Annotated in this window: 58 protein-coding genes and 2 pseudogenes; 39 read left to right on the forward strand and 21 right to left on the reverse strand. The window is 44.1% G+C overall.

The genetic code is table 11. The annotated features are described in order from the left end of the window. Together MiAbW_RS05365 and MiAbW_RS05370 are read left to right on the forward strand one after the other, a co-directional pair. Window positions 1-99: pseudogene (locus MiAbW_RS05365) on the forward strand (IS630 family transposase); the annotation flags it as partial. Window positions 100-222: 123 nt separating this feature from the next. Beyond that, a complete protein-coding gene (locus MiAbW_RS05370) occupies window positions 223-1461 on the forward strand; it encodes a lipid-A-disaccharide synthase (protein ID WP_151695242.1) in 1239 nt (412 codons plus the stop codon). 12 nt (window positions 1462-1473) lie between these two features. Here MiAbW_RS05370 and dnaG read toward each other — a convergent pair whose 3' ends face one another. From dnaG to MiAbW_RS05390, 4 genes are all read right to left on the reverse strand, one after another. After that, window positions 1474-3378: a DNA primase gene (gene dnaG, locus MiAbW_RS05375; protein WP_151695243.1), complete on the reverse strand. Its 1905-nt coding sequence runs from the start codon at window positions 3376-3378 to the stop codon at window positions 1474-1476. Window positions 3379-3780: 402 nt separating this feature from the next. Continuing rightward, the gene (locus tag MiAbW_RS05380) at window positions 3781-4905 is read right to left on the reverse strand and encodes a beta-ketoacyl-ACP synthase (protein ID WP_151695244.1); all 1125 of its coding nucleotides are present in this window, start codon (window positions 4903-4905) and stop codon (window positions 3781-3783) included. Window positions 4906-4996: 91 nt separating this feature from the next. After that, window positions 4997-5734: a peptidylprolyl isomerase gene (locus MiAbW_RS05385; protein WP_151695245.1), complete on the reverse strand. Its 738-nt coding sequence runs from the start codon at window positions 5732-5734 to the stop codon at window positions 4997-4999. A gap of 28 nt (window positions 5735-5762) precedes the next feature. After that, window positions 5763-6329 carry a photosystem I assembly protein Ycf4 gene (locus tag MiAbW_RS05390; RefSeq protein ID WP_151695246.1) on the reverse strand — a complete coding sequence of 189 codons (567 nt, stop codon included), beginning with the start codon at window positions 6327-6329 and terminating at the stop codon, window positions 5763-5765. A gap of 555 nt (window positions 6330-6884) precedes the next feature. Here MiAbW_RS05390 and MiAbW_RS05400 point away from each other — a divergent pair. Next, the gene (locus MiAbW_RS05400) at window positions 6885-8036 is read left to right on the forward strand and encodes an NAD-dependent epimerase/dehydratase family protein (protein WP_151695247.1); all 1152 of its coding nucleotides are present in this window, start codon (window positions 6885-6887) and stop codon (window positions 8034-8036) included. Between the two features lie 101 nt (window positions 8037-8137). Here the strand turns inward: MiAbW_RS05400 and MiAbW_RS05405 are convergent, their stop codons facing one another. The 7 genes from MiAbW_RS05405 to glmM all read right to left on the reverse strand — a co-directional run bounded on the left by MiAbW_RS05405 (window position 8138) and on the right by glmM (window position 15348). Beyond that, window positions 8138-8638: a Spy/CpxP family protein refolding chaperone gene (locus MiAbW_RS05405; RefSeq protein WP_151695248.1), complete on the reverse strand. Its 501-nt coding sequence runs from the start codon at window positions 8636-8638 to the stop codon at window positions 8138-8140. 20 nt (window positions 8639-8658) lie between these two features. Further along, window positions 8659-9033 carry a hypothetical protein gene (locus MiAbW_RS05410; protein ID WP_151695249.1) on the reverse strand — a complete coding sequence of 125 codons (375 nt, stop codon included), beginning with the start codon at window positions 9031-9033 and terminating at the stop codon, window positions 8659-8661. Then, the gene (locus tag MiAbW_RS05415; protein WP_151695250.1) at window positions 9033-9617 is read right to left on the reverse strand and encodes a sigma-70 family RNA polymerase sigma factor; all 585 of its coding nucleotides are present in this window, start codon (window positions 9615-9617) and stop codon (window positions 9033-9035) included. Before MiAbW_RS05415 ends, MiAbW_RS05410 begins: the two co-directional genes overlap by 1 nt. Window positions 9618-9847: 230 nt before the next feature. Next, window positions 9848-11017, reverse strand: coding sequence for a hormogonium polysaccharide biosynthesis glycosyltransferase HpsO (gene hpsO, locus MiAbW_RS05420; RefSeq protein WP_151695251.1), 1170 nt, complete (start codon window positions 11015-11017; stop codon window positions 9848-9850). Continuing rightward, the gene (hpsN, locus tag MiAbW_RS05425) at window positions 11014-12009 is read right to left on the reverse strand and encodes a hormogonium polysaccharide biosynthesis glycosyltransferase HpsN (RefSeq protein WP_151695252.1); all 996 of its coding nucleotides are present in this window, start codon (window positions 12007-12009) and stop codon (window positions 11014-11016) included. The genes hpsO and hpsN overlap by 4 nt, the downstream gene beginning before the upstream one ends. A gap of 114 nt (window positions 12010-12123) precedes the next feature. After that, window positions 12124-13851: a hormogonium polysaccharide biosynthesis protein HpsL gene (gene hpsL, locus MiAbW_RS05430; protein ID WP_151695253.1), complete on the reverse strand. Its 1728-nt coding sequence runs from the start codon at window positions 13849-13851 to the stop codon at window positions 12124-12126. 57 nt (window positions 13852-13908) lie between these two features. Continuing rightward, window positions 13909-15348: a phosphoglucosamine mutase gene (glmM, locus tag MiAbW_RS05435; RefSeq protein WP_151695254.1), complete on the reverse strand. Its 1440-nt coding sequence runs from the start codon at window positions 15346-15348 to the stop codon at window positions 13909-13911. A gap of 299 nt (window positions 15349-15647) precedes the next feature. Between glmM and MiAbW_RS05445 the strand changes: the two genes are divergently transcribed. After that, complete coding sequence (locus MiAbW_RS05445; protein WP_151695256.1) at window positions 15648-16589, forward strand: glycosyltransferase family 2 protein; 942 nt, start codon at window positions 15648-15650, stop codon at window positions 16587-16589. A 360-nt stretch (window positions 16590-16949) separates the two neighbouring features. After that, window positions 16950-18467 (forward strand): hypothetical protein, encoded by a 1518-nt coding sequence (locus MiAbW_RS05450; RefSeq protein WP_151695257.1) that lies wholly within the window; start codon window positions 16950-16952, stop codon window positions 18465-18467. Window positions 18468-18535: 68 nt separating this feature from the next. On the opposite strand, the gene MiAbW_RS05455 is transcribed toward MiAbW_RS05450, so the two are convergent. Together MiAbW_RS05455 and MiAbW_RS05460 are read right to left on the reverse strand one after the other, a co-directional pair. Beyond that, on the reverse strand, window positions 18536-18970 hold the full coding sequence (locus MiAbW_RS05455) for an META domain-containing protein (protein ID WP_151695258.1): 435 nt from the start codon (window positions 18968-18970) through the stop codon (window positions 18536-18538). 36 nt (window positions 18971-19006) lie between these two features. After that, window positions 19007-19306, reverse strand: a pseudogene (locus MiAbW_RS05460) (NADAR family protein); the annotation flags it as partial. Between the two features lie 169 nt (window positions 19307-19475). Between MiAbW_RS05460 and MiAbW_RS05465 the strand changes: the two are divergent. From MiAbW_RS05465 to grpE, 10 genes are all read left to right on the forward strand, one after another. Further along, on the forward strand, window positions 19476-19997 hold the full coding sequence (locus tag MiAbW_RS05465; RefSeq protein WP_002770118.1) for a photosystem I assembly protein Ycf3: 522 nt from the start codon (window positions 19476-19478) through the stop codon (window positions 19995-19997). A gap of 117 nt (window positions 19998-20114) precedes the next feature. After that, complete coding sequence (gene gatC / locus MiAbW_RS05470; protein ID WP_151695259.1) at window positions 20115-20411, forward strand: Asp-tRNA(Asn)/Glu-tRNA(Gln) amidotransferase subunit GatC; 297 nt, start codon at window positions 20115-20117, stop codon at window positions 20409-20411. A gap of 100 nt (window positions 20412-20511) precedes the next feature. Then, on the forward strand, window positions 20512-20913 hold the full coding sequence (locus MiAbW_RS05475) for a phosphomannose isomerase type II C-terminal cupin domain (RefSeq protein WP_151695260.1): 402 nt from the start codon (window positions 20512-20514) through the stop codon (window positions 20911-20913). 615 nt (window positions 20914-21528) lie between these two features. After that, window positions 21529-23745: an Hsp70 family protein gene (locus MiAbW_RS05480; RefSeq protein ID WP_151695261.1), complete on the forward strand. Its 2217-nt coding sequence runs from the start codon at window positions 21529-21531 to the stop codon at window positions 23743-23745. Window positions 23746-23747: 2 nt separating this feature from the next. Next, window positions 23748-24245 (forward strand): LysM peptidoglycan-binding domain-containing protein, encoded by a 498-nt coding sequence (locus tag MiAbW_RS05485; protein WP_151695262.1) that lies wholly within the window; start codon window positions 23748-23750, stop codon window positions 24243-24245. Between the two features lie 20 nt (window positions 24246-24265). Then, window positions 24266-26725 (forward strand): hypothetical protein, encoded by a 2460-nt coding sequence (locus MiAbW_RS05490; protein ID WP_151695263.1) that lies wholly within the window; start codon window positions 24266-24268, stop codon window positions 26723-26725. 14 nt (window positions 26726-26739) lie between these two features. Next, the gene (locus tag MiAbW_RS05495) at window positions 26740-27111 is read left to right on the forward strand and encodes a molecular chaperone DnaJ (protein ID WP_151695264.1); all 372 of its coding nucleotides are present in this window, start codon (window positions 26740-26742) and stop codon (window positions 27109-27111) included. Window positions 27112-27113: 2 nt separating this feature from the next. Next, complete coding sequence (locus tag MiAbW_RS05500) at window positions 27114-27581, forward strand: nucleotide exchange factor GrpE (RefSeq protein WP_151695265.1); 468 nt, start codon at window positions 27114-27116, stop codon at window positions 27579-27581. Window positions 27582-27973: 392 nt separating this feature from the next. Further along, the gene (locus MiAbW_RS05510; protein WP_045356016.1) at window positions 27974-28345 is read left to right on the forward strand and encodes a hypothetical protein; all 372 of its coding nucleotides are present in this window, start codon (window positions 27974-27976) and stop codon (window positions 28343-28345) included. Window positions 28346-28598: 253 nt separating this feature from the next. Further along, window positions 28599-29318, forward strand: a complete 720-nt coding sequence (grpE, locus tag MiAbW_RS05515; protein ID WP_151695351.1) for a nucleotide exchange factor GrpE — start codon at window positions 28599-28601, stop codon at window positions 29316-29318. A gap of 94 nt (window positions 29319-29412) precedes the next feature. On the opposite strand, the gene MiAbW_RS05520 is transcribed toward grpE, so the two are convergent. Together MiAbW_RS05520 and MiAbW_RS05525 are read right to left on the reverse strand one after the other, a co-directional pair. Beyond that, complete coding sequence (locus MiAbW_RS05520) at window positions 29413-30054, reverse strand: HAD-IA family hydrolase (RefSeq protein ID WP_151695267.1); 642 nt, start codon at window positions 30052-30054, stop codon at window positions 29413-29415. A 90-nt stretch (window positions 30055-30144) separates the two neighbouring features. Then, entirely contained in the window at window positions 30145-32109 is a 1965-nt protein-coding gene (locus MiAbW_RS05525) for an amylo-alpha-1,6-glucosidase (RefSeq protein WP_151695268.1), read from the reverse strand. Between the two features lie 90 nt (window positions 32110-32199). Between MiAbW_RS05525 and rpmH the strand changes: the two genes are divergently transcribed. The 5 genes from rpmH (at window position 32200) to MiAbW_RS05550 (ending at window position 34839) form a co-directional block, all read left to right on the forward strand. After that, complete coding sequence (gene rpmH / locus MiAbW_RS05530) at window positions 32200-32337, forward strand: 50S ribosomal protein L34 (RefSeq protein ID WP_002739276.1); 138 nt, start codon at window positions 32200-32202, stop codon at window positions 32335-32337. 26 nt (window positions 32338-32363) lie between these two features. Beyond that, window positions 32364-32726, forward strand: a complete 363-nt coding sequence (gene rnpA, locus MiAbW_RS05535) for a ribonuclease P protein component (RefSeq protein ID WP_151695269.1) — start codon at window positions 32364-32366, stop codon at window positions 32724-32726. After that, window positions 32716-33111 (forward strand): PH domain-containing protein, encoded by a 396-nt coding sequence (locus tag MiAbW_RS05540; protein WP_002738951.1) that lies wholly within the window; start codon window positions 32716-32718, stop codon window positions 33109-33111. The genes rnpA and MiAbW_RS05540 overlap by 11 nt, the downstream gene beginning before the upstream one ends. An 85-nt stretch (window positions 33112-33196) precedes the next feature. Next, window positions 33197-34345, forward strand: coding sequence for a membrane protein insertase YidC (yidC, locus tag MiAbW_RS05545; protein WP_151695270.1), 1149 nt, complete (start codon window positions 33197-33199; stop codon window positions 34343-34345). Further along, window positions 34345-34839: a Jag family protein gene (locus MiAbW_RS05550; RefSeq protein ID WP_151695271.1), complete on the forward strand. Its 495-nt coding sequence runs from the start codon at window positions 34345-34347 to the stop codon at window positions 34837-34839. The genes yidC and MiAbW_RS05550 overlap by 1 nt, the downstream gene beginning before the upstream one ends. Window positions 34840-34944: 105 nt before the next feature. Here the strand turns inward: MiAbW_RS05550 and MiAbW_RS05555 are convergent, their stop codons facing one another. The 3 genes from MiAbW_RS05555 to MiAbW_RS05565 are packed head-to-tail and all read right to left on the reverse strand — an operon-like array spanning window position 34945 to window position 37422. Beyond that, window positions 34945-35154: a hypothetical protein gene (locus tag MiAbW_RS05555; RefSeq protein WP_002801820.1), complete on the reverse strand. Its 210-nt coding sequence runs from the start codon at window positions 35152-35154 to the stop codon at window positions 34945-34947. A gap of 11 nt (window positions 35155-35165) precedes the next feature. Continuing rightward, window positions 35166-36845 (reverse strand): glycosyltransferase family 39 protein, encoded by a 1680-nt coding sequence (locus MiAbW_RS05560; RefSeq protein ID WP_151695272.1) that lies wholly within the window; start codon window positions 36843-36845, stop codon window positions 35166-35168. A gap of 1 nt (window position 36846) precedes the next feature. Next, window positions 36847-37422, reverse strand: a complete 576-nt coding sequence (locus MiAbW_RS05565) for a hypothetical protein (protein WP_151695273.1) — start codon at window positions 37420-37422, stop codon at window positions 36847-36849. Between the two features lie 236 nt (window positions 37423-37658). Here MiAbW_RS05565 and MiAbW_RS05570 point away from each other — a divergent pair, with 236 nt between their 5' ends. Then, on the forward strand, window positions 37659-37853 hold the full coding sequence (locus MiAbW_RS05570; RefSeq protein ID WP_002738625.1) for a hypothetical protein: 195 nt from the start codon (window positions 37659-37661) through the stop codon (window positions 37851-37853). A 323-nt stretch (window positions 37854-38176) separates the two neighbouring features. Here the strand turns inward: MiAbW_RS05570 and MiAbW_RS05575 are convergent, their stop codons facing one another. Beyond that, on the reverse strand, window positions 38177-39706 hold the full coding sequence (locus tag MiAbW_RS05575; protein WP_151695274.1) for a pyruvate kinase: 1530 nt from the start codon (window positions 39704-39706) through the stop codon (window positions 38177-38179). Between the two features lie 366 nt (window positions 39707-40072). Beyond that, a complete protein-coding gene (locus MiAbW_RS05580) occupies window positions 40073-40987 on the reverse strand; it encodes a LysR family transcriptional regulator (protein WP_151695275.1) in 915 nt (304 codons plus the stop codon). A 303-nt stretch (window positions 40988-41290) separates the two neighbouring features. Between MiAbW_RS05580 and bicA the strand changes: the two genes are divergently transcribed. The 16 genes from bicA to MiAbW_RS05655 all read left to right on the forward strand — a co-directional run bounded on the left by bicA (window position 41291) and on the right by MiAbW_RS05655 (window position 54207). Further along, on the forward strand, window positions 41291-42991 hold the full coding sequence (gene bicA / locus MiAbW_RS05585; RefSeq protein ID WP_151695352.1) for a bicarbonate transporter BicA: 1701 nt from the start codon (window positions 41291-41293) through the stop codon (window positions 42989-42991). 123 nt (window positions 42992-43114) lie between these two features. Continuing rightward, window positions 43115-44236: a sodium-dependent bicarbonate transport family permease gene (locus MiAbW_RS05590; RefSeq protein ID WP_151695276.1), complete on the forward strand. Its 1122-nt coding sequence runs from the start codon at window positions 43115-43117 to the stop codon at window positions 44234-44236. Between the two features lie 87 nt (window positions 44237-44323). Then, window positions 44324-44662, forward strand: coding sequence for a P-II family nitrogen regulator (locus MiAbW_RS05595; protein WP_151695277.1), 339 nt, complete (start codon window positions 44324-44326; stop codon window positions 44660-44662). Window positions 44663-44788: 126 nt separating this feature from the next. After that, on the forward strand, window positions 44789-46204 hold the full coding sequence (locus MiAbW_RS05600) for a cation:proton antiporter (protein WP_151695278.1): 1416 nt from the start codon (window positions 44789-44791) through the stop codon (window positions 46202-46204). Between the two features lie 120 nt (window positions 46205-46324). Beyond that, complete coding sequence (locus MiAbW_RS05605) at window positions 46325-47791, forward strand: class I SAM-dependent DNA methyltransferase (RefSeq protein WP_151695279.1); 1467 nt, start codon at window positions 46325-46327, stop codon at window positions 47789-47791. A 67-nt stretch (window positions 47792-47858) separates the two neighbouring features. Further along, the gene (locus MiAbW_RS05610; RefSeq protein WP_151695280.1) at window positions 47859-48068 is read left to right on the forward strand and encodes a DUF2281 domain-containing protein; all 210 of its coding nucleotides are present in this window, start codon (window positions 47859-47861) and stop codon (window positions 48066-48068) included. Continuing rightward, entirely contained in the window at window positions 48065-48319 is a 255-nt protein-coding gene (locus MiAbW_RS05615) for a type II toxin-antitoxin system RelE family toxin (protein WP_151695281.1), read from the forward strand. The genes MiAbW_RS05610 and MiAbW_RS05615 overlap by 4 nt, the downstream gene beginning before the upstream one ends. 72 nt (window positions 48320-48391) lie before the next feature. Next, window positions 48392-49600, forward strand: a complete 1209-nt coding sequence (locus MiAbW_RS05620) for a restriction endonuclease subunit S (protein ID WP_151695282.1) — start codon at window positions 48392-48394, stop codon at window positions 49598-49600. A 37-nt stretch (window positions 49601-49637) separates the two neighbouring features. Further along, a complete protein-coding gene (locus MiAbW_RS05625; RefSeq protein WP_045359782.1) occupies window positions 49638-49871 on the forward strand; it encodes a hypothetical protein in 234 nt (77 codons plus the stop codon). Then, window positions 49861-50211: a type II toxin-antitoxin system RelE family toxin gene (locus tag MiAbW_RS05630; protein ID WP_104396132.1), complete on the forward strand. Its 351-nt coding sequence runs from the start codon at window positions 49861-49863 to the stop codon at window positions 50209-50211. Before MiAbW_RS05625 ends, MiAbW_RS05630 begins: the two co-directional genes overlap by 11 nt. A gap of 3 nt (window positions 50212-50214) precedes the next feature. Beyond that, window positions 50215-50370 carry a hypothetical protein gene (locus MiAbW_RS19920; RefSeq protein ID WP_238707198.1) on the forward strand — a complete coding sequence of 52 codons (156 nt, stop codon included), beginning with the start codon at window positions 50215-50217 and terminating at the stop codon, window positions 50368-50370. Window positions 50371-50539: 169 nt separating this feature from the next. Further along, window positions 50540-50746 (forward strand): hypothetical protein, encoded by a 207-nt coding sequence (locus MiAbW_RS05635; protein ID WP_149973163.1) that lies wholly within the window; start codon window positions 50540-50542, stop codon window positions 50744-50746. Between the two features lie 175 nt (window positions 50747-50921). Continuing rightward, window positions 50922-51194, forward strand: a complete 273-nt coding sequence (locus MiAbW_RS05640; protein ID WP_045359780.1) for a BrnT family toxin — start codon at window positions 50922-50924, stop codon at window positions 51192-51194. After that, window positions 51175-51399, forward strand: a complete 225-nt coding sequence (gene brnA / locus MiAbW_RS05645) for a type II toxin-antitoxin system BrnA family antitoxin (protein WP_016515715.1) — start codon at window positions 51175-51177, stop codon at window positions 51397-51399. Before MiAbW_RS05640 ends, brnA begins: the two co-directional genes overlap by 20 nt. A gap of 3 nt (window positions 51400-51402) precedes the next feature. Continuing rightward, on the forward strand, window positions 51403-53715 hold the full coding sequence (gene hsdR / locus MiAbW_RS05650; RefSeq protein WP_151695283.1) for an EcoAI/FtnUII family type I restriction enzme subunit R: 2313 nt from the start codon (window positions 51403-51405) through the stop codon (window positions 53713-53715). Between the two features lie 81 nt (window positions 53716-53796). Next, entirely contained in the window at window positions 53797-54207 is a 411-nt protein-coding gene (locus tag MiAbW_RS05655) for a VOC family protein (RefSeq protein ID WP_104396131.1), read from the forward strand. Here MiAbW_RS05655 and MiAbW_RS05660 read toward each other — a convergent pair. Continuing rightward, window positions 54174-55358, reverse strand: a complete 1185-nt coding sequence (locus MiAbW_RS05660) for a class I SAM-dependent rRNA methyltransferase (RefSeq protein WP_151695284.1) — start codon at window positions 55356-55358, stop codon at window positions 54174-54176. The genes MiAbW_RS05655 and MiAbW_RS05660 overlap by 34 nt on opposite strands. A 109-nt stretch (window positions 55359-55467) precedes the next feature. On the opposite strand from MiAbW_RS05660, the gene MiAbW_RS20420 reads away from it, so the two are divergent. Next, window positions 55468-55602: a hypothetical protein gene (locus tag MiAbW_RS20420; protein WP_271955928.1), complete on the forward strand. Its 135-nt coding sequence runs from the start codon at window positions 55468-55470 to the stop codon at window positions 55600-55602. Next, window positions 55586-56380, forward strand: a complete 795-nt coding sequence (locus tag MiAbW_RS05665; protein ID WP_151695285.1) for an MlaE family lipid ABC transporter permease subunit — start codon at window positions 55586-55588, stop codon at window positions 56378-56380. The genes MiAbW_RS20420 and MiAbW_RS05665 overlap by 17 nt, the downstream gene beginning before the upstream one ends. Window positions 56381-56665: the final 285 nt, after the last annotated feature.

Raw genomic sequence — 56665 nt, forward strand, 5'->3', positions numbered from 1 at the left:
GATATCGAACATGATTTTAGTGCATTAAAGAGGGCAAGAATGTATGCTCCTGTGGGGACACCCCTTGATGAAATTATTCGTACTTATTGTGTCGCCTAGTGTCTCGTTCTTATTTGAAATAACTATAATTACACATATCTAACCACTCCTTGCATGAGTGCCTTTTGCCTTTTGCCTTTTGCCTATCCTAACCAAGACATTAATTTTGCACGACTACTTATCATGTTTGATTCTCCAGTTGATCTTCTCATTCTCTCCAATGGTCCGGGAGAAATATCTACATGGGTGCGTCCAGTTGTCAAGAGATTGCGACAAAACTTAACAGAAGATCGATCGCTGTTGCGGATTTCGGTGATTCTTTCCCCTTGTACTCATTCTATGGGGGCGGAAACGGCAGTAGTTAGGAAATATCCAGAGGTCGATCGAGTCCAGTCGCCAGAAAACTTCTTTAATTTTCTTTTCTGGGGAAAAACCGCCGATAATTGGGATTGGCACCCCAAGGGCATCGTTTTATTTTTAGGAGGCGATCAATTTTTTGCCCTCACCATCGGTAAACGTTTGGCTTATCGCACCGTTATCTATGCGGAATGGGAAGCGCGTTGGTATCGGGGGATCGATCGCTTTGCCGTGATGAATACAAGTGTATTAAATAATATCCCCCAACAATATCAGCATAAATTTACCGTTATCGGCGATTTAATGGTGGATTTGCCCACTGCTATCACCCCCGATGACACTACCTTAATTGCACTCCTCCCGGGTTCCAAACCCTCGAAATTAGCCCAGGGTGTACCCCTAACCCTAACCATTGCCGAAAAGATACACGAGCAGGATCCCCAGACTAAATTCTTAATTCCCGTCGCTCCTACCCTAAATTTAGCGTATTTGGCGAAATTTGCCGATCCTAGCTATAATCCGATGATCACTAAAACCGGTTGGAGTGCTGCCCAATTAAAAAACGGCGAAAAACCCTATCTAGAAACAGCGAAGGGGGTAAAAGTTGACCTAATTACCGATTTTCCCGCCCATAACCAGCTTTCTCGCTGTCATTTAGCTTTAACGACGGTGGGTGCTAATACTGCCGAATTAGGGGCGCTGGCAATCCCGATGATTATTTTACTACCGACTCAGCAACTAGACGCGATGCGGACTTGGGACGGTTTACCCGGTTTATTAGCCCAACTGCCAGGGGTGGGTTCTTTATTTGCTAAGATAATTAATCTCTATATGTTGCGGAAAAAGCGTTTATATGCTTGGCCAAATATTTGGGCCGGTGCCGAAATTGTTCCAGAATTATTAGGGGAATTACAACCAGAGGAAGTGGCAAATATAGCTAGATCCTGGTTAGAAAATCCCGAACAATTAGAGGCTATCCGGCAAAAATTGCGGGCAGTGCGCGGACAAGCAGGAGCAGTGGATAAGTTAGTATCTATTATTGTCGAACAATTGTCTAGTTTCTAAGCAATTAGATAATTAAGCTTGTTGGTAGTGAGGATCAATGTCAATTAATTTATTAACAGTTTGATAGAATTCCTGCTGATAAAATTCCCGTTGATTGCTGTCGAGGGAATTAATTAATTGTTCTTGACAGTAACGACGATATTCCATTAAACTAATTTTTTCCATAGCTATAATAGCATCTTTAATTTGTTCTTCTGGCTGCAAAATTTGCTGACTGGTATGTTCATTTAAGTGAAATAAAGAATTAAAATCACGATTTTTGTCCGTGGTGATTATCAATAAATGATTCTGTAAAGCTGACATCAAATCTCTTGGTTTAGTAATTTGGGTTTCTAACTCTAGAATTACTTGCCATAACCAACGATAATCAGGGACATTAAAAATTAAATCTTTTTCATCCAAAAGTTCACAAATGAGCCTCCGATATTCGGGAGAATGGAGATAGATTAATAATAGTAACCATTCGGCTTTTTCTGTGCCATTTTTTTCGGATTTATCTAAGGTATTTTTACTCTTAATTGCCAGAGATTTTCCTTGAGGTTTATTAACCTGTTTAGAGAGATTTTTTAAAATATAAGGCAAACGAGTAGCATCTTTTTGAGCCAAAATCTCAGCACAATAATCTAGATAAAAAGTCCGTTGATTGCCATCGATTAACTTTTGCAGTAAACTCACCATACTACTAGACACTTGTTGAAAATGTAATCCCTGTTTTAAATCTTTATTAACCAACATTTGCGAGATTTGCCAATCAATCCAAAAAGGAGATTTTTCGATTAGTTCTCGATAAATACCGGCGGTGAGCTTGTCGAATCCGTTCACCCCGTCAGCACGAGATTTAAGAAATTCATCGGCATCTTTACCATCGGGAAGATTGAGGATTTTTAGGTTAACTTGTCCTGAATAAACTAGGGAGTTAATTTCCTCGATCGCCCGTTGTGTTGCTTTAATTCCCGCTTGATCGGCATCAAAATTAAAGATTATTTGTTTACTTTCACTGTAGCGCAAAAGTAATTTAATTTGCTCTTGACTTAAAGCTGTTCCTAAACAGGCAACCACATTAGTAATACCAGCAGCATGGAGAGCGATCGCATCAAAATAACCCTCCACAACTATCGCTAAATCCTGCTGAATAATTGTCTGTTTAGCTCGATCGAGAGCAAAGAGAGTTTTTCCTTTTTCAAATAGAGGAGTATCGGGAGAATTTAGATACTTTGGTTGTTCATTACCTAAACTGCGACTACCAAAAGCGATCGCTCGTCCTTGACTATCAAAAATAGGAATCATTAAACGATCTCGAAATTGATCGTAATAACCACTACCATTTTGACGCGCTTTAATTAATCCTGCTTGTGCCACTAAAGCCACAGGATAGCGCTTTTGTTCCACTAAATAACGATAGAGCGTTTCCCAACCTTCCGGAGAATATCCCAGTTGAAAAGCTGCGATAGTTTCTGTGGTTAGTTGTCGTTGTACCTTGAGATAATCTAACGCTTTTTCCCCTTGAGGTTGACTAAGGGCGTGTTGATAAAAACTCACCGCCACGGCCATTATTTCGTATAATTGTTCCTTGAGTGATAATTGCTGTTCTAATTCCTGACGCTGTTCTACTGCTAGAGTTTTAATCGGAATTTGATACCTTCTAGCAAGCTCGAAAACCACTTCACTAAAAGATTGTTTCCCCACTTCCATGAAAAATTTAATCCCGTTTCCCCCCGCACCACAGCCAAAACAGTAATACATTTGTTTGGCAGGACTAACCGTAAAACTAGGAGATTTTTCCTCGTGAAAAGGACATAAACCGACGTATTCCATTCCCCTTTTTTTGAGGACGACTCTCTCGGAAATTAAATCCACAATATCAATTCTTTGTTTAACTTCTTCGATCGTATCCGGATGTAGTCGCGGTGTATCCATAATCAGTTATCAGTTATCAGTTATCAGTTATCAGTTACCAGTTATCAGTTATCAGTTACCAGGAGATTTGCTTTTATTTATTCTCCCCGTCTCCCCCTTTGTTTACCGATCGCTGATCACTGAAAAATCTCCCCAACACCTAGCACCCCCACTAATACCCTTTTTGACTCCTAGAAATTCGCACCCATAAGTAATAAGAAAGGACTTGACTTTGCCGGCGGCTTGTGCTATGCTTTTCTAATAATGGAAATCTGTGCAAATTTTGCTAATTTCAAAGATTCCTATTATGAATAAAATCCTTTAAAAATATTATTTCAAAATCTCCCGACAAAAGCAAGCAAAATTTTGCCAATAATTGTTAAGTTTTGTTAAAAATGCAGAGACGGGCAAGGAAAGAACTGATTACTGATTACCGAAAAACTTCCCCACTGCGATGGCGGCATTTTGTCCTCCGAAACCGAAACTAAGACAGAGACAATTGTGCGGAGAAAAATTAACAGCCGATCTAATTAAATTTAATTGAAAAGGCGACTCGCGCACACCGACACAGGGGGGAATTAGCTGATTTTTCAGGGCCATTAAACAAAAAGCCACACCTAACGCCCCCGAAGCCCCTAAAGTGTGTCCTGTTGCCCCTTTTGTCGAGCTTACAGCCACTTGCGAGCCAAAAATGCTGGCGATCAGGTTTGCCTCCCGTTCATCGTTTAAACGGGTGCTAGTGCCGTGGGCGTGAATGTAATTAATTTCATCTTTTCTTAATTGACTTCTGTGCAAACATAGTTCTATCGCTTTGGTAGCACTACGATTATCCACCGCCGGGGCGCTAACATGAGCGGCATCACAGCTAAAACCATAGCCCAAAATTTGCCCGTAGATGGAGGCATTTCTGCTTAAAGCCAATTCTTCCGATTCAAGGACTAAAATCGCCCCTCCTTCGCCCAAAACCAAGCCCTCCCTAGCTCTATCAAAAGGATAACAGCCCGTTTTCGCCAAAGCTCCCATCTGTTCAAATCCCACCAAAGTTAAGGGAGTGATCGGAGTTTCGATCGCCCCGACTAAAACTCGATCGCATTCTCCCATTTTGATTAATTCTATACCCTGAGCGATCGACCAGATGCCCGTGGCACAGGCCGCCATGGGTGCTAAGACTGGGGCGCCGGTTTCTATAATTCTAGCGGTCAATACCGAGGCGCGATCGGGTAAACTATCTAACCAGTTTTCTACTATTCCCGTCGCTGCCATCCGTTCCCATAAACCCTGACAACCGCGACTAGAACCGATAGTGACAGCACAATCCTCTAAGGGAGGCGTTAACTTCGCGTCTTCAAGGGCGGCAATCAGGGCAATTTTGGTTAAATCCTCTAAAAATGCGGGTTTGTGACCGATTAAACCCAAGGGTAAAGCGGGTAAATCAGAAAAGGGTTGTTGCCTAGTTATACCAGTTTTTCCCTCTAGTAATCTTTGCCAACTCTGACTTAAATTTCCCAGAGAACTGATCAACCCAATTCCCGTCACTACAACATTCATTTATCAGTTATCAGTTATCGGAATATTAAATGATTGGGTGGGTTAGGGGGACGATAATTTAATCTTCCCCCTAACCCACCCTAACCGATCGCTATTTTTTCAGATTTTCTGCACCAGAAATAACTTTGGCCGAGTCAATTTTATCCCCTTGTTTAATCGTATCAATCACTTCCATTCCCTTAGTGACATAACCAAAAACGGCATAATCACCATCGAGGAAATTGATATCCGACAGGGCAAAATAAAACTGAGAAGAAGCGGAATTAGGTTGTTGAGAACGGGCCATCGCGATCGCACCGCGTTTATGGGGTAAAGCGACGATAGGAGTGCGGGCCGTGGCCTGTTGACCGATTGCTTTCCCATAAATCGGCTCTTTTTCGTCTTTAAGGAGAATTTCTAGGGGAACATAACGAGATTGCTTGGTTTTTGGATCGACAAAACCACCAGTTCCGCGACCCTGGGGATCACCACCTTGGGCGACAAAAGGCTGCGGTTCTGTAACCACGCGATGGAAAGTTAAACCATTATAAAAACCTCTCTCCACCAGATCCACAAAGTTACCGGCAGTAATTGGGGCCGCATTGCCATCAATTTCGATCGTTACCGGTTTACCTTTAATAATCATCTCGACCACGGCAGTTCCATCTAAGCGGGGTTTGTAATTATCCATGTTGACACTGCCCGAACTGGCAGATTGAGAGGTTTGGGTGATACTAGAATTATCGGGGGTGGAATTAGCTTCTTGGGAAGAACAGCCGAAAAGTGTCGTCGTTGCGATCAAAAAAACACAAACTACAGACAACCACCAAGATTTTCTTATCTTCATCATTTTATAGCCAAAAAGAGCGAAAAAAGACCTACAATCCCTCTAGAGGAATTTCCAGAAAACGAGCGAGTTCCGCCCCTTGATTTTCCAATTCCGAGAGGGACATCGGATCACCGACGCGAGTTAAAGGGATATCGCGACGCTGTTTAATCCGCAGGAATAGTTCCCGTTTCGGGTTGAGTCCTTCTCGCACCTCGGCCCGCACAGCTTGCACATCTTCAAGAGGCCAATCGAGATCAATGCGACGATTTTTGCCAGGGTAGCCCCAACGAAAGATTTTAACTTTGCCGGTTTCCTTATTAAACTCGTTGTAACCACCCCCGACATTCCAGAGGAGAGATAACCAGAGATAGGTGGCTAAAAGCGTCCCCGCAGTGCCATAAAAGAGGAGGGCGACTCCTTGTGGAATAAATTGTAAGGAACTGGTATCGCTAACGAGAAGTAGATTGACCTTCAAATAACTGGAAAGACCAGCGAGGAGAAACCCTAGACCGCCAATAGAGACGATTACAGCCCAAAAATAGTTACTAGGGCGACGGGAACCCACTACTTCTTGCCGTAGGATTAGGCTATCTTTACTTGTTGTTTGCGCTTTCATGAATTGTTTTTAAGGTTGCCTAGAGTCATTTTACCAGCTTTTTTCTCCCCACTCCCCCGCTCCCCTCCTCCCTACTCCCCACCTGACAGGTGTAGGTATTTTACAACTAGGGTAATAGAACCCAGAAGAAAACCAGAAATCTGACATCAGGATTTGAGGTGGAGAGTTTTTCTTAAGACAGTGTGTTGGGGGGAAGTGGCGACAAATTGGGTTCAGGAAATTGATTTTCTGCTTCTCCACCCATCATAACCATCCAGAGAGTGGCTACATAGCTAACCAAAGGCGTTCGGCTGCTCAACAGCTTAGATGCTCTGAAACTATGCACGACCACTGCTTGAGATCTTTGTTTTTCAGCATTGCCTTTCACGATGCTCCTCCAAATCTCTAGCTTGATTTTCTCACCTTAAGTGTGTGACTGCTCACCTCTTTTTAATAAACCTACACCTGTCAGGGACCCCATCACCCCCGCTATGTTCACGCAGATTAAGTTGGTAAAGGGTGACACAAAACTGCTAGAGTTACCAAAGACGAGTATATAAACTTTACAGATATTGTATGAGAGTTTTGGTTATTGGCGGAGACGGCTATTGTGGTTGGGCAACGGCACTCCATCTATCAAATAGAGGTTACGAAGTAGGCATACTTGATAGTTTAGTTCGTCGCTATTGGGACTTACAATTAGGCTGCGATACCTTAACACCGATCGCACCCATATCTCATCGGATTCAACGCTGGCAAGATCTGACAGGAAAATCGATCGATCTTTTTGTCGGGGATATTAATGACTACGACTTTTTGATTCAATCCCTACGACAGTTTCAACCAGACACCATTGTTCACTTCGGAGAACAGAGATCTGCACCCTTCTCCATGATCGATCGCGAACACGCAGTTTTAACCCAAGTTAACAACGTGGTTGGCAATTTAAACATCCTCTACGCGATGAAAGAGGAATTTCCCGACGCACACCTAGTGAAACTGGGAACCATGGGTGAGTATGGCACACCGAATATAGATATTGAAGAAGGCTACATCACGATCGAACATAACGGTCGCACGGATACTTTACCCTATCCCAAACAGCCCGGTAGTATGTACCATCTCAGCAAAGTCCACGATAGCCATAATATCCATTTTGCCTGTCGGATGTGGGGTTTAAAAGCTACAGATCTCAATCAAGGGGTGGTTTATGGAGTCCTCACCGAAGAGACGGGAATAGATGAGATGTTGATTAACCGTCTCGATTACGATGGGGTTTTTGGTACTGCTTTAAACCGTTTTTGTATTCAAGCGGCGATCGGTCATCCCCTAACAGTGTACGGTAAAGGAGGCCAAACGCGAGGATTTTTAGATATACGCGATACCGTGGGTTGTTTGGAATTAGCGATCGCAAATCCCGCTCAATCGGGGGAATTCCGCGTTTTTAACCAATTTACTGAACTGTTTAGCGTCGGTGACTTGGCACTGATGGTGAAAAAAGCTGGCTCTGCGTTAGGGTTAAATGTGGAGATTAACAATCTTGACAACCCGCGCATCGAGTTAGAGGAACATTATTTTAACGCTAAAAACACAAAATTACTCGATCTAGGCCTACAACCTCACTATCTCTCCGATTCTCTCCTCGATTCCCTCCTAAACTTCGCCACCAAGTATAAAAATCGGGTAGATATGAATCATATCCTACCAAAAGTCACTTGGAAACGATAATTTATCAGTCAATGATAAGTTGAGGATGGGCAAGTAACCCATCCTTTCCGTTTTTCTAATGTATCGCCATCAAACTCGATCTTAATCCGCACTGATGGGAATTATTGTCGTCCGCAATTGGGGGAATTAGGGCAACGTTCCCGCATTAACTGGGAAAATTCCGTTCTTTGAGCGGGAGTTAACACTTGGCGAATTTCCAAAAAACTCTCAAATTGCAGGTTACTCATTTCTTGGCGATTGCGAGAGATTTGCTGATGTTTAGCACGGATATCTCGATCGGAGGCATTATTCGATAATAAACTATTTAATTCTTGTTCGTTGCTTCTCATGGTTTCTCGCAATTTTTGCATTTGTCCCCGGTATTTCTGACGAATAGCGGCAACTTTTGACTTTTGGTCATCGCTAAGGTTCAATTGTTCGATTAGTCTTTCTCTAGAATTATCCACCCGATGGGGACGACTCTCGGGACGCTGGGGAGAGCTAGTTTGAGCAATAAATAGACCATCTTGGGGATAGGATAGCACAGGGGCAGTTGATACTAGGTTAGCCGCCAGAGTTAAAGCCATGGTTGTGCCGAGAATCGAGACAGTAGAAAGGGACATAATTGACCTCCACAAAGAAATTAAGGATTATAGGTAGAATAGGTGAGTTGAGGCTCGTTTAAGGTCATCCAAGGCGAACTATAAACGCTAGGAGCAGCAATCGGTGCAGCGATGCTATGGTTCCAACTCTCCACTAAAAAAGCTTCTAACTCCTCGTCAGAAATTTGGCCCAGTTGTGGATGAGGATGAGACCAACGATAGGAAGCAAAAATCAGCACAGATAAGGCAGTAATACCAGTTATCCACCTCAATAAAGGCGGCAATTTTGGGCAAGTTACCGGCCTTTCTCCCCTAATCATTTGCATTAATTGTTCTTCTTCATCTATCGGTCGAGGTGGCAGCGATGGACGATAGCGACGCATAAAATTAACTACTTTGTCATCTTCTGGGGACATTAGAGAACTCCTTGTTTTTGCAAAAATTGACCCATGGTTTTACGCGCATAATGAAGACGTGATTTCACCGTACCGAGAGGAATTTCTAAGATTTGGGCGATTTCCTTTTGGGGTAAGTCCTCTAGATCGTGAAGGACAAGGACAGCGCGATGTTCTAAACTGAGAATTTCTAACCCTTGTCGGACCACCTCCTCATAATGCAATTGCATCAAATCGGGACTATCTTGGGGACGGGATTCGCTATCAAGGGACTTTTCCTGATCAGTGCTTTTGGCGATCCTCATTTGTCTTTTGGCTAATTGTCGCCGACCATCGATCGCCACATTGCAAGTGATCCGATAAACCCAAGTGGAAAAGTATTCAGGTGAACGCAATTTCGGCAACCCGCGCCACACCCTTAAAAATACCTCTTGGACAAAATCCTCTAGGAATTCCTGTCCACAGAGTTGATAGAGAGTAGAGCGGATTTTTGGTTGATAAAGACGGTAAAGGTGACGAAAAGCACCCCTATCACCCTTTTGACACTTTAAGATTAACTCTCGATCGCTCACACTTGTTTGCTTCTCGGTTATCACCTCGATCATTCACGTCACCCCTAGCTGCTTGTCCCTTTAGACTAGGGGGTGTCAAGAATGGTTCATAACCAGTTATCAGTTATCAGTTATCAGTTATCAGTTATCAGTTATCAGTGATTCAGTTATCAGTTATCAGTTGTAAGTTATCAGCTTTTTTCTCCCCATCACCCCACTTCCCCACTTCCCCATCTCCCCACTTCCCCATCTCCCCACACCCCACACCCCACACCCCACTTCCATCACCGAGAGAGCAATTGTTGATAGAAATCCAATTGTTTTTGAGCGAGGGCTTTATTAGTATAATTGGTCATTACTCTCTGATAACCCCTCTGGCCTAATTCAAGAGCGAAGCTGGGATTATCTAAGAGAGTTTGTATAGATTTAGCCAGTGCCTCCCCATCTTTTTCGGGAAAAATTAAACCCGTATCAGCAATAACAAAGGGAATTTCTCCCGAATCAGAACCAATAACAGGAACCTGACAGGCCATAGCTTCAATTAAAACATGACCGAATTGTTCTTTCCAACCCACAGCAGTTAAAGTTTTGACCCGATAGGTGATTTCTGAAGGCAAAACTAAAGTGTTCATCAGGTTAATATAATTAACTACTTGATCGTGGGGAACACTTTCCACTATCATCAAGCGATCGCCTATTCCTGCGGCTGTAGCTTCGCCGATTATTTTATCTTTCAGGATGCCCCGACCTAACAATAATAACTTCCACTTACCTGTTAATTTAGTTACAGCTTTAATCAGCGTTAGAATGCCTTTCTCTTCCACAAAACGACCGACAAAGCCAATCACAAATTCATCGGTTTCAATGCCTAAAGATCGAGCTAAATCAGGTTGCTTGCTGGGGGAAAAAAGGACTTCATCCACTCCTAATTGTGGTAAAACGGTGTATTTACCCCTGTAACCCCGTTCTTTTAACACATCTACCCCATCCTGATTACCAGCGATTAAACCATCGGTATTTTTCAGGTTATAAGCTTCTAACCAAGAGATGGGAAATTTAGGAGTATAGGGAAGATTCCACCAAGTAAAAAATATATTTTTAGCCCGGAGATTTAAGAGACGATTCAGAGTAATAAATTGGGCATATCCGAGAGATTTAGAACCCTGTTCCACTTGAATAATATCGGGTTTAAACTTTTTTAATAAAGAAACTATATCAACACCAAAAGTTAATAAAGCTTGGTTATTTTGGCTAAAATTAGAGATAGGAATGACTTGGAAATTATCGGATATTTTCGGTTGACTTTCAATGATTTTATTTTGGACTCCTCCCGGTTGCCAACGTTGGGGAACAACAATAGTAACCTCAATATTGGGATTTAATCTTGTCAGGGCGCGCAGTTTCTCACAGTTGAGATCAACGACATAAGTATGACTAGCGACTAAAATTCTCATAGATTATCTAGTTTTGTATAAATTTGACCATCATTCCAGAGGGACTTTACTTGAGTTTTCAGAGCATCCAGAAAACCTAAACTATAAAAAATTCCCCTAGAAAGGATTTTAATCGGGGAACCACCTTTATTACAGGGAGGATTGCCAAGAACGTGACAATCAAATAATTTAGCATAGAGTCGCAATTGTTGAGCGGGAGTGAGATTTTTCAGGGCCATCAGAAAGTGATTATGATAAAAAGTCGTCTGATAACTCAAAGAACGAGTGCTAATATCATGACAGCCGCCGGTTTCTTCCCCTAAATGAATCAGATAAGCCGTGGGATCGTACCAGACATGATAGGGAGTCGAGCGTAATCTTAAGCAAAAATCCGATTCCTCGCGCACGGCACTGCCGCGAAAGCGTTCATCGAACCAAATGCCGTATTTAGTGAATATATCCCTTCTAAAAGACATATTACAGCCCCTAGCCGAGATTACCTGCTGGGGTTTAGTGGTGTGAACAAGATCGATGTAATACCACGCAATGCCGGGATCCATGGCTTGGGGGGGTAAAAAGTCGATTTCGTAGGGTTTGCCGGTATCTGTCACCATTTTTTGGGAGTCACCCAATTTCATGCGATCGAATACCCGACCGGCCACTACACCTATCTCAGGGTTCTTGACAAAATTCTCACTATGTGCTTTGAGATAATTATCTGGTAGCCGCACATCATCATCGATAAAAAGAACGATATCGCCCAGGGCGCGACGGACTCCATAATTTCTCGCACCAGGTAAACTCGCCCAATCCAGGCGATACCAGCTAATTTTCTGCTGATTAGCCAGATTTTCTAGATAGGATTGTATGGCGGGGCTGTGGGTAGCGGTTTGGTCGATAACTAACACCTCAAAGTCGGGGTAATCTTGTTTGAGCAGGTCATCGAGGGTATCTTTAAGAGGCTCTTCGCGTCGATAGGTGGGTATGATGACAGAAATAGAGGGAAAATTCATAGCAGGGAATGGGGGAATGGGGGAATGGGGGAATGGGGGAATGGGGGAATGGGGGAATGGGGGAATTTCCACTAAAACCCCAAAACCCAACCACTAACACCCAGCACCCACATTTCAGGCTAAAGAAATACTCTTGCGTTTAAAATTTAAGCTCTTTTTGGAGGATGTTGTTTCGGTTTCTCCCGCTAGAATTTTGGCTTCTTGTTCCTGTTTTTCGATAACGGGTAATTTAAAAATTACGCCTGCGAATATCCAGTAATAAACGCCGACAGGATCCGTATCGAGGGCATACCAATAGGGAAGATAGGCAACAAAGACCAGGAAAACCCAATAACTACCGGCAAAACCTCGCAGAGTCGGATCTTTGAGGGAACGATAGGTGCGGAAGGCCAGATAAAGTAGATGGGTCATGAATATCATGTACAAGGCAAAACCAATGTACCCCAACTCGAATAAAAGTTTACTGTGATAGGTTTCCAGAAAGTATATATCACCGAAAACCCGAGCAGAAGCCGTGGCCACACCAAGTCCACGACCTAAAATACCGCCCTGATTACGGATAGCAATATCCAACTGTTCTTGAACAAAAAGGGTGGGGGGGCTGTTTTGCCAACGGCCGATGGCACTATCGTAGCGTTGTTGGACAAAATCGGGGTTAAGGAAAGAAAAACCGATAGCTAGGAGTAAAGCGGCGGCAAAAATAATCGGCAAAAATCGTTTTAAGTTAGCGATTTGTCCCGTAAGAATCGTCATCAGACCAATAATCATCGGTACAGCAAAGAAAGCTAATCTTTGCCCAGAGATCACTGCATTAATAACAACTAGGGTTAAACCCACTAGGGCTACTAGCCGCCATTTTTGGGAAGTTTCACTAAAAGCACTGGTATAACAAATCACGGCACTAGAGACCAAAAACCAAGCCCAGTGCCAGGGAGAAACAAAGGTACCAGGTAAACGGATCATATTCACTTCCGGACTATACACTAATGCCCCACCGACCAAACACCTTGCATCTAAGTGGGCTTTGAATAGTAAATCAGCCACAAGGCCTCTAGTTCCTTCACAACGACCGGTTTTCAGCATCCAGTATTGCATTAGTCCTAGAACGCAACAAATAATCACTAAAGTCACTAAAAGACGACTAAAAAATAATAGGGTTGGTTTATCTTTAATTAAGTAATAAGTGCAGAAGATTAAGGGTATATAACCCAGCAAAATTTTAAATCCTAATAGTCCTTGCAGAAAAGGCTCACTGTCTCGACAGGGAATTCCGAGCAAACGGCCACCTCTAAACATAGTCATCCCAGCGACGGAATCGCAAGTAGGCGGCAATTGTTTCTGTAAATTGACGACTAATAGACAGACTATACAGAAAGCCAGGATTAATAATAGGGTTGTACCTAATTGTTTCGGGACAATAATCGGTAATTGCTTTTTTCGACATTCCAAAACTAAGGCGATTAAAGCGGGTAGATAAAAGATATCTTTACTGATCTGGAGGATTTGACTACCTCCCAACCAATAGACAAAAGTGCCAACGAAGGGGACATAGATAATAAATGCCCAAAGAGCCATGCGAGGATAGATAAAGGAGAAAACTCCTAAAATCAAGGCTAAACTTACTGCAGCTCCTATCTTGGCATCAAATAATAAGCCGAGGGGTAATCCGAGCAAAATTGCTACACAAATAGCAAAAACAATCAACCCCGTTAACTTTTGTTTCTTTTGCTTTTCTTCTTTTTTGAGGGCAAGTCTCTCTTGGATGCTAAGCGGGGGACTATCAGCTTTTGTTTGGCCTTGTTTATTCCTTTTTTTCTGGCGATCGATACTTAGTCCGGTCATAATTATCCCTTGCTACGCTAGACTAAGGGCATTATAATCCCTGTCCCCCTTGATCGACTACAAAAGATAGCTTCGCACCGCTTCCACTAGCCTTTCTGTCCAAAAATTGGCTAATTCGAGGGTTTCTGCTTCCACCATCACCCGAATTAAGGGTTCAGTCCCGGAAGCGCGCACCAAAATTCGGCCTTTTTCCGCCATGGCTGTCTCAGCTTGGCGGATTTCCCGCCGCAAAGGTTCACATTGCTGCCAATTACGCCGCACTTCTCTATCTTCCACCCGCACATTGCGTAAAATCTGCGGATAGGTGACAAAGCTATGATCGACTAAATTAGCCAGGGAAACCGCCGATTTCTGCACTAAAGCCGCTAAATGTAGGGCGGTTTGCATTCCATCCCCAGAAACTCCGTAATGATGGCAGAGAATATGACCGGATTGTTCACCCCCTAGCATGGCTCCAGTTTCCCACATTTGCGCCTGAACGTGCTGATCGCCCACGGCAGTCCGCAAGAATTGCCCCCCCAGTTTTTGCCAAGCGCGTTCAAAGCCTAAATTAGCCATCACCGTGGCTACTAATAACCCATCGGGTAGCTGTCCGGCTTCCAGGAGAGAACGACCCCAAAAATAGAGGATATAATCGCCATCTACTACTCTACCCTGACTATCCACGGCCAAGACTCGATCGGCATCGCCATCGAAGGCAAACCCTAAATCCGCTTGCTGATTAATCACCGCCGCCTGTAGGCTTTCTAAATGGGTAGAACCACAATTAACGTTAATGCGATCGCCATCAGCCCGATCGTGTAGGCAGATAACTTCCGCCCCCAAGGTTTGGAATACTAAAGGTGCTAGGTTAACGGCTGCCCCCCAAGCTAGATCTAAAACTATTTTTAATCCCGATAGGTTAATATCCTTCCCGACGGAATCAATCACAGCTTGATAGTATTTTTGGATTAATTCGGGACAAAAAGTCGCTTTTCCCCAATTTACTGGTTTATCTGCTAATTCTAAATTGCCTCTTAAACCCGCCTCTATCTGTGCCGCTAAACTGCCAGACAATTTTAAGCCGCTGCCGTCAAAAAATTTAATGCCGTTGTCCTCGGGAGGATTATGACTGGCAGAAATCATGATCCCACCCATCGCTTCGCTTTCTCTGGTTAAATAGGCGACGCAGGGAGTAGGACATAATCCCAGTTGCCAGACTTCTATTCCCGCCCAAGTTAACCCCGCAGTGATAGCATTGGCTAACATATCACTGGAATTACGCGAATCTTGACCGATAATTACTGGTTTGGTGACACCAGACTGATTTTTTAATACCTGTCCCGCCCAAAATCCGATTTGTAGCGCTAGGGGGGCAGTTAATAATTCTCCCACTTGGCCGCGAATTCCGTCCGTGCCAAACAGGGGTGATGGCGGTAATTCAATCAAACCCGCTAAGGATAACAGGGGATGCGATCGAGCTTTTTGCCCATTTTGATACGATAGAGAAGCTACCATGGCCGATTCTTTTCCTCACACGACACACTCAGAGAATAACATGATCACCGATTTTTTCAAATCAATGTTCCCAGTTGACCTTAATCCTCATCCCAGGGTTCCTTACATCTGGTGTGGGGTGTTGGGGAGACCACTTCGTGCGCGTTGCGGGGGGAGATGGGGAGAATAAATAAAAATAATCTCCTGACTCCTGAATCCTGTCTCGGAGTCTCCTGAATCCTGCCTCCCGCAGGAAGATTTTTGATTTTTGCCAGAGGTCTAATCATTTGTTAAGCTGAAACGGTAATCTTGACCCCCGAATGCCTGTGCTGATCAGTGTTGTCATCCCTACCTACAATCGCGAAGCAATTTTAAAAAAATGTTTAATCGCCCTAGAAAATCAGCGTTTAACCGATAATAAGGTGGAAAACTACGAAATAGTCCTTGTCGATGATGGCTCTACCGATGGGACGATCGCTTGGCTAGAAACTCAAAAGGCTAATTTACCCCATCTGCAACTGTGGCAACAGGATCACGGTGGGCCAGCGATCGCTAGAAATCTGGGGGTAGAAAAAGCCCGTGGTGATACGATTATTTTTATCGATAGCGATCTGGTAGTGACAGAAAATTTTTTGCAAGCCCACGCCGACGCTTTAACCGCCGGGGCAGCCAGTCTCGGCAGCGATCGCTTATTTACCTACGGCAATGTCATTAATACCTGTAACTTTGATCATCCCAGCAGTGAACCCTATAAAATCACCGATTTCTCCGCTGCCTATTTTGCTACGGGCAACGTGGCGATCGCTAAAAAATGGTTATTAGCAGCGGGATTATTCGACACCCAGTTTCAACTCTACGGTTGGGAAGATTTGGAATTAGGGGTGAGATTGAAGCAATTGGGACTAAAATTAATCAAATGTCCTGAAGCCGTCGGTTATCATTGGCATCCCCCCTTTAATCTCGCTCAAATTCCCAATCTCATCGATAAGGAAATTCAACGGGGACGAATGGGAGTGCTTTTTTATCAAAAACATCCCAGCTGGGAAGTGCGGATGATGATTCAAATGACTTGGATTCATCGACTGTTGTGGGGTTTACTTTCCCTAGGAGGAACCCTGAATGAACGCAGCCTCTCCCCACTGTTGCAGTGGTTAATCGATCGAGGTAAACCGCAATTAGCCCTAGAAATTGCCCGCATTTTTCTCAATTGGTACAACGTGCGCGGCGTTTATCAAGCCTATCAGGAAATGCAGCCTCAGTGAAATGTCTTCCCGAACACCGAACAGCACCGACAGCATTTTTCAAAAAGATGAGGTATAATAGGACTGGTCACAGTCTTTAGATGACCATTTAATGTTCTCTATTCCAGCGTTATCTAAAACCAGAAAATTTGTACCTCACCATTAAGATAAATGCTATCGAGGTCAACATTTCCAGATAAAAAACTGAATATTCTCTTTTTTTTTTCCGATAATTGCTGCCACAATCAAAAACAATCAGAATAGAGAGCAGGAGTTGCTAGGCCCAATTGCCGAAAATACAGACCTCGTTTGTCCCCTTGTTAATTATCTGGTGAAATTTGGCATACTTAGAAGTAATTTTTTTATTGGAGGAATCCCATAATGAATATCGTCGAGATTTTAATCGGGTTTGTCGGTGGAGGTGCGATCGGGGGTGGGGCTTTATATGCCCTCCAACAGGAAAAAATCAGGGAAGCACTACAAAAATATAAGGAGACTAAGGCGGCTTTAGGTCAAACCGAAGCGGAGTTAAAAGACAGCAAAGGACAGTTAAAGCTACTCGATGAGCGTTTACAAGAGGCCGCCAGCACAACTCCCGATCAAGCCATAGAAGTTGCCTATAAAACCCAAATTCAGCAACTTCAACAGGAATACGAAGCTAAAATCGAGGAACTGCACCAAAGCTATCAAAGTCAAATACAAGAGATTATAGAGGCGAAGCAAGGAGAAATGGAAGCCCTGCGTCAAAGTCAACAGGCGCAGATTCTAGAATTAGAAAATGGCTATCAGTCGCAAATTCAACAACTAGAACAGAGTTATCAAAGCCAACTGTTAGAACTACAAAACGCCCCCCCACCAGTGGTGGCGGAATCGCCCATTGAAGAAAATGATCACACCCCTCAAATCGTCGAGGATGATTTTCCCTTTGAAACAATGGTAGAAACGCCCGTTTCTGAAAGTGAAACGAGTAATTTCGATGATTTTGTAACTGAAGAAACCGTAGTATTAGAGCCAGAATTTACTCCTGAAATGCTGGTAGAAACGCCCGTTTCCGAACCAGAATTCGCTCCTGAAACGAGTCCTTTTGAGTATTTTGTAACTGAAGAAACCGTAGTATTAGAGCCAGAATTTACTCCTGAGCTGCTGGTAGAAACGCCAGTTTCCGAACCAGAATTCGCTCCTGAAACGAGTAATTTCGATGATTTTGTCACTGAAGAAACCGTAGTGTTAGAGCCAGAATTTACTCCTGAGCTGCTGGTAGAAACGCCCGTTTCCGAACCAGAATTTGCTCCTGAAACGAGTAATTTCGATGGTTTTGTAACTGAAGAAACCGTAGTATTAGAGCCAGAATTTGCTCCTGAGATGGAGGTGTTTGGCGGTTTTGAAACCCTAGAAGGACATCTGGAACTAGAACCAGAATTCGCCCCAGCAATGGAGACATTTGACGGTTTAAACGCTGGGGAAGAAACCCTAGTTTCTCCAGAAATGACCATAGTCGAAGATTCTGCCGTCATCGAAGAACAAGCGCTCTCTAACTTGGAGACATCCGCTGCTGAGATGGAATTTCTCAATGCTATACAATTAGAGGAAGAAACTAGAACGATCAGTAGTCTAGAAGAACTATTAGATAATGCCGATATTGCTGACAGCAATAGCTCCGAATTATTCGATCCTTTTACTGAAGAAACCCCTGAAGTTGAATCTAACGGCAAAAATGGTTCTTCTGTTCTGAGCAGCCAAGAAGAACTAGATTTCTTCAGTATGTGGGATGATAAAGAAATGGAAGATATAGAATCCCTGCCTTCTGACCAAGAACTGCCCCTTGATGATCTATTGAGCGATGATTTATTCTCGGATGGCGACAATAGCAAAACCACGAATCTAGAATCTCATCAGTAGGCAGATTGCCCGCTATGAAGGCAGAAGACAGAATTTCTTCACTACCCGATTTCTGGCTTCTGACTTTCTTACTTTTTCAGGTTTTCAGACATAAAAGTTAGGATACCAAATCCTTCCGGCAGACGATAAACTAACTGCAATTTTCCCTCTTTAGTAATCCCATATTGCTGCACACCTTTTAAAGCTGCTAAAAAACTCGCTTCCTGTTTCATCCAAGCTTCCGGACAAGCTTTCATGGTTGAAGCAATTTCCGACTGTACCGCCATATTATCTCCTTCCTTCTCGTAACGGGTGACATAGCGATTGCACCCCGATGAACCAGCTAAATTACCCCCAGTGAAAGCAGCACTGATTTCCGTACCTTCTACTAATTCCGTTCCCGTCCACTGGCTCAATTTCCAATTAGTTCCTTCTAGAGTTACAGTAGATGCGATCGCTTGTTGCCCCGTCAGCACAGATGCCACAGTGATTAATCCTAGAAAACTCGTCAGCTTCTGTCTCATGCTCTTAATTCCTGTCAATGATAGCCAGTTTCTATCCTAGCCAATCAGCCGGAAAACCTGCTTCACTTCCATAAGAATATGGCCTAAACGGTTTTTGCCGCTACCATCAGCACCACAGCCCCAATAATAATCGATCGCCGAATTTTCCACTAATAAACTGTTGCCTGTGCCTAGCATAATTTGGCGAATATTGCTAGGAATTGTAAACTTTCTTAATACACCTCGATACATGATTTCCTCTTTGATATTTTCCCAATCGGGACGCAAGGGATAAAAATTAGTGCGCCCCATAGTTGCCGCTTGCCGGGGATTTGCAGCCAGTCGAATCGCTTCTGAATAGGGATGTTGAGGAAAATTTTGTGCTTGAAAATAATGTTCGCTGGTGGGACACCAAACACCCTCTTAAATCGAAACCGTGGCCAGAAAAATTAGAAAAACAACCATAGGGTTTCTCGCTAGTGCTATAAAAGTAAATAGTCATTTCGAGCGCTTACCCGTCCTAACTATGCCACGCACTCAACGTAACGATAATTTTATAGATAAATCTTTTACCGTCATGGCGGATATCATTTTAAAGATACTGCCCGCCAATAAAAAAGCCAAGGAGGCTTTTGTTTATTATCGCGATGGGATGTCTGCCCAGGCTGATGGTGAATACGCCGAAGCCCTCGATAATTACTATGAAGCTTTAACATTAGAAGAAGACCCTAACGATCGCAGTTATATCCTCTACAATATCGGTATTATCCACGCTAGTAACGGCGAGCATGAAAAGGCTCTAGAATACTACGAAGAAGCTATCCAACTTAATCCCAGAATGCCCTCCGCCTTGAATAATATCGCCGTTATTTACCATTTTCAAGGGGAAAAAGCCAGAGAAGACGGTCAACAGGCCGAAGCAGAAGCACTCTACGACAAAGCGGCAGAATACTGGAAACAAGCCATCCGATTAGCCCCCAACAACTACATTGAAGCCCAAAACTGGCTGAAAATCACCGGGCGATCGGAAATTGATGTTTTCTTCTAAATTGAGAAGTCAGGAGTTAGGAGACAGGAGATTATTTTTTTTATTCTCCCCACACCCCACACCCCACACCCCACACCCCACTTCTCCACACCCCACACCCCACACCCCATTTCCCCCATGATCGATCGAGCTACAGTTGAAAAAATCGCCCATTTAGCCCGTTTAGAGATTAATAGCAGCGAAGAAGAACAGTTTGCGCTGCAATTAAGCGGAATACTCGATTATTTCGAGCAGTTAACAGAATTAGATACGGAAAATGTGCCACCCACCACGCGAGCGATCGAAATTCAAAATATTACTCGCACCGATAGTAATAGACTTTATCCTGATCACGAGGTCTTAGTGCAGGAATCGCCAGCCCCAGAAGGGGATTATTTCCGCGTTCCCCGTATTCTCAACAGCGACGAAGAGTAAATCAGTGATCACTGTTTACTGATCACTGATTTAGATGCCATCCAGGGTTTTTGCTGCTATCTTGGACTAAGATCAAACCTAGCAATGGAGACACAATATAATGATCGCATCCCAAGATGTGGCACCATTTCAGCTTATTTCGACCGTAGAATCGGCAGCAACAGAATTTAGGCCCTGGGGTTCCTTCACCACCCTAGAAGAAGGTCCCGGTTATAAAATCAAGCGAATTGAAGTGGATCCGGGTCATCGTCTCAGTTTACAGATGCACTACCATCGCAGTGAACACTGGATTGTGGTTTCGGGGACGGCAAAAGTCACCTGTGGAGATAACGAGGAAATTCTCGGAGCCAATCAGTCCACCTATGTGCCACAGTGTACCGCTCATCGTCTGGAAAACCCCGGAGTGATCAAATTGGTGTTAATTGAAGTGCAAAATGGGGAGTATTTAGGAGAGGATGATATAGTCCGTTTTCAGGATGACTATGCTCGTCATCAGAGCTAAGAATGCTTTTTTAGGGAGATAGAAGGGCAAGAAACTATATTTTCGCCCAAAAAACCTTTTTAGGTTATTCTGCCTGACTGTCTTCCCTGCCCTCAAAACTTGTCAAGTTATAGAAAATTTTCCTTTTCCGGCCAGGTAGCGGTTTTCCTCATGGGAGGTAAAGGCGCAGGGATAGGTATTTATTTTGATCCTGTGGTGAGCAAAGAACGGGTAAAATCTACAGAAAAATAAACTTCCCCTAGACCCTGTGTGGGCAGCTTGAGGAAAGCTGGACTAGGGGAAATGATTTATTCCTTTGCTGGATTAACTTCAGCATATAACTCTCATTTGTCAGGACTATAACAGCCGGATGTCAATTCTGTGACAAAGAAAAGCCGATCAGGAGTCGGGCAAGAGGCAAGGGGCAATGATTTATGTAGGAGGGAGTGAGAAAACGGCTTAATCTTGTTGATAAATGCGGCAAAAAAACCAAGAAAGTTTGCAAAAAATAAACTATATGTACATTGGTTAATATATATAGAATAAAATCTATTAACTATAGATAGTATTTCCTTTAATAAATAGAGTAATCATGGGTATAATAAGAGCAATCCTTAAAGAAGATGAAGGTATCCGATGGGTAATATTGTCGGGATAGATTTGGGTACAACAAATTCCGTGGCGGCATTCAAATTTGCGGGGGTGGAGGTAGTGACCGCTGCAGATAACTCGCCTCCAGAGAGAAAATTAACCCGATCGATCGTCTCCCTAGCCGGAGAGGGGCTGCTCGTTGGAGAAGAAGCCTACAGACAGATCAGGGCGACCCCAGAAAACGTAATCATGTCGATCAAGCGTTTGATGGGTAGAAGTTTTAGCGATACTACCGTTCAGGAACAAATAGCCCGTTTAAGCTATAAAGTCACTCGCTCGAGCGGGGGTACGGAGGATAGTCTATCGGTATGGTTAGGGGGCAAGGAATACGAACCGGAAGACATATCGGCCGAGATTTTAAAAAAAGTAGTAGCTAATGCCCAGAATTATCAGGCGGCTAACGGCCAGAAAAGCCGGATACAGGAAGCTGTGATCACTATTCCCGCCTATTTTAACGATAAACAGCGTTACGCCACCCAGATGGCGGCAAAACGGGCAGGTATCATCCCCCGGGAGTTGCTCTCGGAACCAGCCGCGGCGGCAATTTCCTACGGTTATAAACCGGATTCGGAGGAGGTAAAAACCATACTGGTGTACGATTTCGGTGGCGGGACATTCGATTCTTCTTTAATCACCACCGCCGGAAATCAATTTATAGAATCGGGGAAAGCTGGGGATCTCTGGTTAGGGGGAGATGACATAGATGCACAGTTAATGCAATTTGTCAAGGAAAAAGTGGCACAAGAAGAAGATCTAGAGGATGTGGACGCTCTGATCGCCGCGATGGCCCATCATCAAAGGGTAAGATTTTTAGGGGATTTCAAGAGTGCCGTAGAGAGAGCAAAGATAGATTTAAGTAGTGCTGAAAGTGCCACCATTATCCCGGCAACCCCGCTGATCGATGAGATAGGTATGGCGATCCACATTAACGTGACGATTAAGAGGAGTGAATTTGAAGAGATAATCCGGCCTCTAGTGGAGACAACGATCGCCATCTGTCAAGAAGCGATCCGGTATTCCGACTATCCCGAAGATCTGATCGATGTGGTGTTATTGGTGGGGGGTTCCTCCCAGATTCCTTTCGTGCAAGAGGAAGTTAAAAAAGTTTTCGGTTCCGAGAAGGTGGTAGTTCACCGACGGCCGATGTATGCAGTAGCAGAGGGAGCAGCGATCGTGGCTGCTGGTTTAACAGAGAAGGTGATGACAGTATCCCGTGATTACTGTATCCATTTGGCCGACGGCAGCCAAGAGCCGATCATCAGACAGGGGGATATATTACCCGTTAAAACCACCTGCACTTTTAAAACCGAAGCGGATGATCAGAGTCTGATCCATTTTAAATTTTATAGTCCCGATCGGGTGCGTGAAAAAAGCACCGGGGAAAAATGCGACGAGAAAATCGGCGAAATGTGGTTAGCCCTCGATCGACCCTATCCGAAGGGTACAGAAATATTAGTAGCCGTTTCCCTAGACGAACAGAATAATTCTCTATCGATGGTGGCAAGTTTAAAAAATGACCCCTCGCTGAAAGTGAGTTCCGATTTTTCCCGTGGCGGTGAGGACGAGGATATCTCGCGACAGGTAGAAGAAAGTATCGAGGAGATGAACAGTAAGGAGTTATTAACCACGGTTGGGGCCAAATACGTCTATCAAATAGCTGGGGAAATAGTGCGGGCGGCCAATCAAATCCGCGGAGAGGATGGAAAATCGCGGCAAGATCGGGTCAAGGTGGCCCGGGAAAAATTACGGGAATTAAAAACTTACTCCTGCGAGGATAGTAGTCAGGGTCAAATCCTGATCTCCGAGTTCGACTTCGTTTTAAAATACTGTCAGATTCTGGTTCCGGAAGAACAACAGGCACGCATCGAGCAACTGATCGAAGATTTAAATAAAGCTATCAATAATAGTAATCTTTCGGCTATACAGCGATTAAACGAAACAGCACTACAGGAGAGGAAAAATTTCCCCGAATTGTTGCTGCTGCTGCTATTGTGTCGTACGGTCATCACCCGTACTGGAGTGGTAAATCAAGCCAGCGCCGATAGTATGGCGAGAAAATTCGGTGCGGTGATCACCGCTTTGCAAGCGGGGGATCAAGAAACGGCGGAACGAGAATTACAGCGATTATTACCAGAAGTTCGTCAGAATTGCGAGATCGAATTACCCACAGGCAATGTGGCCACTGGATTAACCCGATTTTAATTATGAGTAAAATTAATTGTCCCGTTTGTCAACGATCGAACGTGGAGGGGAGTGTTTGCCCCAATTGCGAGACGGATTTATCCTCTCTACGTCTTTTAATGGAACTATCCCCCGTTGTCGATAATCCGACTGCAACTAACCGCCGCGGCTTATTACTGGGATTGGCTCTTTTACTGTTAATTTCGGGGATTTTTCTGGGTGCTATCGCTTCTAATCTATTCCCCCGTTCCCTACTCCCTGTCACCGAATCTAGTCCCGTTATCCCTCCTGTTGGGGAACTGATCCCGCCATCGAAGCAGCTGACTAAAACTGTCTGCGTGGATGGGTTTAACTATCGGGTTCGATCGGGTGATTCCCTATCTCGTATCGCTCAACGTTTTTACGGGAATGAGTCTCTATTATCTCCCATACTTGAGGCTAATCCCTTTTTGCTAGATCGGCCCGATTCTCTCGATGTCGGTGAAAAGTTATTTATTCCCAACTCCGATAAATCCTGTTAATTTTACCCCGTAGGAATATTATGTTAGTTTTCTTGGGCTATGCTATTGGATTTGTTTTAGCTTTTTTTCTCGCCATTAGTTTAAAGGCTGTTTTTTTAGGGTTTCCTCCTAATAAGGACAATAACTATTCGTCAAGACAATTAGAAATATTAACTGGCTTGGGTGGCGGAATTGTCATTATATTTATCCTCTTTGTCCTCAAAAATTGGCTGGCTTTAGATCAGAATTTTATCAATTATTTTTCTATCACTACATTTGTTTTGATTTTATTCGTTTTTTATAGAGGAATAGAACAAATAAAAAAAAGCAGAGAACTAGCCTATCAAGGGAGAAAATTACAGGCTGATGATACGGGAAACCCTTTCGAGATAGGCAAGTTATCGGAGGCTTTAAAATTCTACCAAGAGGCTAACAAATTAATTAATAATCCCAAGTTAAGATCTGTAGAAAAAAATATTGAAAAAGAATTAGAAAGAAGAAAAGAATTTTTAGATTTTTTTAAACAGGGTAAGGAGTTGGGAAATCGGGGATATTTTAAGAAGGCTTTAGAGGTACTGGAAAGGGCACAAGCTCTTTATTCCCATCACCGAATCGGTTTAGAAATTCAGAAATGTAAATTAGAGGTAGAAAAAGAAAATATCTGTCAAGTAAGACTGAAAAAAGCTCAGGAATTGGCCCGACAGGGAGAACTAAAACAATCGAGAGAGTTAATAAATCAGACCCTAGCAGATTTCCAGCGACTGGACGTTAAAAACCTATTAACTAAGGTAGAACAGATAACGATCGCCTTCAATTATTTTGAACAGGGAGTGGCTGGCGAAAAAAACGGCGATCTAAACAAGGCGATAGATAACTATCGAAAAGCCCTACTTATAACACCGGAATTAATCGATATAAATCGGCGATTAGGCATAACCAATATTAAAGCGGGGAACTATCGGGAGGGAATAGAACAATTAGAGGGAATCGAAGATACGGAATCGATCTACTTCCGGGGTTACGGTTATGCGAGATTACAGGAATGGAGGAAAGCGCGTCGGGAATGGAAAAAGATTGATCGACCAGAAATTCAAGAACAGATAGATCTACTCACCCGATATAGCCAAAGGGAAAAATTAACCCTACAGAAAGAAATACAGGAACTAATTCAAGAAGAAAACCTAGAATTAGCCCGATCGAAAAGCGAGGTATTTTTACAAAAATTCGGTGATGATCCTCAAGTTATCTATAATTTATATAGTCATATTCTTCCCAGAATAGACCAGCAATTATGGCGATCTAAGGATCGAGAAAAAATCGTTATCAACGCTGAGAGGGAATGGGAAAAAAAACGCAATCTGGAATCATTGCACAATTTGGCAATCGCCCTTTATTATCGATCAGTGGAAAATCCCGCTACCCTAGAGAAATTAATACCCGTCTGGTTATCCGCTACGGCGAATTTAAATCTCAACACCAGTATCAGGAATATCGTTTGGAAAGTTATCGATGACGTTGATATACGGGACTTAGAGGCACAATTAACCCGAATACTTGAGGCGCTGATCGATCGAACCAAAGAAGACCTAAATTACTACCTGCAACTTCGTGATCTTTACCGTCGCGATACTGTCGCCCTAGGGTTATTACGGGATAATCCAAAGCAGGGAATCCATATCAACGGGTTAACCATCCTACCCGGGTTGTATCGGACTCACCCCGATAGAAATACTGTTAAACTGCCCGATCAATTCTGGGCGACTCTCTATACTCGTTGGGGGGAATCTGTGGCTGCCTGTTTGCAGGGGGATCGGGTTCGCGGGGTGGCGTTAAAACCCCTAACCTGCCAATCTACTCTCGAACAAATAGCTAATACTTTTGTATCATTCTATCAAGGTTGTCATTATCTACAACAGAAACAGTGGCAAAAAGCCGAGAATCCTTTAAAAGAGGCGAAAACAGCCCTTAAAAATCACCCAGAATGGATTGAGGAGATCGATCGACTTTACCTAGAATTACAGGAGGAGATTGAGGGTTTCGAGAATCTATTAAGGATGAATAGAAATTGGTACGAGTTAGTACAAACCCCTAACTCGAAAATGTATTACGTCCGAGATCAAGCCTTGGAGATAGTCGGGAGATTGGATGAGCAAAAGATAGACGAGTCTAAAGCTTTAAGCGAACTGGAGAAATTAAAACAGATAGATTACAATCATGCCACACTCAATGAATTGATCGAGGAGATTATTTTTAGAAAAGACGCAAGGGAGGTAAGGCGATTGATGGATCGCAATCAATTTTACGAGGCGATCGAAAAGGCGAAACGATCGAGATCGCAAAAACTCCGTCACATCACAGCCCAACTCTGTCTCACTCTTTTACTAGAAAATTCTCAAAAATTTCCCCCAGAATTACTGATAGAACTTGTTAGATTTGCTTACGAATTATGCCCCGAAGATCCAGAGTTTCGAGAAGTATATCAACTATTTAATCTTATTTAATAGGAGTTAGATGAATGTACGATAATTTAGATAGTAATCCTTACGATATTCTAGAAATTTCCCCCGCCGCTTCCACTGCCGAAATCACTAAAGCTTTTGGTCTGGCTATGAAACGACGTAGCTATTCTATGGATAGTATAGCTAAAGCGCGTAAGATATTAATGAATCCTCAAGATAGGATGGTGGCCGATTATTTACGTCCTCATCTCCCTCTCGTTCAACGCTTGAAAAACATCTCTGTCTCGGAATTGTCTAAACCTTTACCATCTTTAGAAATCTTAAATAGCATGGATGATATTAATAATTACGATCAAGACGACTTAAAAAAAGTCGCTGGTGAACTGGCTTCATCGATACTAAAAGACCTGAATTTTGGGGAGGAATAAGGATGAATAATTACAAAATTAGCCAAGAAAATAAAAATAAATTATTAAGCCAAATAACAAATTTATTCAAAGAGGAGGCAAATTTAAAACAAGCTTTACGGCAGCAAGGAGAGAACAATCGATCGGAACAAGAACAGATTTTTTTAGAACTATTAGAGGTGTTTGATACCCTCGAATCGTTATTAGGTTTTTTAGAAGATCGACCCGAACCAGATGAGCGAGTCTGGAAAAGATTACCGAAATCTTTAAAAACTGTACAGACAAAATTATTAAGTATTCTAGAAAAACGTCAGGTACTGAAAATAGAACTGTCCGCTGATCAGCCAGATTTTACTATCTGTCAGGTGGTCGAGCGAGAAATACGCCAGGATTTGGCAGAACAGACGATCACAAAAATAGTCAGGCAGGGATTTACCATCGAGGATAAATTACTCAGACCGATGGAGGTTATTACGTCTAAACAAGAATAGATAACCCCTTGCCACTTCCCACTCCCAACTGTGGCACCCTGGCACTCCCGTCCACCTATTTCCTGAGAAATCTAGAGGTAATTGTAAATATTTGTTACAAAAAGACGAGGAAAAATCTGACGGCAGGTAGACAAGAAAAGATTATCGACGGGGATCAAGGATTTCAGCAGGCAATTCCATTGGGGATCAAGAGAAACCGATTGTAAACTTTTCGATCCCTCTGACCGATTCTTGTAATAGTTCGATACACATAACATAGATAATCAGCGATGATTGTAAATTTATATTGCGAATAGCTCATCTTCTTCGGTGTTTTCCCTATACTGGTTCTCATCAACTTTGAGCCGACGTGCAGAAAAGTTAGACCACCAAGTTTGTAAGAGGTCAGGAAGATGCAATTAACCGCAAGAAATAATTGGGGCTACGTTTCTTTAGCAATGCTAAAAAGCTTTCTCCTCTGGAGTTTCGTCCTCACTGTCTGTTTATTAGTAGTGGGATTTCCTTTAGTAGTATTAATGATGACAGTGGGATCATTGTCTGCGATTATCTTACAGTCAGTTTTACCGATTAGTTCCGTGCTTTTAGTTGCGGGGATGATTATTGGTATCAATATTTTAGCTATCCTAATTAGTGCCGCTTTATTAACAGCAAAAGGTGTTCATCCCCACGAAGTTAGCTGGTTACACTGGTTACACGGTGAGGTAAAAACCTCTCATCAAGCTGTTTATGCTTCTTGCCCCTTAACTTGCGGGGTAGTTCATTAAATTAATTTGATTTTCTTACATTTATTCAAGTTTTCCACTGCTTTATCAGTGGGCTATACACAATCCAAGCTAGTGCAACCCGGGTTACCCGGGTTTTTTCCTCGTTATGCAGCCAGCCCTATTTAGTTAGGGATATTCTCCACAAAATGTTACACTAAATGTTGAACCTTGATTATTAACTGGTACTTAAAGGCCAAAATTAGCTGTGAACGGCCATATATCGCCAGATTTAAACCTAAAAGTACATACTATGATGAGTGCAGAACCAGATAACTCAGCAATTTTCGACGAAAACCAAGAATCCTTTCCTAATTCCCCCGAATCCCTGGCACCCGAATCAGAAGCGAGCGTCACCGATGAGGCCGAAACGGTGACGGACGAAATCCCTGACAGCGACGAATTTTCTCTTCTGAGTGCGATGACTATCGATCTACAAGAGGAAATTGACACTCTCAAGCAGCAGTTAGAGGAGCAAACCCAACAGGTTGATGCCTATAAGAAACGCTATATCAGTCTAGCAGCCGAGTTCGACAATTTTCGCAAACGCACAGGCAAAGAAAAAGAGGAACTGGAAACAAAAATCAAGGGCAAAACCCTGATGGAAATTCTTGGGGTGGTGGATAATTTTGAGCGCGCCCGTACTCAAATTAAACCGGCTAATGATGGCGAAACGGCTATTCACAGGAGTTACCAAGGGGTCTATAAAATCTTAGTAGAGAGTCTCAAGCGTTTAGGCGTTTCCCCCATGCGTCCGGAAGGTCAACCCTTTGATCCCACCTACCACGAAGCGATGATGCGGGAATACACTGATGAATATCCCGAAGGCACGGTGGTGGAGCAGTTAGTGCGAGGATACACTCTCGGAGAACAGGTTTTGCGTCATGCTTTGGTAAAAGTGACCGCCCCCAAAGAGACGGATCCTAACGCCGAACAGTCAGAAGCGACTGCCATTTCATTAGAGGAATCGGTCTAACACCTCCACATCAAAAAGTGTTGAGATATTTTGGAATAGGGGATATGTGTTTCCTCCCTATCCCCTATTCCCACTGAAAGACTTTTCCTCGCTTTTATCTTTTAATTAAAAATGCTTCTATACCCAAGGCTTTTGCCCCTTGGTAGTCCTCTTTTTTACTATCGCCAATATGCCAAGCTTGTGCAGGAGGACAATCATGTTTTTGCAGGGCAATTTGAAAAATTTCAGCATCGGGTTTAGCTGCTCCTACCTGAGAAGAAATCGTGATCGATCGAAAAAAATATTCTAAGCCTAATTCGGCCAAAACTTGGTAGATACGACTATCAAAATTAGAAATAATGCCCAACTCGATCCCCTGAATCTGCCAGAGTCTTAAAGCGGGAATGACATCCTCGTACAGCACCCAAGGCTCGGCCGTGGCAAAATGACGGTAAAGTTCGCCAAAAAAAGCCTCAAAATCGGGAAATCGTTCCAGATAACCTAAATTATCAAAAACTGCCCCAGTCAGCGATCGCCACCAGCGATACTCTAACTCAGGAATTTGTGCTGGTTCAACCTCAGGAAAAGCTAGGGGGGGAGAAGTGGGGAAAATAGCCGAGAAAGACTGTTCTAGACTCTCGGCCGCCACCTCTACCCCAAAATCCGCCGCTATTTGGCTATAAATTGCTCCGACACTGCCTTTTACTCCAAAAAGAGTACCCACAGCATCGAGAAAAATAACTTGCGGTTGCTGCATGAGAGTTTTGTCTATAAAGGTCGAACTGAGGTTTTTAGGGTCGGTCCTTTGGGAGGCCTAACACACCTAACCATTGCTTATTTTAAAGGATTATGGCGTAAATTCTCGGATCACTTGCCAAACCCTTAATATCTCTGCCACCGTCCATGCTTGGGCAAAAGCTCCCCTAGGAGTAAAAGGGGCATTACCATCAAAAATTTCACTTAAATTACCGATACAGCTATCCCGAAGATGATCGATCATCGGTGTTAAAAAACTCTCCGCTAGGATCGGATCGCGATAGACTTTTAGATGGGCTTCGATAAATGCCCCTAATAACCATCCCCAGACTGTCCCCTGATGGTAGGCACTATCTCTTTTTAAGCGATCGCCACTGTAAACGCCACGGTAATCAGGATGATCGGCATCCAGCGATCGCAAACCGCGAGGAGTCAAAAGTTTGACAGTACAAATATCGACAATAGCCTTTTTCTGTGGGAAATTTAATAATTCCCCCACCGACAAAGACAGGGCAAAAAGTTGATTCGGTCGTAAACTGGCATTATTGCCCTTGTCCGTATCTAAAACATCGTAACAATACCCCAGAGAATCGTCCCAGAAGCGAGAAAACCCTTTTAAGGTCATTTCTCTCATTTTTTCGTAATCAGTGGCATCCATGCCCAAATACTGGGCAAATTGAACCATAATTTTTAGGGCATTGAACCAAAGAGCATTAATTTCTACGGGTTTGCCGATGCGGGGAGTAATCACCAGATTATCAACTTTGGCATCCATCCAAGTTAACTGTACTCCCGCTTCACCGGCATAGATCAAACCATCGTCATCTAGGTGAATATTGTAGCGAGTACCGCGACGAAACCAAGCGATCACTTCCGTTAAAGCGGGATAAATAGTTTTGAGAAACTCAAAATCTTGGCTTTGGTTAAAATAGGAGCGAATGGCTTCAAAATACCACAGAATAGCATCGACAGCGTTATATTCGGGCATTTCTCCGCCATCGGGGAGCAAATTCGGCAATAAACCCCGGTCTAGATAACGGGAAAAAGTTAGTAAAATCTGACGTGCGATCGCAGGTCGGCCTGTAGTCAAAGTTAATCCTCTTAGGGAGATCATCGTATCGCGACCCCAATCACCAAACCAAGGATAACCGGCGATTATCGTTTTGCCCTCTGGTTCATCGGGGAGAGGACGACTAACGATAAACTGGTCAGCTGCCAGGGTAAGTTGTTGAATCCATCGGGGCTGCTGGGGATTAATCAGACTATTTTCGTAGCGATAGCGAGACTCTAGAGAAGATTGACCGTCTAAATTCGGATCGGGACGGGTACTAGCGGCAATTGTCACCGATTCTCCCACTTTGAGAGTAGCCGCAAAACTAGCCCCATGGAGATGATTTTCCCGATCGATTAAACCACGATAACGTTCCAAGGACAAATCAAAGCGATAATACCAGATATGAGCGGGAAAAACCTGTCCCTGACTGGTTAATAGATAAAAAGGTACAGCATTGTCATAGGCAATCACTCTTACTCCTTTTTCCACGGGACTAATAGCCATTTGCCAGTTAAAACCCTGGGTATTGCCGTGAAAATCACGATAATTGACAAAAGCAGTCAGATTAAGAGTTAGGGGAGAATTGCCGCGAAGGTAGGTATAGCGAGTATAGGTGGTATTTTCTCCCTGTTCCATCCAAAGGCGCTTTTCTAGTAAGGCATCCCCACAGATAAAAGTCCAGACGGGAATTGTGCCTTCCAGATGAAAACTTTCGATGTTAATATAGCCTTGTGGTTCGATCGCACCACCTAACCAGCGATTGCTGGCCAAATGATAAAGTTTCTGGTTATATTGTATCGATTCATCGATTTTAGTCACAAGCAGCGTTCTTTTCGTCGGTGGAGCCAAAGCCGCGATCAAAAGGCCATGATAACAGCGAGTCAGCAATCCGGCCACAGTTCCCGCAGCAAAACCACCAATACCATTAGTGACTAACCATTCGCGCTTTTCAGCCACCGACAGACAATTACAGATATCTCGACCGAAACGGAGCTTGACCATGAGCTTCCCAATTCCTAGTAATTTTGTTATAATAGAAAATTGTGTCTTTATATCTATAGACTAACTCTATCTTAAGGAGAAAAATCAGCAGTGAGTAAACGTACTTTAGAAGGAACCACGCGCAAACAAAAGCGCACTTCCGGATTTAGAGCGAGAATGCGTAGCGTCAACGGACGCAAAGTAATTAAAGCTCGTCGGAAAAGAGGGCGCTATCGTTTAAGTGTTTAGGTTATTCTGGGAACCGACTAACTTTCGTGGGACTAGCCCAAATTCATCGCTTAAAGCATCGACAGGATTTTCAAGCTGTCTATGGAACAGGGAAGCGTTATCACGGTTCCCACTTAACCTTAATTAGTTTAGAGGATTCTTGCCCAGATTCCCCCGGCCCCAGTCGTTTTGGTATCTCGATTAGCAAGAAAGTTAGTAAAAAAGCGGTGGTTCGTAATCGACTAAAAAGGCAAATACGAGCGGTAATTCGGCAGTTATTGCCAGAAATAGCAGCAGGATGGCGAGGGATAATCATTATCCGTCCCGAGGCGATCGAGTGCAATTATGAACATTTTTTGCGAGAATTAAAGCAGTTGTTAGTGAAGGCCAATATAATTCATGGGCATTAAAGAAGAAACTTTTTATGAAGGCGGTCCGCACATCGGCGACCTAATCATCAATATACTGCTAGGATTTACAGTGATTTGTTTACCTTTAACCGTTGGGGCAGTGGTGCGGGCAATCTGGTTAAGATATAAGATAACCGATCGGCGGATTTCGATCACCGGGGGTTGGATGGGACGCGATCGCACGGATATTATCTATTCAGAAGTGGCAAAAGTAGCGAAAATGCCCAGAGGAATTGGTCTTTGGGGGGATATTGTCGTAACTCTCAAGGATAGAAGTCGTTTAGAAATGCGCGCGATGCCGAAATTCCGGGAAATTCACGACTACATTGCCGAAAGAGTCGCCGATAAAACCGGTCGTCCCCTAGAATCGATCATCAGTCAATAAAACAAAATAATCGATCGCCGAGATTCGATAAATTAGATTTGTTACAAGTGAACCCCCATTCAACGAGAAGGCATAGATTAAAGCCATGGATTTTGGAGTCGGATTTATTTCCACAAATATCATGTTGCCAATCCTAGATTTTTTCTTTCGGATTGTGCATAGTTACGGTTTCGCCATCATTGCTTTAACGCTGGTGGTCAGATTTGCCGTCTTTCCCCTCAGCGCCGGCCAGATTCGCAATATGAGAAAAATGCGAATCACTCAACCCTTGATGAAGGAAAGACAGGCAGAAATTCAACAACGCTACAAAAATGACCCGCAAAAACAACAGGAGGAAATGGGCAAATTAATGCAGGAGTTGGGCAATCCCCTAGCCGGTTGTTTACCCCTGTTATTACAAATGCCGATTCTTTTGGCTTTATTTGCGACGCTGCGGGGTTCCCCTTTCTCGGATATTAACTACACCGTCGATTTACAGGTGCTGCCGGCCGAACAAATCGCCCTCGTCCAGCGCCAACCCTATGCCACCAAACCCCAAAACGTCTATATTGACGAGTCTCTCCACTATCCCATCACCGCTTTTTTACCCCAAGGCAATAAAATCGCCCCAGGAGAACAGGTAAACATCGACCTGCAAAACGACCAGGGCAAGTCTTTAAGCCAATTAGCGACGGAAGTACCCGAAAATAACCTAAAACCCACCTACGAGGTGGTTAAAGGTCAAGAACTGGTGCAAGTTAATCAAGACGGGTCTATCGTCGCTTTAGCCCCCGGAGATGCCAGTATTAAAGTTATCGTGCCAGGGATTGCCGCTAATACGGGTTTTCTCTTTATTGAGGCCTTGGGAAGAATTGGGGCCACCGGTGCCAATGGTGAAATTCACTGGGATATTTTGGCGATGGTGATCGCTTTCGGTATTAGTATCTATGTTAACCAAGAGTTATCCGGTGCCGGCGCGCCTTCGGGGGGGGCAGCCCAACAACAGCAAACGGTGAATAAAATCACCCCGATAATTTTTAGTATGATGTTCCTGTTTTTTCCCTTACCGGCGGGGGTATTGATGTATATCTTAACCGCGAACATCTTCCAAACTATTCAAACGGTGATTTTAATGCGGGAACCGTTACCGGAAAACCTGCAAAAATTGGTAGCGGAACAGGAAAAAACGGAAAAATCCCGCGATGCCCTCCCCTTTGAAAAACGTTCTAGCAAGAAAAAGGAAAAAACATCGTAATGAGTATATGGGAGCAAAATAGCGAGAAAGCTAAACAATGGCTGGAAAAACTGCTAAAGTTGATGGCCATGCCCACAGATGTCCAGATTGGTGTGCAGGAATTGGGAACTGGACCTTCCTCCTGTTGGTTAATTATTGATAGTAGTCAATTGAGTCCCCAACAAGTGGAACTCCTCCTCGCTAACAAGGGTGAGGGACTAGATGCGATTCAATCCCTGGCTAATACGATTCTAAATATTGGTGTCGAGTCGGCAGAACACCAGTTCTATATTGTCGAAATCAACGGCTATCGTCAACAAAGACAGGCAGAACTTTTCGATTGGGTGAATCAAGCGGCGACGCAAGTGCGGCAAACAGGACAGGAAATAGAATTAAAAGCCCTATCTTCGGCAGAACGTCGCCAAATTCATGCCTTTTTTCAGGAAGAAAACGATTTAACCACGGAAAGTCGCGGCGTGGAACCCGATCGCCGGTTAGTAATTCGTTTAAAATAAGATCAAAGGGTGGGCTAAAACCTGCCCTCTTTTTTATTTTAGCCAGATATCTCCTGTCTCGGAGTCTCCTCACCCAACGGAAGATTTTTGATTTTTGCAGGAGATTTAATAACTTAACTTCAGAGCATTTACAGGTACATCATCCCAAGATTCTACGGTTCTTAAAACTGCTATCCACCCCGCTTGTTTTTGTTCGTCCGTAAGACTGGTTAACCAACTTTGATGACAATCTTTTGCCGCTTGTTCATCTTGACAGGCAATACAAGCTTGTACTAAACCACAGGGGTCAATCTGTTCATTTACCCAAATAATCATAGTTAATAGCCCTACTTAACTTTATTATTATAATCCATCGATCGCCCACAGAGAAACTTTTGATATTGATAACCTGTTACATAATTGGAGGATAACTCTGAAGGTTGACAGTCCGATAAATCTATTGAAGAATGGAAATTAATTAACCATAATTCAAAAGGGGGAGAAGATGACAGATTAAAATTTGGCTTTTGTTCTGGGTTAACTAAGAGAAACTTAGGGTTTTTGTTGGGAAATTTTTGGTTAAATTCCCAAGCAATTCCCATCATTTCTCCCACCTGGACCAAACTCCTATAGCTGGTGGCAATTACTAACGGATAACGGCCACTATTTTCGATAGTGGTGACTAATTTATCTGGCCGATAATACTTACGATAGCCTAAATTAAAAGTCACACTTAGGGAACTAACTAAAGCCATGATAAGGACAATAATTACTATTCTTTTCTGCTGCCTATGCCAACAATTGTCTAATAGAATTGCTAGAATTAAAATTACCGAGGGAAAGTAAACAAAACTATATCTAGCTCCCCGGGTAATATCGATTGAGAGCAGATAGGTGATGACAAAAAAAATGGCAATTGAACTGAGAAAAAATGCCGAGAGAATGCCTAATTCGGGTTTATAGGAGTCTAACCATGCTGTTTTAAATTGTGGGATAATCCAGAGAAAAAACCCGATCATTATTGCCCCAGAAATCAAGATAATTATTAAAGATTCTGATTCAACAGGGAGCAGGGAAAGCATAGTAATTAATGTTCCCAGCAATTGAAAAAAGGGGCTAATTACGGCTAAAAAACTATCATTATCTCTCTGAATCCAACCAGTCATCTGATTGCCATAATCTTTGGGAACAAAGGTGATAAACCAAATAATAATAAAGCTCAAGTTACCTAAAAAAACTGAACTTAAACGCCACCAATTAGTTATCCAAAAGTTTTTTTGTTTGATTTGATTGAATAAAATCAATAACAAAGTTATCCCTTCTGCTAGGATAGTTAAACTAAAAAAATAGTGGACTAATAACCCTAGACAGTTGACAATTAACCAGAAAAAAACCAAAGTAGGGGATATTCTCTGACGGTGGATAATTTTACCGCTTGCCCTCAGAAAACAGCCTAAAGATATGAGGACAAATACAACCGCTAAAGTATAATGACGCGCTTCTTGGGAGATAAACACCCCGTAGGGAGAAACCGCCATTAAAATTGCCGACAGAAAAGCGATCGAGCCAGATTTAAAGACCAATTTACTGATAAAATAAATTAGAGGAATCGAAATAACTCCCCAAAACACTGCCAGCGATCGCATTCCTGCTAAAGATACATATTCTCCCCGATCAAAGAATAATTTATTCCAGAGATAGGCGAGAATAAAATATAAAGGTGGATGATTATCCTCCTGAATAACCAACTTAATTACATCGGCAATAGTTGCCTGATGGTTGCTCTGGAGAGGTGCTAATAAAGTGTCTAGGGAAATTATTTGATTTAACGGCACTATCTGGTAATTATTGCCAATACTAAACACCATAGTGGCAAATTCATCCGTCCAGGGAGGTTTGCTCGTTAATTGTGTTAACCTAATAACCAGTCCCAAAATTATTACTAATCCTAACCAGCAAAAATCAGACCAAGCTAACCGCTCCTTGCCTTTTTGTTGTAGATTAGAAATGACTGTAGATAAATTCAATTTAATGGTTATCTCCAAAAGATTCGATTATTTTAACCGCTTCCGATGGGGAAATATCCTGACGGCAATTAGGATAATCATACTCCTCCCGGGCAATTAATGCCCCACTGAGACGATAAAAATATTCTCCCATTTTCATCCAATCGGAATACAAATCGGGTTCGGGGAATTGTTGCCTTAATTCCGAGTCTTTGGGTGTACCATAATTGAGCCAGTATCCTTCTCCAAATAGTGGGGAATTGAGCGCTAGGGTTCCCTCTAATTCTAAACCATCATCGCCCCTGGCGTTTTCGATTCCTTCCACTAAAAAACAGCTATTCTCGGCATTTTCAAAGAGGACTGCGTATCCCTTCCCCTCTTCTGCGAGGATTTTAATCTCGCTGGCCCGAAATCCGGGAGGGATATAGTTAGGTAAAATAATCCTAGCATCTAGCGATCGCAGTTGTTGCCGTTGACTGGCACTCAAAGTTACCGTTTCTGCTCTCAGAGCTTGCCCATTGTCAATAATAACAATACATAATCCTAAAACTAAAGGCCAGAAAAATTTTATGGTCATAATCGCGGTTTTTAAGGTCATATTCTCGAGAATATGTCAGTTTTAAGGCAATTTACTGATTATTTAACCAGATTGAAGACGAACATTGCCCTTTTCCTGTTCCCGATTCCCTATTTCCCCATTCTAATCGACAAAAAATCATAGCTTATCTGTGGATTCTACTTTTTTCCACTTCTGTCACCAGGAATTATGGGACTGACATCACCCCAAACCCTCTCGTATTCTAAGGTTATCGACAGGAAAGAGAGGTAACAACCATGTTAGTCAGCCACCAAAATCCAACTTTTGTCCGTAACTACTTAATCGCAGTTATCTCCGTGGTGATGATGGGTGTGGGAGTTGCCGATCTCGTCAATAATCCCTCTCGAATCGCTCAACAAAACCGTCTTGATGGTTATGGTCGCTATGTTAGCGCTGGTTTGGTTAGCGGTGCGGTCAATAATATGCGTTAATATGTGTTAATTTGCCTCTGATTCTCAATCCTGTTGAAAAGGTGTGGGGGAGTGGGAATTAGGGTTCTCTTAGGTTTGGTGAGTAAAATGTATTCTAAGATACAGTCCTGCTGGCGGTCGCAACGCCCTCGCTACGCGAGACCGAGTGGAAGAAACCACAGGGACACAGAGGACACAAAGATTGATCGCTTCTATAGTAAGTTAAACTGATCACACAAAGAATAAGAGATCCGAATTAGTAATTATGAATTATGAACTGGGGAGAATAAATAAAAATAATCTCCTGAATACTGATAGCTAAAATAACTGATAACTGAAACTGCCTAAACCCAAGAATGGAGAGCGCGTAATTGGGGGGTTTTTTTAGCTTGATGGGTCTGCATTCTTTGTAAAACATCATCGAGAATTGTCACCGCTTCCCGGATATATTCCCCCTTATTCAGCATGACACATTCAGCCCTTTCGGCCATAGCGGCATCGGTAATCTCGGCCCGGGAGGGAATACTTTTCTTGACCAGATTTTCTAGGACTTGGGTGGCCCAAATTACCGGAATATGGGCCGCTTCGCATAACCAGAGAATTTCCTCTTGAATTTCTGCTAATCTTTGATAGCCAATTTCTACAGCCAAATCACCCCGGGCAATCATCACCCCAAAAGGTTGTTTACCGGCGGCATGGATGATTAATTCAGGTAGATTTTTCACGGCTAAAGGTGTTTCTATTTTGGCCACAATTGCTTTTTGTCGCCAAGCATCCCCCAAACGACTTTGTAACTCTAGCTGTAGTGTCTCGATGTCGCTGGCTTTTTGGACAAAAGAGTAACCGATAATATCGGCATTTTCGGCAATAAAATCTAAATCTTGCCGGTCTTTTGCGGTCAAAGGATCGATATTTAAGACGGTATCGGGGAAATTTAGTCCCTTATCTGCTTTCAGTTTTTCCCCTTTCTCCCTGGCGTGGGTAATTTTTAGTAAAAGACCTTCCGGCATTATGGCAATAACTTCAGCCCCGATATGGCCATCATCAATCCAAACTTTCGCCCCGACGGGAATTTGGGGAATAATTTCCGGTTGGGAACAATTAGCCTGAAAATACTGAGGATGGGCAGTCTGGGGCGCTTGGGTGGTTAAGAGGAGAAAATCCCCTTGGTATAGTCTGGTTTGGGACTGGGGGGCTAAAATCTGTTCTAAACGGATTTTTGGGCCGGCTAAGTCCATATAAACCTTACAGGTATGTCCATTGACTAAATTTTCGGGATTTTTGACCGCCTCGTGCAGATTTTCAATCATTCCCTGCCACTCTTTCGGGCCATCATGGGCGCAATTAATGCGAATACAGTCCATCCCGCAACGCAGTAATTGAGCGATAAAATCGGGGTCGGTTGCCGCCTCCGTCGGCATTGTCACCATAATTCGCACCCGACGCCGGGGGGAAGGCAGACCGAAAACTTCGGCGCTATGGGAGGCTAAAAGTTGATCTCCCTGGAAAAATGCCTCTAAAGGAGGATGTTTTGGTAATAATGAGGATTCTTGATGGCAAACCGCCCCTAAAGTGGCAATTACCGCATCGAGAGTCGGTAAAACTTTCGATTCAATCCGGCCTAGGGAAGATAATCCCCAGGGCATTAAAGCTAATTGTAAATCCCGGATATCTTCTTGTCTCAGGGCGAGATAATAGGCTAAATTACGGGTGCTAGGTTGAAAATTCTCCTTTTCAATCAGGTTTTTCCACTGCTGCAATTTCTCCTCTCCTTCTACTGTCACAAAATGCCGTAACCTTTGCAGATGATGGAGGAGAGTTTGGGGGTAGGATAACTGTTCTCGTTTGAGTTGTTCTGAGAGAGTTAAAGACATAAAATTGAGTAAAAAGTAAAAATCGTCAATTACTAAGGCAATACTCGCCTAGAAAATGATCACTTTCGCCGCTTATATTGCTTTTGGCTGGTTATGGGGTCAGTTCTTAGGTATAATCTCTCTGTTTCTATACTAAGCAAATATCCTGTCTCTAGAAGTTAATTTTTGCTACGATTTACTTCCCCCTGAATATTAAACCTCTTGCATAATTAACTTTTGAGGGTTCAAAAATGAGAAAAATAGGCATAAAATTGCATAAAATCACTAAATAGAGCCTTTAATTGATTATTATTTATTCTTAATTCTCCTGACTACTGACTCCTAAACCTCACAACAATTTTTGATTTTTGCAAGAGGTCTATTTATTTAGGAACAGTCTCCCAAGAAAGTTTGGGGCTGAATATTGAGGAGATAATCCAGAAAAGTCTTGGCGATCACCGATAGTTTTTTATCCTTGGGATAAACCACATACCAATGGCGTTGGATGGGAAAATCTTCCACGTCAAGGATGGTAAATTCCCCATTGGGAGGGTCTAAATTTAAGACGTGTTGAGACAGAACCGAAATTCCTAAACCACCGGCGATCGCTTGTTTAATGGCTTCATTATTGCCGATTTCCAAACGCAGAGATACAGTGATGCCATGGTCGAGAAAAATTTGCTGTACTGCCCGTCTAATTCCCGATCCCATTTCCCGCATAATAAAAGGTTCCCCTTGCAGTCGTTTAATTGGAATTTTTTGCTGTCCCGCTAGGGGGTGATCTTTGCGGGCAATTACCACCAGGGGATTTTCCAGAAACGGTCGAATCTCCAGGTTTAGCTCTTGGGGGGGTTCGCTTAAAATATATAGGTCATCAACATTATTGATCATCCTTGTTTCTAGGTCTTGATGATTGGTCAATTCTAGGGACACATCCACCCCTTGGTACTGTTGACAAAAAGGACCTAGTATCTGAGGAATTAAATATTGGGCTGTGGATACCGCCGCTAAACGCAGTTTACCCTGTTTAATGCCCTTGATATCAGCGATCGCCATCTCAAAGTTATCAAGATCCTTGAGGACTGCCTGACAGGTTACTAATAAACTGCGTCCGGCCTCGGTTAAATACAAACGTTTGCCTATCTGTTCAAATAAGGGTAAACCCACTGATTTAGTCAGTTGTTTCATCTGGGTGGAAACGGTGGGTTGGGTGATCGATAGTTCTTCCGCAGCCCTAGTAAAACTGCCATGACGAGCCGTCGCTTCAAAGACAATCAGTTGATGTAAAGTGGCGTGAATCAAGAGAGGCCTCTAGAGAGCTACACTTCTGTTACTGCCTTGAGGAGCTTTGCTAAACAGAAGCAGGAATGGAGGGGAACGAGTGAAAACCTCCCCACCCCGCTTACTATCATAGGTTTAAATCAATACTTTTGTAAAGATATATCGATTCAAGCTCAATTTATAAAATTTGCTTGTCAAGATATCCGTTCTAGTATAGATTTATAACAATCGATCTTTAAAAACCATAAACTTTTGTCTATCAAGGCTGGTCTGTCTACCGCCGGCTTTGTTGTGGCAAAAAATCCTTTGCTCAGTTGGATTCTCATGGAAATAACCAATCGTATTCATTTTGACAATTTGCGGGGCGATATATTCGGTGGTCTAACAGCTGCCATCGTTTCTCTCCCTCTAGCTCTCGCTTTCGGTGTAGCTTCTGGGGCTGGTGCGATCGCTGGTTTGTACGGTGCTGTCTGTGTGGGTTTTTTTGCTGCCCTTTTTGGTGGCACACCCACGTTAATTTCGGAACCAACGGGGCCGATGACGGTAGTAATGACGGCGATCGTGGCCAGTTTAACCGCCAAAAATCCCGAATTAGGCCTACCCATGGCCTTTACGGTGGTCATGTTAGCGGGCATTTTCCAGATTCTGTTCGGTATCTTCAAAATGGGTAAATACATCACCCTGATGCCCTATAGCGTTATTTCTGGCTTTATGTCTGGGATCGGGGTAATCCTGATTATTCTGCAAATTCCGCCCTTTTTAGGGCAAGCAGCCCCCAAAGGAGGGGTTTTAGGCACAGTGCAGAAAATCCCGGAACTACTCTCTAATATCAATCCCCCTGAAGCCATTCTGGGGGCAATTACCTTGGCGATCATCTTCCTGATGCCCTCGAAATTCAAGCGTTTTGTCCCCCCTCAGTTATTAGCTTTGGTGATAGGAACTCTGATTTCGCTGTTTTTCTTCCAAGGTGCTGAAATTCGCCGGATTGGGGATATTCCCGTGGGTTTACCCACCTTGCAAATGCCCACCTTTAGTGCTGCCCAAATGATCACAATGTTGGTGGATGGGGCAGTTTTAGGGATGTTGGGTTGTATTGATACCCTATTAACGGCGGTAATTGCCGATAGTTTGACCCGTACCGAACACAAATCGAATAAAGAATTGATTGGTCAAGGTATTGGTAACTTAGTATCAGGAATCTGTGGCGGTTTACCCGGTGCCGGGGCCACGATGGGAACTGTCGTCAATATTCAAACCGGTGCGACCACTGCCCTTTCTGGCATTACTCGCGCTTTAATTTTATTAGTCGTCGTTCTCTGGGCCGCCGGTTTAACTAAGAGTATCCCCATGGCGGTATTAGCGGGGATTGCCCTAAAAGTGGGGATCGATATTCTCGACTGGAGTTTCCTGAAACGCTCCCACAAGATTTCTCTGAAAGGGACGCTAATCATGTACGGTGTACTGTTATTAACAGTATTCGTCGATCTGATCGTTGCTGTGGGTGTGGGGGTCTTTATTGCTAATATTCTCACCATTGATCGCCTCAGTGAACTGCAAGCGCAGGAAGTGAAAACAATCACCGATAACGATGACGAGATTCTCCTAAGTCCAGAAGAAAAACGGTTACTCAACCAAGCTAACGGTCGCATCATCCTATTTTATCTCAGTGGTCCGATGATCTTTGGAGTCTCGAAAGCGATCGCCAGGGAACACACAGCCATGAAGGAAGCGGATGTTTTAATCGTCGACTTGAGTGATGTGCCTTTGTTAGGGGTGACAGCTTCTTTAGCGATCGAAAATGCGATTAAAGATGCGATCGATAAAGGTTTACAAGTCTTTATCGTTGGTGCCACCAGCAAAATCCAGCATCGTTTGGAACGTCTCGGCATTTTAGCCCAACTACCCCCCGATCATGTGCTAATGGACAGAACCATCGCCCTACAACAAGCGGTAACTTTTGTCAAGACCCATCCTCACCAAGAACCAGAGGATTTTGAGGTTAATCAAGGGGTTTACCCGACATAAATTTAACCGCATTGGGAAGTACGCCTGCTGTTGGGGTGAAGCACCTGACCCTTATTTTCTTTAACTCTTGACAGTTCATTTATATTCAATACTCCTCATCAGGGGAGGCCCAAGGAGGTATTCGTGGATTTTTTGTCATTGTTTGTCATGGACTTTGTTAAGCAGTTGCAGTCCCCAACACTAGCCTTTTTGATTGGTGGCATGATCATTGCCGCTCTCGGTAGTGAATTGGTCATCCCAGAGTCGATTTGTACGATCATCGTCTTCATGCTGCTGACCAAAATCGGTCTGACCGGCGGGATTGCCATCCGCAATTCCAACCTAACGGAAATGGTGTTACCGATGATCTTTGCCGTCATAGTAGGGATTATTGTGGTCTTCGTCGCCCGCTATACCTTAGCCAATCTGCCCAAGGTGAAAGTGGTCGATGCGATCGCGACTGGGGGATTATTTGGAGCCGTGAGTGGCTCGACTATGGCAGCCGGTCTGACGGTACTCGAAGAACAAAAGATCCCCTACGAGGCCTGGGCTGGCGCACTCTATCCTTTTATGGATATCCCGGCGCTGGTAACGGCGATCGTGGTGGCTAACATTTATCTTAACAAGAAGAAGCAGAAAGAAGCAGCCTACGACCAAGAGTCTTTTAGCAAGCAGCCGGTGGCGGCCGGGGATTATTCCGATCAGCAGGATTATCCCAGCAGTCGGCAGGAGTATCTCAGCCTACAGCAGCCAGCGGATAATCGGGTCAAGATCTGGCCGATCATTGAAGAAAGCCTGCGCGGACCTGCCCTATCGGCCATGTTATTAGGTCTGGCTTTGGGCATATTCACCGAGCCGGAAACTGTCTATAAAAGCTTCTACGATCCCCTCTTTCGCGGCTTGCTTTCAATCTTGATGCTGGTCATGGGGATGGAGGCCTGGTCAAGGGTGGGTGAACTGCGTAAGGTGGCCCAGTGGTATGTGGTCTATAGCGTCCTAGCACCCTTTGTGCATGGTCTAATCGCCTTCGGTCTCGGCATGGTTGCCCACTACGCCACCGGGTTCAGTTGGGGCGGTGTCGTGGTTCTGGCCGTTATCGCTTCCTCTAGTTCCGACATCTCCGGGCCGCCCACGTTGCGGGCCGGTATCCCCTCGGCTAACCCCTCCGCCTATATAGGCGCGTCCACGGCCATCGGTACACCCGTAGCGATCGGCTTATGTATCCCGTTCTTCCTTGGTCTCGCCCAGGCCCTCAGCGGCGGCTAATTCCAGAAGGATTGTGGTCTGTGGGCGTTCCCTTGACGGGGCCTACCAAGCAAATAAATGTACATATTTTTTAAGGAGATAATCAACATGGCTAAACCAGCCAAAAAGCTCGTCATCGTCACAGAAAAGATTTTGCTGAAAAAAGTCGCCAAGATCATCGAAGAAGCCGGGGCGACCGGTTACACGGTGATGGAGACTGGCGGTAAAGGCAGTCGCAACGTGCGCTCGTCGGGACAACCCCACGTTTCCGAAACCGACAGTAATGTTAAGTTCGAGGTACTCACCCCCGATCGAATTATGGCCCAGAATATTGCCAAGCAGGTTGCCGATCAGTTTTTCCTCAATTTTGCGGGCATGATCTATATCTGTGACGCGGAGGTTCTGTACGGACAGAGTTTCTGTGGACCAGAGGGCTGTGGAATCTAGACAACTAAGCTTGTCTTGATCCGGGCAACCCCATCCCCAGCTTGACTGTCCTTGGGCGGTGGACCTTTTTCCTATCCCCCAGTTTTATGACCACCTGAAACCTTTAACCCTCATCCCTTTAAACTCATGATTTTGTCCCCTATTCTGCCTCCTTCGATTGGGGAGATAGCCGCCCCCATGGCTCCGATCCCCTTGCTCGCCACCGTTGTGGCCGAGGATTCACCGATTATTCTCTCCGGGGTATTGCTGACGCTGGTGGTGATTTATCTGGCCAGCAAGCTCGGCGCGGAGGCCGCCAGAAAATTAGATTTTCCGCCCGTACTGGGAGAACTGGTCGCCGGTGTGATCGTCGGCGTTTCGGCACTGCATCTGGTCATCTTTCCCGAAGGGGGACTATCGGCCTCTGACTCGCTGATTATGACGGTACTGCAAGGATTGAATCAATTGGCCCCGGCTGCCGTGGACCGGATCTTTGAGTCCCAAAGTGAAGTGATTTCGGTTCTAGCTGAAATCGGTGTGATTATTCTGCTGTTTGAAATTGGCCTAGAATCCGACCTGCGACAACTCAAGGAAGTGGGAATTCAAGCCACGGTTGTGGCCTGTGTGGGGGTTGCGGCACCTTTTGCGGCAGGTACGGCCGGGTTAATGCTCGTCTTTCATGTGGCGGCCATCCCGGCGATTTTTGCAGGGGCAGCCTTGACGGCAACCAGTATCGGTATTACCTCGAAGGTGTTGTCCGAGTTAGGTCAACTCAAATCCAAAGAAGGGCAAATTATCGTCGGTGCGGCGGTGATCGATGATGTCCTTGGTATTATTGTTCTGGCTGTGGTCGCTAGTTTGGCCAAAACCGGTGAAATCGATGTGGTCAATGTTATTTATTTGATCGTCAGCGCTACGGCCTTTTTGATCGGCTCAATTTTGTTGGGAGGTGTTTTTAACAAAAGTTTTGTGGCGATCGTGGAGCGGCTGAAAACAAGGGGAAATATTGTTATTCCAGCATTTGTCTTCGCTTTCTTTATGGCATTTTTGGGCAATGCTATTCATCTGGAAGCGATTTTAGGGGCCTTTGCCGCCGGTTTGGTGCTTGATGAAACCGATACCCGCAACGAGTTGGATGAGTTAATTAAACCGATCGCCGATTTGCTTGTACCGATTTTCTTTGTGACGGTGGGAGCGCGTGCCGACCTCGGTGTTTTAAACCCAACGGTACCGGAGAATCGGGCTGGACTTTTGATCGCTGTCTTTTTGATGGTTGTGGCGATTATCGGTAAACTGGTGACGGGCTGGGCAGTTTTTGGTATATCCGGAATCAATCGCCTCGCCATCGGTGTGGGTATGATTCCCCGGGGTGAGGTGGGTCTAGTTTTTGCTGGGATTGGTTCAGCCAGCGGAATTTTGGATAAGCCTTTAGAGGTGTCGATTATTATTATGGTAATCCTGACCACTTTCCTCGCTCCTCCCTTCCTCAGAGTCGCTTTTGGTAAGACGGAAGCTGTTCCCGAAACCCTGGAAAGCAAGGAGCCAGCTAATCCTATTAGTTAATTTTGCGGGTAAAATCTGATTTTTTAGACGAGGCTGAAGCATTTTCAGCCTTTTTAAAAATCTATGCTCAGGATAAGGGAGCGATCGAGGTAAGATTTGAGAGTATCTAATCTTTTTCCTATGTTCGAGCAGACATTTAAGAATATCGACGATATTCTCCGAAAAGAGGCGGGATGCGCCACGGAGTTGGATTACGCAGAACAGATATCCTGGATTCTCTTTTTGAAATATCTCGACGATCGGTCAGTCGATCGCCAGAATCGGGCATTATTGACGGGGGAAGACTACGATCCGTTACTAGACGAACCCTATCGCTGGTCGAGTTGGGCCTACCCCAAGGACGGGAGGGGTGAACTGCTGAAAACTGCCAAGGTAGGGGACGATCTGATCGAGTTCGTCAATAGCGACCTATTTCCCTACTTTCAGGGATTCAAGCAATACGCAGAACCGGGGACGTTCGGGGCTAAGATCGGGGAAATTTTTGCGGGGGTGCGCAATAAGTTTCAGAGCGGGTATAACCTGCGGGAAGTTCTCGAAAGTATCGACCGGCTTCAGTTTCGCACGCAACAGCAGAAACACGAGCTTTCGGACCTCTACGAAACCCGGATCAAAAATATGGGCAATGCGGGGCGAAACGGGGGCGAATATTACACCCCCCGGCCCCTGATCCGGGCGATGATTCAAGTGATTAAACCGCAATTAGGGGAGACGATTTACGACGGGGCCTGCGGTTCGGCGGGGTTTCTCTGCGAGGCCTACGAGTATTTACGCCACAGTAAGGCCGATCTGAGTACGAAGGAGCTAGAAACGCTACAGACGAGGACTTTTTTCGGCAAGGAGAAAAAGGCTTTAGCCTATATTATCGGGGTGATGAATATGATCCTGCACGGGATCGAGGCTCCGAATATTATTCAGACCAACACCCTGGCCGAAGATATTCAAGCGATTCAAGAGAAGAATCGTTATGACATCGTTTTAGCTAATCCCCCCTTCGGAGGCAACGAACGGAAGGAGATCCGCGGCAATTTCACGATCAATACCGGAGAGACGGCCTTTCTTTTTCTCCAGCATTTTATCAAGAGTTTGAAAACCGGGGGACGGGGAGCGATCGTTATTAAGAATACCTTTCTGTCGAACGCGGACAACGCCTCTAGAGAGTTACGGAGGGAGTTAACCTCGTCCTGTAATCTCCATACGGTTTTGGATTGTCCCGCTAAGACCTTTTTAGGGGCGGGGGTAAAGACGGTGGTTTTATTTTTCACTAAGGGTTCGCCGACGCAGAAAATCTGGTTTTATCAACTCGAACCGGGGCGAAGTCTGGGAAAAACAAACGCGCTCAATGATGATGATTTGCAAGAGTTCATCGAGTTTCAATCGACTTTTAAGCTATCGGAGCGCTCTTGGTTTTTAGACTTAGAGGAGGTCGATCCGGGTTCCTTCGATTTGTCGGTGAAAAATCCCAACGCGCCGGAGGGCGATCCTTTACGCGAGCCGGAGGAAATTTTAGCGGAGATTGCGGAATTGGACCGGGAAAGTGGGTCGATTTTAGAGGCGATTTCCGATTTATTGGAGTCTTCTCCTAGCTGATGGGAAGGGATAATCAGGGCGATTTTAGCGATCTGCTAGATAAAATAGATAGAGGTAATAGAGAGAAATGAATATTAAAGAACAGTTAATCCAAGAAATCGATCGAATCCCCGAAGCTTTGTTATCGGAAGTATTAGATTTTACTTTGTTTATTAAAAATCGCTATCTTGATGATGAGGTTTCGGAGGTAGAAGCGGTTAGTATTGCCGAGTCCCGTTTAGCTTACGAGCGGGGGGATTATCTGACTGTAGACGAGTTTGAAGCGAGTTTAGAATGAGTTACCGAGTAATTATTCCGAAACCCGTTCAAAAGCAGTTAAGGGAATTACCCCCGAAAGTTCGTTCTCGTTTATTGGCTGAAATAAAGTTACTGGCCGACAATCCTAGACCGGATGGAGTAAAAAAGCTCAAGGGTTACGAAGATATGTATAGGATTCGCGTGGGGAGCTATCGCGTGATTTATGAAGTTGAAGATGGGAAGATGTTGGTTTTAGTGGTCAGCGCCGTTCATCGACAAAGTGCTTATTGATTTTTTTCCAAAGATATACTAAATTTAGCTTGGCAAAAGTGCGGAAAAATTGGCGGGCATTGGAGAGATATTATGAAATCACAATGGAAAATTTATCAACTGGGTGACGTGACAGAAATAGTCAATGGCGGAACTCCGAAAAGCGAAGTTTCTGAATATTGGGACGGAGATGTATTATGGATAACTCCTAAAGATATGGGACAAGCTAAAAATGTTTTTGTCTCTACCACAAGTCGTACTATTTCTAAATTAGGACTACAAAAATCCTCTGCAAAACTTATTCCAAAAAATTCGGTTATCCTCTCAACAAGAGCGCCTATAGGACATTTAATTATCAATCTTCAAGAAATGGCTACCAATCAAGGTTGTCGAGGATTAATACCGAAGAATAATCTTGATACTAAATTTCTTTTCTATTTTCTTAAATCTAACATTAAATTGTTAAACGATCTTGGAACAGGTACAACATTTAAAGAACTTTCTAAGAGTGCTTTAGAAAAAATCAAAATTCCGGTTCCCCCGATCGAAGAACAAAAAAGAATAGTAGAGATACTAGACAAAGCTTTCGAGGGTATAGCCCAAGCTGAAGCCAACACCCGAAGAAACTTAATTAATGCCCGGGAGCTTTTTGATAGTTATTTAAACCAAGTTTTTACCAATTATGCACATCATTATAATTTTATTAGTTTAAATAATTTGACTGAACTTATTACTAAAGGATCTTCCCCTAAATGGCAAGGTATTAACTATGTTGAGCATCCAGGAGTTCTTTTTGTTACCAGTGAAAATGTTGGAGTTAATGAATTGATTTTTGAAAAAACTAAATATGTCGAAGAAAAATTTAATAAAAAAGATAGTAAATCGATTTTAAAGAAAGGTGATGTTTTAACAAATATTGTGGGAGCTTCTATTGGAAGAACCGCTATTTTTACCAGAGAGGAAACGGCTAACATTAACCAAGCGGTATGTTTGATTAGATGCCTCCCAGATAAGTTGTTTAATCAGTATATTTGCTATCTGCTTAATTCACCCTATTTTCGTAAAATTTTACATGAAAATGAAGTTAATACTGCACGCGCAAATCTCAGCTTGACTTTTTTTAGAAATTTAGAAATCCCTGTTCCCACCCTTGAGGAACAGAAAAATATTGTTAATCGTATCAGTAAGACAATTCAAAAAACTCAAAAACTTGAAACCATTTACCAGCGCAAACTAGAAGCGATCGCCGAACTTAAACAATCGATCCTAGAAAAAGCCTTCACCGGTCAACTCAGCCAGTAGAACCGTTAAAATGTAAATAGCGTCTTCCCGTAGCTCCATGATCATCCAAAAAATCATCGACGAACTCCACGAAATCCCCGAAGATCACCTGACTCAGATTTACGAGATCGTTAGATCCTTTCGCCTTGAATTAGAACGGGAACGATCGCACAACCCAGACGACACCCCAGACGAGGAAATCGTTGCCAACCTTAAACAAGGAATGCAAGAAGCCCTAGGGGGAAATACCATCCCCCTAGATCGAATGTGGGAAGGCATTGATGTCGATTAACGAAAACCCCATCGAAATTAGACTCACCCCCCGCTTTCAAAAAGATCTCAAAATCCTCGCCAAACGCTATCGATCCATCCGCCAAGACTTACAACCCCTACTTCGGACCCTTCAGACAGGACAAACCCCCGGCGATCGCATTCAAGGATTCAATTTCCCCGTTTTCAAAGTTCGCCTCAAAAACAGTGATATTAAAAAGGGGAAAAGCGGCGGTTATCGAGTTATCTACTACCTGCAAACCCAGACCACCATCGTCCTCATCACCCTCTACTCCAAAACCGACCAAACCGACATAACCGATCGAGCGATCGCAGAAGCCATCAGCCAACTTGATTTCTAGCCCATGAACGAAGCCGAAACCAAAGCAGAACTGATTGACCCCGCCCTCTGTTGCGATTTAATTATGAAAATGTCTATTAACCCGCAGTGGGCAGAAACCAAGTTTATTTATTGGTATTTTAGAACATCAAAACTACGACATTTAAGTAGCTGGTTATAATTAAATTAAAAATGGATTTTAGGTTCGATCCCCCCTGCCCCCCTTGATAAGGGGGGTGCCGATAGGCGGGGGGATCCCCCCTTAATCCCCCCTTAATAAGGGGGGTGTCTGACAACTTTTAACGCCTACCTACTTAATTTCTAATAGCGCACAGGGTGCTAATCCTACTATGAAAAAAATTAATAAAGCTATAGTACAAAATTTTCCCGTTTTTATTCCTCCAATTGTAGAACAAAAAAAAATCGTCGAGCAAATAGAAGAATGTTATCAAAAAACTCAAAAACTCGAAACCATTTACCAACGTAAACTAGAAGCGATCGCCGAACTTAAACAATCGATCCTAGAAAAAGCCTTCACCGGTCAACTCAGCCAATAGATGGGTTAAAATACACAGAATAGCGGGAACGCTCATCGATGCCGACCTATACCCTCGCAAACACTCGTAATCCACCCGGTGCGGGGCCAGCCGCCAGAACCAACGGGAAACCATCGGGAAAAAGCGGGGTCGAGGCCTTGACTGCGGACGTAAAAAAACTCGCCGATTCCTAGAAATGCCTAGCTTCGAGTACGACGAAAACAAAAGTAAAACCAACCAACAAAAACACGGCATAGACTTTATCGAAGCCCAAAAACTCTGGGAAGACGACAATCTACTGGAAATCACTGGCAAAAGCGAGACCGAGCCACGCTATTTAATCATCGGTCAAGTTCAAGATAAGCATTGGACGGCCGTGATTACCTATCGTAGTGAAATGATCCGTATTATCTCTGTTCGCCGTTCCCGTACTAATGAGGTTACATGGTATGAAAGCCGAAGAATTTGACGCGAAATTTGATGCGGGGGAAGACATGAGCGAATTTCTCGATTTCTCCACCGCCCGACGACCCAACCGGGAAAAGCAAAAAATCGAACTCGATTTACCCTTTTGGATCATTCGCAAACTAGAAGCCGAAGCCCAGAAAGAGGGCGTTTCCACTCAAACATTCCTAGAAAACTATCTAGCCCGACACATCGCCTCCGCCCCCTAGTTTATGAACGAAGCCGAAACCAGAGCCGAACTGATTGACCCTGCCCTCAAAGCCGCCGGATGGGGAGTCATTCCCGACAGTAAAATTCGTCGCGAGGTTATTGCCCCCGGTCGTCTGGTGGGTTCTGGCCAGCGCAGTTCATCGAAAATCTGCGATTATGTCTTAGTCTATCGCGGTCACAAACTCGCCACCCTGGAAGCCAAAAAACGCGACGCGCACCCCACCGAGGGACTTGGGCAGGCTAAGGACTACGCCGAGCGCCTGCAAACCCCCTTCGCCCTCTGTACCAACGGCCTCCGCATTTATCGAGTGGATACCCGCGCCGGAAAAGAAGGCTATATCGATCGCTACCCCACCCCGGAAGAACTCTGGGCCGCCACCTACCCCGATCCCAACCACTGGCGCGACCGTTTCGCCACCGTCCCCCCCGATAATAAAAGCGGGATGCGCGAGGCCCGCTACTACCAACACAACGCCATCCAGGCCGTTCTAGAAGCGATCGCAGCTGGTCAAAAACGGATGCTCCTGACCATGGCCACCGGCACCGGCAAAACAACGATCGCCCTTCAAATCGCATGGAAACTCTTTCATAGTAGTTGGAACCTGAGCGGTGAACCGACCCACCGGCCCTGTATTCTCTTCCTTACGGATCGCAATATTCTGGCTAATCAAGCTTTAACCGAGTTTACCGCCTTCCCCGAAGATGCCCTCGTTAGGATCGAACCGAAGAACATCCAGAAAACAAAGAAAGTCCCTAAAAACGGCAGCGTCTTTTTTTCGATCTTTCAAACTTTTATGACCCAAAACGGCGAGGAACTAGCCCCTAACTTCCTCGAATACGCTCCCGACTTTTTCGACTTGGTGATCGTGGATGAATGTCATCGGGGCGGGGCCAACGACGAAAGCACTTGGCGAAAAATCCTCGAATACTTCGCCCCGGCCGTACAACTGGGATTAACTGCCACCCCGAAACGGGATCTCAACGGCGACACCTACAAATATTTCGGCGAACCCCTCTACACCTATTCCCTGAAAGAAGGCATTAACGAGGGCTACCTAACCCCCTTCAAGGTGGTTGAATTCACCACCAACCTCGACGAGTACCAATATGATCCCGACGATGAACTGATCGAGGGCGATATCGACGAAAACAAGGTTTATACTGAATCCGACTTTAACCGGATTATCGAGATCGAGGAACGGGAACGCCAACGGGTAAAAATTTTTATGGAGGCGATCGACCAAAACGAGAAAACCCTAGTTTTCTGCGCCAATCAAGATCACGCCCTAGCCATTCGCGATCTGATCAATCAAATGGCCATCAGCAGCGATCCTAACTACTGCGCTCGCGTTACCGCCAACGATGGCAGCTTGGGAGAAACCCACTTAAAAAAGTTTCAAGACAACGAGAAAAGGCTCCCCACCATCCTTACCACCTCTCGCAAACTCTCCACCGGGGTGGATGCTAGAAACCTGAGAAATATTGTCCTACTGCGTCCAGTCAAATCGATGATCGAGTTCAAACAGATTATCGGGCGGGGGACGCGCCTTTTCGATAATAAAGACTATTTTACTATCTACGATTTTGTTAAAGCCCATGAAAACTTTAACGATCCCGAATGGGACGGGGAACCGCAGGAACCCGTCCTCATCGATCCGAGACCGCGCCCCGAACCAGCTGACGCGATCGAAGAGCCTCTGGACGAGCCGGATTCTCTGCCGATAGGTCAGAAAATTAAAATCAAACTGGCCGACGGCAAGGAACGAGAACTAGAACACACCCAGAAAACAACTTTCTGGAATGCCGACGGAAACCCGATCTCGGCCGAGGAGTTTATCCAGCAGCTTTTCGGGGATATTCCCGATCTTTTTCAAGATGAAGCGGAATTGCGCCATCTCTGGGGCCGACCCGATACCCGCAAATCCCTGCTAACCGGACTCGCGGAAAAAGGCTACGGCGAGGAACAGCTACAGGCGATCGCCCGGATCACCAACACGGAAAACAGTGATATTTACGATGTCCTGACCTATATCGCCTACGCAGCCAGACCCCTGACCAGAGAAGAGCGGGTAATCAAGCACAAAGATTTAATTTTCTCGAAATATACGGGAAAACAACGGGAGTTTCTGGACTTTATCCTTGATCAGTATATTCGCTCTGGCGTTGGCGAGCTTGACCGGGAGAAATTGCCAAAACTGATCGAGATTAAATATCACACCATTAACGAGGCGATCTCCCAATTGGGAGACATTCGAGAAATTAGCGGGGTATTTATGAGTTTTCAGGCTTATCTTTACTTAGAAGACGTTGCCTAATCCCCCCTGCCACCCCATGACTGAACTTTCCCCAGCCATTGTTTACTGTTTACCGATCACTGAAAAAGCTTGCCAACCCCGATGAATAACCCCCCCGATAGTCCATTCAATTACACAGAGGCTTTTATTGCCCTAGGTACGAGTAATTTTGATCGCTCGGTGCAGTTTTATCGTCAACTGTTGCAACAGGAACCAAGCCCCTACCTTGCCGCCGTTTATGCGGAATTTAGGCTGATTAACCTTAAATTAGGTCTTTTTTGCCCTAAAGAGTCCCACAGAGAGGAATTTGGCGATTCTAGGGGCAGTGGCATGAGCATTTGTTTCGAGGTGGAGAGTCTCGAAAAAGCGATCGAGCATTGGAGCGAAATCGGCTATGGTGCTAGGGGAGAAATTAGCCAAGCTTCCCACGGCAGGGAAATCTACATCTATGATCCGGATGGTAATCGTTTAATTTTCCATCAATCCACCGCTAAAACCAATCCTTTCAGGTAGGAACCTTCCGAGTGATAGATACTGGTGGGATGGTCAGCCGGTTGGCTTAAACGTGCTAAAATTCGCACTGGGCGAGCCGATTCAATAGCGGCAGCCATGACAGCCCCCTGAAAATGTTCTTCGTTAACCACTTGGGAACAGGAAAAGGTGAAAATAATACCTTGGGGGCGAATTTTCTGGAAAGCTTGCTGATTTAATCTTTTATAAGCCATAACCGCCTGATGACGGGATTGGATACTTTTGGCAAAAGCGGGAGGATCGAGGACAATCAGATCGTAATCCTCCTGACAGTCGCGCAGGAAGTTAAAAACATCGGCGCTGTAGGATTGATGGGGAACTTGACTGAGATTATTCAGGGCGATATTTTTTTCGGTAAGATCGATCGCACCGTGGGAACTATCAACGGAATCGACTAGGGCAGCCCCGGCTTGCATAGCATAGACGGAAAAGCCGCCAGAATAAGAAAAAGTGTTTAAAACCCGTTTATTATGGGAATATTGAGATAATAAAGCTCTGTTTTCTCTTTGATCGAGGAAAAATCCCGTTTTTTGTCCCTTTTCCCAATCAATAATAAAGCGATGGCCGGATTCTAACACCTCATCGCTGGTTTTTTGACCAAATAAATATTTATTCTCGGAAGTATGGGCACTTTTCGCCAAAACTGCGGCACTTTTATCGTAAACTGCCCGTAAATTGTCAGCGTAGATAGTTTTCAGACAATCGACAATCAGATCGAGACGTTGGTATAAAGCTAGGGAATAAGCTTGAATAACCGCCGTGCCATTGTACCAATCGACGATTAAACTAGGTAAACCGTCTCCCTCAGCGTTAATTAAACGATAACAGTTAGTTTTCGGGTTATCCACTAAACCGATTTGTTGTCGCAGCTGATAGGCATTCTGGAACTTTTCGAGAAATAATTGAGCAATATCGCTGACTTTTGGGAAAGAAAGAATTTTAACGGCAATATTGCTGGGATTATACAGTCCAGTGGCTAGATATTCGCCTTGATCGCTATAAACCTCCACGATAGCACCCTCTTTGACTTCCCCCTCCATCTCTTTAATCGCCCCGGAAAATATCCAAGGATGGAATCGTTTGACAGCATCAATTTTATGGTTTCTCAGGATAATTTTCGGTAAATCTGGCATGGATAAAAAATCAGGGTTGATAGCTGACGGCTACTAGAAATTCTATTATCCCCTGCCCGCAGCACAAAACCATAGTTTCTTATCCCTCGATCGAGTGGCATCAAAGCACATGAGTAGAAAACGGGTTTCTCGGAGAAACCCGTTTTCTGTGCGTTACTCAACGGATTTAGTATCAGAGGGAATTCTCGCCTATAATAAGTTAAATTTTAGCGATAGTCCCTCGACAAATGCCAAGAAAAAGTAATGCTGCCAGTGGTTTAAGTTTATGGTTTCAGCGTTTGGGGGCTGCTGGTTTGTTAGCGGGACAAACTTTTTTACATATTCTTAATGGCAAAATCCACCGGCGTAATACTCTGGAACAAATGAGTATTGTCGGTCCAGAATCCTTGACAATTGCCCTAATTACCGCTGCTTTTGTGGGTATGGTTTTCACTATTCAGGTAGCCAGAGAATTTATTTTTTTTGGGGCGGGTAGTTTTGTTGGAGGAGTCCTTTCCTTGGCTTTAACTAGGGAATTAGCCCCGGTTTTAACCGCGGTGGTGGTGGCGGGGAGAGTTGGCTCGGCTTTTGCCGCCGAAATTGGTACAATGCGAGTAACAGAACAAATTGACGCTTTATATATTTTAAAAACCGATCCGATCGATTATTTGGTCATTCCCCGGGTGATTGCCTGTAGTTTAATGTTACCCCTACTCACCATTATCTCTTTAGTCACAGGGCTAATGGGGGGTTTATTGATTTCTGATAGTCTTTACGGTATTTCCTATTCCCTATTCTTACAATCAGCCCAAAATTTTCTAGAAACATGGGATTTAATTAGTTCTATGTTAAAGGCCCTAATTTTTGGGATTTTAATTGCCATTATCGGCTGCAGTTGGGGTTTAACCACTACCGGCGGTGCTAAAGGAGTTGGTCAATCTACCACCACGGCTGTGGTAACTTCTTTATTAGCGATTTTTGTGGCTAATTTTTTTCTCTCTTGGCTGATGTTTCAAGGTACAGGTAATGTGGAGATCGGTTAATCCGTTTTGTCGATTCACCTTCATCGTTGGAATTCTTTCCCTCTCACCCCCGTTGATGCTTTTTACTACTCCCCTTCTTCCTTAGTTGTAAAATACCGGCTCTCTTATTCTTTGTGTGATCAGTTTAACTTACTATAGAAGCAATCAATCTTTGTGTCCTCTGTGTCTGGAGTGGTTCCTTTATCTCCTGATCAGGGTGTTCTAGAAAACTTGACAAGGGAACTGATTATAGGGAAACTCAGCTTGTTAGTCAAGGTACGAGAGCAAATCTCAATTTCTTTTTTA

It is taken from the genome of Microcystis aeruginosa NIES-4325, from assembly GCF_008974145.1.
Lineage (GTDB): Bacteria > Cyanobacteriota > Cyanobacteriia > Cyanobacteriales > Microcystaceae > Microcystis > Microcystis aeruginosa_G.

Excerpts from the sequence above, each read along its gene's own strand:
- MiAbW_RS05565 (WP_151695273.1), bottom strand. The coding sequence starts at position 37,422 with ATGACCTTAAAAACCGCGATTATGACCATAAAATTTTTCTGGCCTTTA.
- grpE (WP_151695351.1), top strand. The coding sequence starts at position 28,599 with ATGAGTGCAGAACCAGATAACTCAGCAATTTTCGACGAAAACCAAGAA.
- hpsO (WP_151695251.1), bottom strand. The coding sequence starts at position 11,017 with ATGAGAATTTTAGTCGCTAGTCATACTTATGTCGTTGATCTCAACTGT.
- MiAbW_RS05525 (WP_151695268.1), bottom strand. The coding sequence starts at position 32,109 with ATGGTCAAGCTCCGTTTCGGTCGAGATATCTGTAATTGTCTGTCGGTG.
- MiAbW_RS05555 (WP_002801820.1), bottom strand. The coding sequence starts at position 35,154 with ATGATTATTTGGGTAAATGAACAGATTGACCCCTGTGGTTTAGTACAA.
- MiAbW_RS05390 (WP_151695246.1), bottom strand. The coding sequence starts at position 6,329 with ATGAAAGCGCAAACAACAAGTAAAGATAGCCTAATCCTACGGCAAGAA.
- bicA (WP_151695352.1), top strand. The coding sequence starts at position 41,291 with ATGGAAATAACCAATCGTATTCATTTTGACAATTTGCGGGGCGATATA.
- MiAbW_RS20420 (WP_271955928.1), top strand. The coding sequence starts at position 55,468 with ATGAGTAGAAAACGGGTTTCTCGGAGAAACCCGTTTTCTGTGCGTTAC.
- hpsL (WP_151695253.1), bottom strand. The coding sequence starts at position 13,851 with ATGACCGGACTAAGTATCGATCGCCAGAAAAAAAGGAATAAACAAGGC.
- MiAbW_RS05595 (WP_151695277.1), top strand. The coding sequence starts at position 44,324 with ATGGCTAAACCAGCCAAAAAGCTCGTCATCGTCACAGAAAAGATTTTG.
- MiAbW_RS05400 (WP_151695247.1), top strand. The coding sequence starts at position 6,885 with ATGAGAGTTTTGGTTATTGGCGGAGACGGCTATTGTGGTTGGGCAACG.
- MiAbW_RS05410 (WP_151695249.1), bottom strand. The coding sequence starts at position 9,033 with ATGTCCCCAGAAGATGACAAAGTAGTTAATTTTATGCGTCGCTATCGT.
- MiAbW_RS05570 (WP_002738625.1), top strand. The coding sequence starts at position 37,659 with ATGTTAGTCAGCCACCAAAATCCAACTTTTGTCCGTAACTACTTAATC.
- MiAbW_RS05415 (WP_151695250.1), bottom strand. The coding sequence starts at position 9,617 with ATGATCGAGGTGATAACCGAGAAGCAAACAAGTGTGAGCGATCGAGAG.
- MiAbW_RS05465 (WP_002770118.1), top strand. The coding sequence starts at position 19,476 with ATGCCACGCACTCAACGTAACGATAATTTTATAGATAAATCTTTTACC.
- MiAbW_RS05485 (WP_151695262.1), top strand. The coding sequence starts at position 23,748 with ATGAGTAAAATTAATTGTCCCGTTTGTCAACGATCGAACGTGGAGGGG.
- MiAbW_RS19920 (WP_238707198.1), top strand. The coding sequence starts at position 50,215 with ATGAACGAAGCCGAAACCAAAGCAGAACTGATTGACCCCGCCCTCTGT.
- MiAbW_RS05540 (WP_002738951.1), top strand. The coding sequence starts at position 32,716 with ATGGGCATTAAAGAAGAAACTTTTTATGAAGGCGGTCCGCACATCGGC.
- MiAbW_RS05500 (WP_151695265.1), top strand. The coding sequence starts at position 27,114 with ATGAATAATTACAAAATTAGCCAAGAAAATAAAAATAAATTATTAAGC.
- MiAbW_RS05520 (WP_151695267.1), bottom strand. The coding sequence starts at position 30,054 with ATGCAGCAACCGCAAGTTATTTTTCTCGATGCTGTGGGTACTCTTTTT.
- MiAbW_RS05620 (WP_151695282.1), top strand. The coding sequence starts at position 48,392 with ATGAAATCACAATGGAAAATTTATCAACTGGGTGACGTGACAGAAATA.
- gatC (WP_151695259.1), top strand. The coding sequence starts at position 20,115 with ATGATCGATCGAGCTACAGTTGAAAAAATCGCCCATTTAGCCCGTTTA.
- MiAbW_RS05445 (WP_151695256.1), top strand. The coding sequence starts at position 15,648 with ATGCCTGTGCTGATCAGTGTTGTCATCCCTACCTACAATCGCGAAGCA.
- MiAbW_RS05480 (WP_151695261.1), top strand. The coding sequence starts at position 21,529 with ATGGGTAATATTGTCGGGATAGATTTGGGTACAACAAATTCCGTGGCG.
- MiAbW_RS05575 (WP_151695274.1), bottom strand. The coding sequence starts at position 39,706 with ATGTCTTTAACTCTCTCAGAACAACTCAAACGAGAACAGTTATCCTAC.
- glmM (WP_151695254.1), bottom strand. The coding sequence starts at position 15,348 with ATGGTAGCTTCTCTATCGTATCAAAATGGGCAAAAAGCTCGATCGCAT.
- MiAbW_RS05655 (WP_104396131.1), top strand. The coding sequence starts at position 53,797 with ATGAATAACCCCCCCGATAGTCCATTCAATTACACAGAGGCTTTTATT.
- MiAbW_RS05615 (WP_151695281.1), top strand. The coding sequence starts at position 48,065 with ATGAGTTACCGAGTAATTATTCCGAAACCCGTTCAAAAGCAGTTAAGG.
- MiAbW_RS05510 (WP_045356016.1), top strand. The coding sequence starts at position 27,974 with ATGCAATTAACCGCAAGAAATAATTGGGGCTACGTTTCTTTAGCAATG.
- MiAbW_RS05370 (WP_151695242.1), top strand. The coding sequence starts at position 223 with ATGTTTGATTCTCCAGTTGATCTTCTCATTCTCTCCAATGGTCCGGGA.
- hpsN (WP_151695252.1), bottom strand. The coding sequence starts at position 12,009 with ATGAATTTTCCCTCTATTTCTGTCATCATACCCACCTATCGACGCGAA.
- MiAbW_RS05490 (WP_151695263.1), top strand. The coding sequence starts at position 24,266 with ATGTTAGTTTTCTTGGGCTATGCTATTGGATTTGTTTTAGCTTTTTTT.
- MiAbW_RS05640 (WP_045359780.1), top strand. The coding sequence starts at position 50,922 with ATGCCTAGCTTCGAGTACGACGAAAACAAAAGTAAAACCAACCAACAA.
- brnA (WP_016515715.1), top strand. The coding sequence starts at position 51,175 with ATGAAAGCCGAAGAATTTGACGCGAAATTTGATGCGGGGGAAGACATG.
- MiAbW_RS05385 (WP_151695245.1), bottom strand. The coding sequence starts at position 5,734 with ATGATGAAGATAAGAAAATCTTGGTGGTTGTCTGTAGTTTGTGTTTTT.
- MiAbW_RS05665 (WP_151695285.1), top strand. The coding sequence starts at position 55,586 with ATGCCAAGAAAAAGTAATGCTGCCAGTGGTTTAAGTTTATGGTTTCAG.
- yidC (WP_151695270.1), top strand. The coding sequence starts at position 33,197 with ATGGATTTTGGAGTCGGATTTATTTCCACAAATATCATGTTGCCAATC.
- MiAbW_RS05475 (WP_151695260.1), top strand. The coding sequence starts at position 20,512 with ATGATCGCATCCCAAGATGTGGCACCATTTCAGCTTATTTCGACCGTA.
- MiAbW_RS05455 (WP_151695258.1), bottom strand. The coding sequence starts at position 18,970 with ATGAGACAGAAGCTGACGAGTTTTCTAGGATTAATCACTGTGGCATCT.
- MiAbW_RS05600 (WP_151695278.1), top strand. The coding sequence starts at position 44,789 with ATGATTTTGTCCCCTATTCTGCCTCCTTCGATTGGGGAGATAGCCGCC.
- MiAbW_RS05610 (WP_151695280.1), top strand. The coding sequence starts at position 47,859 with ATGAATATTAAAGAACAGTTAATCCAAGAAATCGATCGAATCCCCGAA.
- MiAbW_RS05550 (WP_151695271.1), top strand. The coding sequence starts at position 34,345 with ATGAGTATATGGGAGCAAAATAGCGAGAAAGCTAAACAATGGCTGGAA.
- MiAbW_RS05625 (WP_045359782.1), top strand. The coding sequence starts at position 49,638 with ATGATCATCCAAAAAATCATCGACGAACTCCACGAAATCCCCGAAGAT.
- MiAbW_RS05635 (WP_149973163.1), top strand. The coding sequence starts at position 50,540 with ATGAAAAAAATTAATAAAGCTATAGTACAAAATTTTCCCGTTTTTATT.
- dnaG (WP_151695243.1), bottom strand. The coding sequence starts at position 3,378 with ATGGATACACCGCGACTACATCCGGATACGATCGAAGAAGTTAAACAA.
- MiAbW_RS05605 (WP_151695279.1), top strand. The coding sequence starts at position 46,325 with ATGTTCGAGCAGACATTTAAGAATATCGACGATATTCTCCGAAAAGAG.
- MiAbW_RS05450 (WP_151695257.1), top strand. The coding sequence starts at position 16,950 with ATGAATATCGTCGAGATTTTAATCGGGTTTGTCGGTGGAGGTGCGATC.
- MiAbW_RS05495 (WP_151695264.1), top strand. The coding sequence starts at position 26,740 with ATGTACGATAATTTAGATAGTAATCCTTACGATATTCTAGAAATTTCC.
- MiAbW_RS05660 (WP_151695284.1), bottom strand. The coding sequence starts at position 55,358 with ATGCCAGATTTACCGAAAATTATCCTGAGAAACCATAAAATTGATGCT.
- MiAbW_RS05380 (WP_151695244.1), bottom strand. The coding sequence starts at position 4,905 with ATGAATGTTGTAGTGACGGGAATTGGGTTGATCAGTTCTCTGGGAAAT.
- MiAbW_RS05405 (WP_151695248.1), bottom strand. The coding sequence starts at position 8,638 with ATGTCCCTTTCTACTGTCTCGATTCTCGGCACAACCATGGCTTTAACT.
- hsdR (WP_151695283.1), top strand. The coding sequence starts at position 51,403 with ATGAACGAAGCCGAAACCAGAGCCGAACTGATTGACCCTGCCCTCAAA.
- MiAbW_RS05630 (WP_104396132.1), top strand. The coding sequence starts at position 49,861 with ATGTCGATTAACGAAAACCCCATCGAAATTAGACTCACCCCCCGCTTT.